A 55,785-nucleotide genomic window follows, 5' to 3' on the forward strand; every position below is an offset into this window, starting at 1 on the left:
CGGCCGTTCCGCCCTGCTCGGCCGTTCCGCCCTCCTCCTCCGCCCCGCCCTCCTCCGCCGCCCCGCGCGGGCCACATCCATCACCCGACCGACAACTCCACCCACCTGGACAAAAAAAGTGTTCGGTGAGACGGTGGGGGCATGTTGGATGTGACCGTCATCGAGGACGCAGAGGCCGCAGCCGTCTCGCTGGACCCGATACGGGCCCGGCTGCTGGCCGAACTGGCCGCCGGACCCGCGTCGGCCGCCATGCTGGCCGGAAAGGTCGGGCTGCCGCGGCAGAAGGTGAACTACCACCTGAAGACGCTGGAGCGGCACGGCCTGGTCGAGCTGGCGGGCGAGCGCCGCAAGGGCAACGTCACCGAGCGGCTGATGCGGGCGACCGCGGCGTCGTACGTCATCTCGCCGCTCGCGCTCGCCGCCGTGCAGCCCGATCCGGACCGCTTCCGCGACCAGCTCTCGGCCCGCTGGCTGCTCGCGCTCGGCGCCCGGCTGGTCCGGGACGTCGGCTCGCTGATCACCGGCGCGACCAAGGCCCGCAAGCGGCTCGCCACGTTCGCGCTCGACGGCGAGGTGACCTTCGCGACCGCCGCCGACCGTGCCGCGTTCATCGAGGAGCTGACACAGGGGGTCGGCGCGCTCATCCGCAAGTACCACGACGGGAACGCGGAGGGCGGACGGGATCACCGGATCGTCGTCGCCGTCCACCCCACGGTCAAACCGGAGTCCGTCACCGATCCCGCCGCGCCGCCCGGCGCCGCTCCCGTCACGGCCGCTTCCTCCGCGACCTCCTCCGCCATCGCCGCCACGGCCCCTGCCCCGATCCCGCCCGCCCAGGGCTGACCCCAGGAGAATCACCGCCATGTCCAAGGAATTCGAGATCGCCCGCGAGTTCGAGGTCGACGCCACCCCGGAGCAGATGTGGGACGCCATCACCACCGGCATCGGTGGCTGGCTGTGGCCGATGGAGTTCGAGCCGCGCCAGGGAGGCAGCGGACCCTTCGGTTCCACACTCACCAACTGGGACCCGCCGCACCGCCTGACCAGCCGGGTCGAGGACGTAGAGGGCATCTCCCAGCAGACCCTCAACCAGATCGACGAGACGATCGAGCCGCGCGACGACGGCCGCCGTTCCTGGATGCGCTATGTGCACAGCGGCATCTTCGTCGAGGACTGGGACAACCAGTACGACGGGGCGAGCCGGCACACGGACTTCTATCTGCACACCCTGCGGGAGTACGTGACGCACTTCGCGGGCCGGCCGGTCGCCTTCGCCACCTTCGACGGACCCGAGGCGTCGATGGCCTCCGACGCCTTCACCGCCGTGGGGCGGGCGCTCGGACTCGCCGACGACACCGAGGCCGGGGCGCGGGTGACGGCCCGCGGACCCGAGGGTCAACTCCTCGACGCCGTACTCGACTTCCGCAACCCCTACTTCATCGGCCTGCGCACCGAGGACCAGTTGCTGCGCTTCTTCGGACGCAACCACTGGGGTGCCCCCGTCGGCATCAGCGTCCACGACTTCGCTGCCGACGCCGACGCCAAGCGCGACGAGACGGCCTGGCGGGGCTGGCTGAACGGCGTGTTCGCCGCCTGAGCGTCCACAGGAAAGAGCCCGGCCCCCCGGACGACGGGGCCGGGCTCTTCCGCACACGGGGTTACGGCCTGAACCTCAGCACCTGCGGGTCGTGGTCGCTGATCTGGTCGGAGAACTCCGAGTTGATGTGCACGCTGTCGTAGTCGACGTCGCAGTCGCGGCGGATCGACGGGCTGACCAGGATCTGGTCGAGGACCTGCTGGTTGCCCTGGTAGTCGTACGTGTAACGCTCGCTCTTCGGCAACGACTTGATCGCCGACCAGAGCTCGCCGTGACCCTCCAGGATCTTCGCGGTGTCCGAGAACTCGAAGTCGTTCAGGTCGCCGAGCGCGATCACGTCGGCGTCCTTCTGGGCCTTCAGGATCTGGTTGACGAAGGTGTTCTCCGCGGTCGCCTGGAGGTGGCGCTGGGTCTCCGAACTGCGCACCGGAGGCTGGTACTGCGCGGTCAGACCCTGGTCGCCGCCCTTGGAGGCGAAGTGGTTGGCGATCACGAAGACCGTCCGGCCGCGGAAGACGAACTCGCCGGCGAGCGGCTTGCGGCTGGTCGTCCAGGCCGTGTTGCCCGGGTCGATCCGGCCCGGGGAGGCGGTCAGCCGCGCCTTGCCGTGCACCTGGGTGACGCCGACGGCGGTCGTCGAGTCGCCGCCCGCGCGGTCCGTGAAGGAGACCCGCTGCGGGTTGAACAGGAACACCTGACGGATGTTGCCGCCCGGCTCGCCGCCGTCCTGGTCGTTGACCGGATCGATGGAACGCCAGTCGTACTTCGGGCCGCCCGCCGCGACGATGGCGTCGATCAGCTTGTTCACCGTCTGGTCGGCGGCGACCGTGCCGTCGTCCGTCGCGCCGTTGTTGTCCTGGATCTCCTCCAGGGACACGATGTCGGGCGACTGCAGGTTGTTCACGATCGCGGCCGCGTGGGCGGCGAAGGTGCCGTCACCCGGGTCGAGGTTCTCCACGTTGTACGTCGCCACCGCCAGCTCGCCGCGCGACTGCCGGCGGGTCGTCTCGCGCTGCAGGCCGCCCTTGTCCAGGGTGCCCAGTCGGTTCGCGACGAGCGTGTAGCCGCCGAACTGGTTGAAGTCGAGCGGGCCCTCGGTGGGGCCGGCGAGCTCGTCACCGACGTTCGCGGCGGGGAAGCCGGCGGTCGGGCCCAGGGACTGGATCTGGAGGCGCCCGGTGTTCTGCGAGGTGTACGCGCCGTAGACGGTGCCACCGCGCCGGCTGGCGTGTTCGTGCGGCTTCACCGTGACCCACAGCTCGCTGTACGGGTCGGTCGCGGTGACCACACGGGTGTCGGAGACCTGGACGTTCATGCCCTCCAGGGACTCGTAGTAGTCCAGGGCGTACTTCTTCGGCTCCAGGGTGAGCGCGTTGACCGAGCCGCTCGCCGCCATGTCACCGGCGGGGCTGTAGGCGTCCGGCACGGAACGGCGGTTGATCACCGTGGCGGCGGGGACCGGGTTGCCGGACGACAGCACCGTGACCACGGCCTTGGTGATCTCCGTCACCGACTGGTTGCCGGTGGCGGCTCCGCCCGGCACGAACTCCGAGACGGTGCCCGAGACCGTGACCGAGTCGCCGGCCGCCACCTTCGGGGTGGAGCTGGTGAAGACGAAGACGCCCTCACTGGTGGCGGGGTCGGCGTCCGGGGTGGGGTCCTGGATCCAGAAGCCCTTGGACGAGCCGTAGGTCCGCACCCCCGTCACCACGCCCGCCACGTCCGTGACCTGTCGGCCCGCGTACGGGGACACCCGGGTGGTGCCCTGGATGTCGTGGATGCGGACGGTGTCCGCGTGGGCCGGTGCGGTGAGCACGACGGCGGAGACGGTGGAACAGACCGCGGCTACGGTCAGCGCGCCGATGCGCGCGGTTCTCTTGCTCGGCAAGGGAATCCCTCCGGGGACTTACATGAGCGCCGGGACGAGGGCGAAGCGGTGGGGGGAACACGACCCGCGTGCGGATCGGTGACGCGCGTAGAAAAATCGGCGAGCCCAACCCCCGTTGAACTTCTACGCGCGTCAATCTCGTGTGTGAGCGGGGGAGTTGTCAAGGTTTCGGTGGTGTCCAGCTCTTGGCAGGGACATGAACCGGGCGGCATGGGTGGAAATCCGTCTAGGCTGAGTCGGGCACGTGGATTTCCGGGGTGACGTCCGGGTGTGCGTGTCCGGGGCCGGGCTCCTGGCCCCGGCGGACTCCCCGCCCTGCCCCGCCTGTCCTCGCCGTCACGTCCACCCCTGTCCGTCATGCTTGTACCGGCCCTGTTCGTCGGGTCCTGTCCGGTCCCGTTCGTCGGGTCCAGATCGTTCGGAGGAGAACCCAGCCGATGTCAGACAGCCCCCCCTTGCCGCCGGTGCGGCTGACGTCCGAAGCGGAGCTGGCGCGGGACGCGCTCGCCACGCCGCTGCTCTCCCGCGCCGCGCGGCTGGCCCGCTGGGTCGGGCCGGACACGCGGGTCGGCGCGGGCGGTGAACTCGTCGAGGAGCAGCTCGCCGGGGCGGCCGACGCGCTCGGGCTGACCGGTGACGACGCCGCGGCCTTCGCCAGTGAGGCCTGGCGGATCGCCGTCGACACCGGACTCGTGGAGATCGTGGACGAGGACGAGGGCACCGTCGCCGCGGGCGCGGACCTCGCCCTGCTCACCTCCGGCGGGCCCCAGGACGTCCTGGGGGTGTGGCTCGTCGCCCTGGAGGCGGTGCTCGCCGACGCGAGCGTGCCCGACCTCGACGAGCTGGCCGGGGCGGTGGAGGACGGCGGGGAGCTCGACCTCTCCTCGCTGGACTGGGACCCCGAGGCCGAGGCCGAGTTCCTGGACGGCGTGCTCGCCAACCTGTACCTGCTGACCGTGAGCGAGGGCGGGGAGGGGCCGGTGCCGCTGCCCGCCCTCGCCGCGTCGATGATCGTGCCCGATGACATGGGAGACCCCAGCAACGACGTGCTGGAGCAGGTCTCGGACGCGATGATGCGGCTCGACGACCAGTTCCGGCTGCTGGAACCGGTCGGACTCGTCGACTTCCAGCCGGTCGACGAGGCGCTGATGACGGACACCGACGAGGAGCCGGCCGGCCCTCTCGACGAGACGGATGTCTCACGGTACGGGATGGTACAGCTGACCCCGCTCGGTCTGTACGGGCTGCGGGCCCGGCTGCTGGAGGCGGGGTTCTCCGTTCCAGCGGTGGGCGACCTGATGGACAAGGGCGCGGACGCGCTGCTGGACGGCACCGGCGTCTTCCCGCCGGCCGCGGCGCAGGCCGAGACCGAGCAGTGGCTCGCGCGACGTGAACCCCTCCCGGCCGCCCGGGAGTTGCTCGCCGCGGCACGCGGTGGTGACGCCGGCGCGCCGCTGCGGCGGCTGCGCTGTCAGCAGGCGCTCTCGCTCGTCGGCATGGAGGCCGAGCCCGCGCTGCGTGACGTCCTCGACGACGCCGAGCTGGGCGGCCTCGCCCGGGTCTGGCTCTCCGAGCACGGCGCCGTCGACGTGCCCCCGCCGTCCGAGGCGATGATCTTCTGGCTCACCATCGACACGGTCGCCGCGCAACTCGCGGCCGAGGGGAACTCCGCGGAGCTGCAGGGACTCGTGGAGGGCCTGGCGCAGCAGCACGGCGGCTTCTTCGCCGCGGCCTGGCGGGTCGACCACCCCGCCACCCCCGACGTCCTGGAGGCGATGGGGCGGCTGCACCCCGACAAGAAGGTCGCCAAGGAAGCCCGCAAGGCCGCGTTCAAGGCACGTTCGCAGCAAGGGGGCTGAGGGCGCCGGCCGGGATCCGCGCGCCGCGTCGGGGAGGGCGGCGCGCGAGGGGGGCGGCTGGGGGCGCTTTGGGCTCCTGTGGCCCAGTCCTTACGGATTCATGGAAGGGAGTCCGGTGAAGTCGCCGGGCGTTCAACTCCCGTTCAGGCCGGGGCGGGACGGTGTGCCCGCAACGCCGTCCGCGGCCCTCCGTAGCCTTCCATGGTCATCCTCACCGTCACAGGAGACACCCATGTCGCTCACCCGCAGGGACTTCGCCAGACGATCCGCGATCACCGGTGCCGGAGTGGCCCTGGCCGGCAGTGTGGGCGCCCTCGCCACCGCCCCGAACGCCCTCGCCTCCACCGACACCGAGAGCGTGGGGGAGGAGTCCCCGGACCGGCACGGCGGTGTGGGCTACGGACCGCTGGTCCCCGACCCCAAGGGCGTACTCGCGCTGCCGGCCGGGTTCTCCTACCGCGTCATCACCTACAGCGGCCGGACCAAGCTGGAATCCGGTGAGTTCACGCCGTCCAACCACGACGGCACGTCCACCTTCGACGGGCCGCGCGGCGCCACCCTCCTCGTCAACAACCACGAGCTCAAGGGCACCCGCGACAACTGGAAGCACCCCGTGCCGCTCACCGAGGGCCTGGTCTACGACCCGGCCGCGTCCGGCGGCTGCACCGTCGTCGAGGTTCGCCACGACAAGGTCGCGGAGTGGGTCGGCATCGCCGGCACCTCCACCAACTGCGCGGGCGGCAACACCCCTTGGGACACCTGGCTCACCTGCGAGGAGACCGAGGACAAGGCCGGCCAGAGCGGCATGACCAAGGACCACGGCTACGTCTTCGAGGTCGACCCCGCCGACCGCCGCCGCAACCGTAACCCCGAGCCGATCAAGGCGCTCGGCCGGTACGCCCACGAGGCCGTCGTCGTCGACGCCAAGCGCGGCCGCCTCTACCTCACCGAGGACGCGGCGACGCCCAACGGCCTGCTGTACCGGTGGACCCCGCCGCAGGGCTTCGAGCACGGCCACGGACAACTGCGCACCCTCGCCGACGACGCGGGCGCCCTGCAGGCCTTCAAGTGCTTCGACTCCGGCGGCCGTTTCGTCGACGACCTCTCCCGCGCCACGAAGATCGGCACCGTGTACGGCGTCGACTGGGTGGACGTCCCCGACCGTGACGCCAGGACGGTCTCCGTGCGCAAGCAGTTCGCGGCCGGTGAGGTCACCCGCGCCCGCAAGCTCGAAGGCATGTGGTGGGGCGACGGCGGCGTCTACATCGTCTCCTCGTACGCCCGCGAGGAGAGCCCCGTCCAGCACGACGGCCAGGTCTGGTTCTACGACCCCAAGCGCCGCACCCTGACCCTGAAGGTCCTGATCGGAGTGAACCCCGACCCGTCCGTGGACGGTGCCTTCGACGGCCCCGACAACATCACGGTCTCCCCGTACGGGGGTCTGGTCATCGCGGAGGACGGCGAAGGCGTCCAGCACCTGTTCGGCGCCACCGACAGCGGCCGTACGTACCCGATCGCCCGCAACGAGCTCAACATCGGCACCGAAGACGAGCCGGCCTACAGCGAGTTCACCGGCGTCACCTTCTCGCCCGACGGCCGGACGCTGTTCGCGAACATCCAGGAGCCCGGAATCATGCTCGCGATCACGGGTCCCTGGAAGCGTCAGAAGCGCGGCTGAACTCCGCGGAAGCGCGGCTGAACGCCGCGCTGTCGCCCGGCCATTAATTCGCTCGCCCGTCCCGCGGCACGCCTCCTAGAGTGATGCACGTCCAGGTGCGAAGGCAGGACCTACTTCCACTACTCATGGGGCGGCCGCGGGTTCGAATCCCGCCACCGGTACGACAGGCCGGTGTAGCTCAGGGGCCAGAGCACCTTGTCGGTTCCGTCGATCCTGAACTCTGGACACCACAACTTCATGCACCTCCCGGTGCGCGGGCCGCGGCTACTTCTCTGCAAAAGAATCCCATGCCGCCGCCGATTCTGATCTCGGGAGGCGCAGCTCATGGTGGGTGCCCGGTGCGCAGGCGACGGCTACTTCATGGGATCGGACGGTTGCGGGTTCGAGTCCCGCCGCCGGCTTCGGCCGGCGTAGCTCAATCGGTAGAGCATCTGACTGGTCCGTCGCCGCCCTCTGAACTCGGGCACCCTCCCTTTGCCGCGCCTCCCTCCGAAACACGACGTCACCGTCGTACCGAGAATTCGGGGGAATTCATCATGGCGCGATTCAACACAAAGGCCGCGAAGACACAGCCCACTTCGCGGGTCACCTCGACCGGCCGCGTCCTGCGGACACATCAGGGCGGCCGCGGACGCGAGCGCGACGCGCGCTCGGAGCTCTTTCTGCTCGCCGTCTCCCACTTCGTCTCGCAGCAGACCTTCTACGAGAGCGGCGCCGACCGCGACGACCGGTTCGCCACGCTGGTGCGCGAGCTCGCCGTCCACGACCCCTCGTGGACGGCCGCCCTGCTCGGCTGGCTGCGCGGCGACGGCAACCTGCGCTCCGCCTCGGTCATGGGCGCCGCCGAGTACGTGAAGGCCCGCCTCGACGCGGGCGCCACCGACGGCCCCGCCAACCGTCAGGTCGTCGCCTCCGTGCTGCGCCGCCCCGACGAGCCCGGCGAGCTGCTCGCCTACTGGACCTCCCGGTACGGCCGCAACGTGCCCAAGCCCGTCAAGCGCGGCATCGCCGACGCCGTACGACGTCTGTACAACGGCAAGTCGCTGCTGAAGTACGACACCGCGTCCAAGGGCTACCGCTTCGGCGACATCCTCAACCTGGTGCACGCGGCGCCCGACCCCGACAAGCCGTGGCAGGGCGAGCTGTTCCGGTACGCCCTGGACCGGCGCCACAACCCCGACACGGCGCTGCCGCCGGCCTCGAACCGCGTGCTCGTCGCGCACCGTGAGCTGATGGCGGTGCCCGTCGCCGAGCGGCGCGCGGTCGTGACGGCTCCGGACGGTGCCGAGCGGCTCGCGGCGGCGGGCCTCACCTGGGAGGCGCTGGCGGGCTGGCTGCAGGGTCCGATGGACAAGGCGGCCTGGGAGGCCGTGATCCCGTCCATGGGCACGATGGCGCTCGTACGGAACCTGCGCAACTTCGACGAGGCGGGTGTCGGCGACGACGTGGCGGCCCGGGTCGCGGCGCGGATCAGCGACCCGGCGGAGGTGGCACGTTCGCGCCAGTTCCCCTTCCGCTACCTGGCCGCCTACCAGCACGCGCCCTCGCTGCGCTGGTCGTACCCGCTGGAGCGGGCGCTCGGGCACTCGCTGGCCAACGTGCCGGCGCTGCCCGGACGCACGCTCGTGCTCGTCGACCGGTCCGGCTCGATGTTCTTCTCCCGGCTGTCGGACCGCTCGGAGCTCAACCGGGCCGACGCGGCGGCGGTCTTCGGCACGGCGCTCGCGCTGCGTGCCGCGGACGCGGACCTCGTCCAGTTCGGCACCAGCAGCGACCGGGTGCGGTACCGCGGCGGAGAGTCGGTGCTGAAGGTGCTGGAGCGCTTCGGCGACCTCGGTGGCACGAACACCAGCGAGGCGGTCCGGGCGCACTACCGGGGGCACGACCGGGTGCTCATCGTCACGGACGAGCAGGCCGCGTACAGCCACCACGGCGATCCGACCGAGCAGGTCCCGGCGCACGTACCGGTCTACACCTGGAACCTCGCCGGTTACCGGGCCGGTCACGGTCCGTCCGGCAAGGACAACCGGCACACGTTCGGGGGCCTGTCGGACACGGCGTTCCGGATGGTCTCCCTGCTCGAGTCCGGCAGGGAAGGGCTCTGGCCGTGGATGAGTGAATGAGTGCGGGGCCGCCGGGGAAGTCATCGGGCGACGCGGTGACTTCCCGGGTGCGGGTGCGGGTGCGGGTGCGGGCGGCGCGGGCGGCGCGGGCGCGGGCTGGGCCGGCCGGGGTGCGTGAGCGGGCGCGGTGGAGTGGAGAGGCGCTCGGCTTCATGTCCCTTTCCTCGCGCGAGCCGGGCTGCGACATCCTGGTCTCGATCGGCGGGGTGCAGTCCGACCACACCCGTCAGGTCGGGCCGGAGCCGGGCTGAAGTGCGTTCTCGTGCGGGAGAGCCGGGTCCAGTGGCCGGACTCCGTGGATGACAGGGTCGGGAACATCCTGATCAGCCGCCCGGTCGGCGCGGGCGTACGGCTGGTGCGGGCGGGGTTCGGGACCGTGCTTCGAGTGTGCCGGGTGGACATGGGATGCTCCCTGTCTGTGTCCCCGGTGCGTGGCGTGCGGGCAGCGCGGACTGCCCGCGAGGGTGCCCCCGGTTGGCAAGGAGTAACTGAATGGCGCAGGTCAAGCCGATGCGGGCGGATGCGCGGCGGAACTACGAGCGGCTGATCGAGGAGGCCGCCGTGGTGTTTGCCGAGCACGGGGAGGGGGCGTCCCTCGACGACATCGCCAAGCGGGCCGGGGTGGGCTCCGGGACCCTGTACCGGCACTTCCCCACCCGGCAGGCGCTCCTGGAGGCCGTCTACGTCGACAGCATCGAGGCGATCGCTGTCCGCGCGGACGAGATCGCCGCGGAACTCCCGCCCGGCGAGGCCCTGGTCGAGTGGCTCAACGAACTGAGCGGGATGATGATCCACGTCCGCTGTCTCAAGACGCTGCTCGGATCGGCCGTCTCGGACGGGAGCGGCGCGGTGACGACCGCGTGCGGGACGTCCGTGAAGGGTGCGGCCGAACGGCTGGTCGAGGCGGCTCAGCGGGAGGGCACGCTGCGGGCGGACGTGGAGCCGATCGAGGTGCTGCGGCTGGCGCACGGGGTTGCCACGGCGTCGGAGCTGGCGGACGGCCAGGGGAAGCACATCCGGCGGTATCTGTCGCTGCTGACGGAGGGGCTGCGGGCCTAGGGCCGGGTGGGGCACAGCGCCGGGGTGGGGCGGAGGGCCGGGGTGGGGGGGGCGGAGCGCCGGGTGGGGCGGAGCGCTGGGGGGTGGGTCGGGGCCGTGCCGGTGCATCGAGCCCGTCGCCGCTGGATCAGACGTTGCCCTGGAGGGGCTGTTTCCAGATCCGGGCGTAAGCGACGGGCTTGCGATGCACCGGCACGGCTCCTTCCGTGCGGGGCGGCCGCGGGGCGGTGGGTCCGTTGGTGCCCGTGGCCCCCGCGGACGGAAGGTCAGAGCGCCTGGGCCGCCGGCTTCACCATGCCGCGGACCGTGCGGGACTTCACGAAGTCGCCCATGGCCGTCATCTCCCATTCGCCGGAGAACTGCTTGATCAGCTTGGCCATCATCACGCCGGTCTGGGCCTCGGCGTTGGTGAGGTCGAAGCGGACCAGTTCCTCGCCGCTGGCCGCGTCGATCAGCCGGCAGTAGGCCTTGGCGACCTCGGTGAACTTCTGGCCCGAGAAGGAGTTGACCGTGAAGACCAGGCCGGTGACCTCCTGCGGCAGCCGGCCGAGGTCGACGACGATCACCTCGTCGTCACCGCCGCCCTCGCCCGTGAGGTTGTCGCCGGAGTGCTTGATCGCGCCGTTCACGATGGAGAGCTTGCCGAAGTAGCAGCTGTCGATGTGGTTGCGCTGCGGGCCGTAGGCGATGACCGAGGCGTCCAGGTCGATGTCCTTGCCGCGGTACGCCGGCTCCCAGCCGAGGCCCATCTTGACCTGGGAGAGCAGCGGGCGGCCGCCCTTGACCAGGGAGACGGTCTGGTTCTTCTGGAGGCTCACCCGGCCCTTGTCGAGGTTGATCTTTCCGGAGGGCGGGGCGGAGGGCGGGGTGGGGGGTGTGGGAGGAGCGGGGGGTGCGGGGGGAGCTGCCTGCGTGGACGGTGTCACGGGGGTGACGGGGGTGACGGGCACGGGGGTGACGGGGGTCTGCATCGGGGGAGCGGCGGGGGCCGGCTCCTCCACCGTGACGCCGAAGTCCGTGGCGATGCCCGCCAGGCCGTTCGCGTATCCCTGGCCGACCGCGCGGGCCTTCCAGGCGCCGTTGCGGAGGTAGACCTCGACGATCACCAGGGCCGTTTCGGTGCCGAGCTGGGGCGGGGTGAAACTGGCCAGTACGGCGTTGTCGTCGGCGTTGCGGATGGTGGCCGTGGGCTCGATGCCCTGGAAGGTCTGGCCGGCGGCGTCCGGGCTCGCGGTGACGACGATCTTCTCGATACCCGGGGGGACCGCGGTCGTGTCGACCGTGATCGCGTCCGGGGAGGTGCCGCCGCCCGAGCGGTACGTCACGCCGGGGCCGGTGGGCTGGTTGTAGAAGATGAAGTCGTCGTCGGAGCGCACCTTGCCGTCGGCGGTGAGCAGCAGGCCCGACACGTCGAGCCGCACCGGAGCGGCGACGTCCACCGTCACGCGGGTGACGGGGAGAGGGATGTTCGAGCCAGGGGTCATAGCTGTCATGACTGGGGTAACGACCGGGGGCGCTTTACCGTTCCCTTACCCAAGGGTGAGATGCCGGAGGTGGGTGGGGGCCGGTAGGGGGGGGCTTTTTCGCCCCTGCCGCCCCTGCCCGACCCGTCCCGTACCTGGGGGCTCCGCCCCCAGACCCCCGTATCGGCCTGAACGGCCTTGTCCCCAAACGCCGGACGGGCTGATGGTGGGGGATGGTGGGGGCCTGGGCTGCGGATTTTCAGCCCGTCCGGCGTTTGAGGACGAGCCCCTCGGGTGAACGGGGGTCCAGGGGGGGCGCAGCGCCCCTGGCGGGGTTTGGGGGCGGAGCCCCAGGTACGGGTCGGGTCGGGTCGGCGGGGGCGAGGAACCCCTACGGGACCACGACGATCTTGCGGCCCACGCCCGCCGCGAACTGTTCCAGCGCCTGGGGATAGTCCGCCAGTGGGATGCGGTCACTGATGAAGACGTCCGGATCGAGGACACCCCCGGCAAAGAGTTCCGCCGCACGTTCGAAGCTGTGCAGGACGGCCATGGAACCGGTGATGGTGATCTCCTGGTTGTAGATGCGGTAGGGGTCGATCGAGACCCGCGTCGCGTAGTCGGCGACACCGAACTGGAGGAAGGTGCCGGCCTTGGCGACCCGGTCCAGGCCGTCCTGGATCGCCGCCGCGTTCCCCGTGGCGTCGATCACCACGTCCCACCCCCGCGGCCGGTCCAGCTCGTCCGCGTTCGCCGCCGAGGCGGACGCCCCCAGCAGCCGGGCGGTGGCGAGCCGCTGGGCGTTCACGTCCACGACGTCCACGCACGCCGCCCCCGTCCGCTTCGCCAGCTCCAGCATCATCAGGCCCATCGTCCCGGAGCCGTAGATCAGGACATGGGCCCCCAGCCGGGAGTTCAGCACGTCGTAGCCGCGTACCGCGCAGGAGAGCGGTTCGACGAGTGCCGCGTCCTGGGTGCGGACGTGATCGGGGAGCTTGACGCAGTTGGCCACCGGGGCGGTCGCGTACTGCGCCGCGCCGCCCGCCGTCGTGACACCGATCGCGGCCCAGCGCTCGCAGAGGTTGTTGTGGCCCGTACGGCAGTACCGGCACTCGTGGCAGTAGAGCGACGGGTCCACCGCCACCCGGTCGCCGACCGAGACCTCCGTGACCTGGGTGCCCACGCCGACCACCGTGCCGGCGAACTCGTGGCCCGGCACGATCGGCAGCTTCGGCGCGAACTCGCCCTGGAGGATGTGCAGGTCCGTGCCGCACAGCCCGCACGCCGCGACCTCGACGACGACGTCGCGCGGGCCGGGCGTAGGGTCCGGGACCTCGGTGACGACGGCGCGGCCCACGGACTCGATGACGGCGGCCTTCATTTCACGGCTCCCAGTGACAGGCCCTGGACCAGTTTGTCCTGGGCGGCGAACCCCGCGGCGAGCACCGGCAGGGAGATGACCAGCGACGCGGCGCACACCTTGGCCAGGAAGAGGCCCTGGCTGGTGATGAAGCCGGTCAGGAAGACGGGGGCGGTCTCCGCGACCACGCCCGTCAGGACCCGGGCGAACAGCAGTTCGTTCCAGCTGAAGATGAAGCAGATGAGGGCCGTGGCGGCGATGCCCGGAAGGGCGATGGGGGCCACGACCCGCGCCAGGATCGTGGGCAGCCGCGCGCCGTCGATCTGCGCCGCCTCGATCACCGCGACCGGCACCTCGGCGAGGAACGACTGCATCATCCACACCGCGATCGGCAGGTTCATCGAGGTGTAGAGGATGACGAGGAGCCAGATGTTGTCGAGCATCCCGGCGTTCTTGGCGAACAGGTAGATGGGCAGCAGGCCCGCCACCACCGGCAGCATCTTCGTCGACAGGAAGAAGAACAGGACGTCCGTCCACTTCCTCACCGGCCGGACCGAGAGCGCGTACGCCGCGGGGAGGGCGAGGAGGAGGACGCAGAGGGTGGAGACCACGGACGCCACCAGCGAGTTGGCCAGCGCCGGCCAGGGGCTCGCGCCACCGCCCGAGCCGAAGAAGTCGCGGTAACCGTCGAGGGTGAGGGCGGCGCCGAAGGACGGCGGGTTGGTCGCCGCGTCCGCCTCCGAGTGGAACGACGTCAGCGCCATCCAGGCGATGGGCAGGAAGAACAGCACACCCAGTACCCAGGCCAGCAGGCCCAGGCCCGTTCCCCGGGCGCGCCGGGGACGTACGCGGATCGTGGTGGTGCTCATGCGCGGGACACCTCCTCGCGGAACAGGGACGAGACCACGCGCAGCGCGAAGGTCGCGATGATGATCGAACCGATGACGACCAGGACCCCGGCGGCCGAGGCCAGACCGTTCTCATGGGCCTGGTAGAAGCTCTGGTAGACGGTGTAGGGCAGGTTGGCGGTGCCGAGGCCGCCGGAGGTGATCGTGAAGACGGCGTCGAAGTTCTGCACGATGTAGATCGAGCCCAGCAGGGCGCCGAGTTCGAGGTAGCGGCGCAGGTGCGGGAGCGTGAGGTGGCGGAAGACCTGCCAGTCGCTCGCGCCGTCCACCCGGGCGGCCTCGATCTGCTGCTGGTCGCGGCTCTGCAGGCCGGCCAGCAGGATCAGCATCATGAAGGGCGTCCACTGCCAGACGAGGGAGGCCTCGACCGCCAGCAGGGGGGTGTTGGAGATCCAGTCCGGCTGGGGGCCGCCCACATAGTGCAGCAGCCCGTTGAGAAGGCCGTACTCGGGGTTGTAGAGCACATGCTTCCAGAGCAGGGCGGCGGCGACCGGGACCACCAGGAACGGCGCGATCAGGAGCGTGCGGACCACCCCCCGCCCCCGGAACCTGCGGTCCAGGAGCAGCGCGAGGGCGAGGCCGAGGACCAGGCTGACCAGGACCACGGCCGCCGTCAGGAGGATCGTCGTCCAGACCGAGTGGCGCAGGTCCGCATCGGTGAGCACGTCCGAGTAGTTGGACAGGCCGGTGAAGTGGCGGGCCTTCGGGTAGAGGGAGTTCCAGTCGAAGAAGGAGATCACCAGTGTGGCCACGAACGGGAGCTGGGTCACGGCGATCATGAAGATCAGGGCGGGGAGCAGCGGGGCGCGGGTGGCCCAGGCGCGCAGGCGGCCGGAGGGTGGCCGGGCGGCGCGGACGGGAGTGGTGGCCAGGGGGGCTGTCGTCGTGGCGGTCATCGTCCCTCGTACTCCTTGGAGATCTTCTCGGCGAGTTTCTGGGACTTCTTCAGGGCCGAGTCGACGGACTGGCGCCCGGCGATGGCCGCGCTGATCTCCTGAGAGACCTTGGTGCCGAGATCGGTGAACTCGGGGATGCCGACGAACTGGATGCCGGGCGCGGGGCGCGGCTGCACCCCGGGGTCGCGGGGGCGGGCGCCTTCGATGGCCGCGCGGGTCATCTCCTGGAAGGCCGAGGCCTCTTTGGTGTACGCGGCGTTGGTGTAGGTCGAGGCGCGTTTGCCGGCCGGCACGTTGGACCAGCCGATGGTGTCGCCGACCAGCTGCTCGTACTGCTTGCTCGAGGCCCAGGAGATGAACTTCCAGGCCTTGTCGGAGTTGTGGGAGGCCTTCTGCAGGCCCCAGGCCCAGGTGTAGAGCCAGCCGGACGACGCGGTCTTCTCCACGGGCGCCGGTACGTAGCCCATCTTGCCCTTGACAGGGGAGTCGGACGCCTCCAGGGAACCGGCCGCGGAGGTGGCGTCGTACCACATGGCGACCTTGCCCTGGGTGATGTTGTTCAGACACTCGGCGAAGCCGGACTGGGCGGCGCCGGACTCGCCGTGCTCGCGGACGAGGTCCACGTAGAACTTCGTCGCCTTCACGAACTCGGGGGAGTCGAGGTGCGCCTTCCAGTCCTTGTCGAACCAGGTGCCGCCGAAGGTGTTCACGACGGTCGTCAGCGGGGCCATCAGCTCGCCCCAGCCGGGCAGGCCGCGCAGGCAGATGCCCTTCATGCCGGACCGGGCGCCGTCGGCCTCGGCGGCCAGCTGTCCCACCTGGTCCCAGGTGGGATGCGGGGGCATGGTCAGGCCCTTCGCGGCGAACACGTCCTTGCGGTACATCAGGAAGGACGACTCGCCGTAGAAGGGCTGCCCGTAGAGCTTGCCGTCGTCGGCCGTCAGGGACTGCCGCATGGGCGCGAGGATGTCCTGCTCGTCGTAGCCGCTGTCCTGGCGGACGTAGGAGTCCATCTCGTGCAGCCAGCCGTTCCTGGCGTAGATCGGTATCTCGTAGTTGGACAGGGTGGCCACGTCGTACTGGCCCGCCTGGTTGGCGAAGTCCTGGCTGATCTTGTCGCGGACATCGTTCTCCGGCAGCACGGTGAAGTTCACCTTGATGCCGGTCTCCTTGGTGAAGTGGGCCTTGGTGAGTTTCTGCAGCTCCACCATCTGTGGGTTGTTGACCATCAGGACGTTGACGGAGTCGCCTCCGGAGCCCGCCCCGCCCGCTCCGGTCCAACACCCGGAGAGCAGCGGGGTGAGCAGCGTCCCTGCGGCGACCGCGGCGAACAGCGCGCGCGGCCTCCGTCGGCTCGGGGTTCGCATGGATCACTCCTGGACTTATAGGGAGATATGGGGCACTACCGGGTGTGGGGGCCCTGGGAGGGTGACTGAGGATTTTCAGACGCGTATGACCTGGGGTCCGTGCAGTGAGTAGCGGTGGGCCTCGGCCGTCGGCAGCAGGGTGCTCGTGACGATCGTCTCCAGGGCGGTGATCTCCGCGAAGCGGCAGAAGCTGACCGCCCCGAACTTGGTGTGCACCCCGGCGAAGACCGTGCGCCTGGAGGCCCTGATCGCCTGGGCCTTGACCTCGCTGACCGCCGGGTCGGGAGTGGTGAGGCCGTGTTCCCGGGAGATGCCGTTGGCGCCGATGTAGGCCAGGTCGATGACGAAGCCGGCGAGCATCTTCGTCGTCCAGTGGTCCACGGTGGCGAGGGTGCCGGGGCGAACCCGGCCGCCGAGCAGCAGGACGCTGGTGTTGTCCGCCTCGGCGAGCGCGCCCGCCGTGGCGAGGGAGGCGGTGACCACGGTCAGCGGCCGGTCGTGGGGCAGGGCCTCGGCGATGAGCTGTGGGGTGAAGCCCTCGTCGACGAAGACCGTCTCGGCGTCCCCGAGCAGTTCGGCCGCGGCGGCCGCGATCCGCCGTTTCTCGGGTACGTGGCTGGTGGCGCGGAAGGCGAGTGTCGTCTCGAATCCGGCGCTCTCGACGGGATAGGCGCCGCCGTGGGTGCGGCGTACCAGACCGTGGTCCTCCAGGGCGCGCAGGTCGCGTCGTACGGTCTCCTTGGCGACGCCCAGTTCGGCGGCGAGCGCGGTGACGTCGACCGAACCCGTACGGCGGGCGGCTCGGACGATCTCCCGCTGACGTTCTTCCGCGCTCATGGCCGGCACCCGCTTCCCGCGTCCTGTCCTCGCTGCCCGTTCGGGCCCGGTCGGGCCTTGGAGGAAGTTCTACAGCGGGCGCGCGGCACTGACCAGGCCTGTTGCGCGCCCGATGATGCCCGGCTGTGCCCGTTCGGCGGCACGGGGGAGCGCGTCGGACCTGGGGCGGAGCCGGTGCGGGGGTGGGATCGGGCAGGGTTCGTGCCCGAACGCGGCAGCGGGCGGGCCCGTTCGGTGCCCGCCCGCCGTGTCGTGCCCGTGCGGGGCCGTCAGTACGGCCAGATCGGCGGGTGCGTGGTGAAGTGGCCGCCCAGGTGGGCGTGGTCCGGATTGTCCGGGTCGAGCTCGCCCTGCTCGGCGATGAGCTTCTCGGCGTACGGCTCGGAGTCGTCCTGCGGCTCGTAGCCCAGCGCCCGTGCCGTCGACAGGTCCCACCACAGGCGGGTGTTGGCGGACGAGCCGTAGACGACCGTGTGGCCCACGTTCTCGGCGGTGAGCGCCGCGTGGAAGAGGCGGGCGCCGTCCCCGGGGCTCATCCAGACGGAGAGCATGCGCACGCTTGTGGGCTCCGCGAAGCAGGAGCCGATGCGGACCGAGACCGTCTCCAGGCCGTGCTTGTCCCAGTAGAACTGGGCCAGATCCTCGCCGAAGGACTTCGACAGGCCGTAGAAGGTGTCCGGCCGGCGGGGGGTGTCGACGGGGATCAGGGAGTCCTGGCCGAACGGGGCGTCGCCCGGCGGGCGCGGGGTGAAGCCGACCGCGTGGTTGGAGGAGGCGAAGACGACACGCCGTACGCCTTCCTCGCGCGCCGCCTCGTACAGGTTGTGGGTCCCCTCGATGTTCGCCTTGAGGATCTTGTCGAAGGAGGCTTCCAGGGAGATGCCGGCGAGGTGGATGATCGCGTCGACACCGCGCACCGCCTCGCGCAGCGCGGCCCGGTCGGCCAGGTCCGCGGTGATCGCGTCCGGCTCGCCCTCGACCGGGAGCAGATCGAGCAGGCGCAGCCGGTGGCCGTGCTCCGGCAGCAGTCCGCGCATCAGGGTGCCGAGTCCGCCGGCGGCGCCGGTGAGCAGAACGGTGCGGGGAGCGGGCATGCGGTTCTCTCCTCAGGGCCGCACGGGCGACCGTATGCTTGTACGACATTCACATCCATGGACACGCTAGGGATCGCCCGCCCGTCGAGTCAAGTGTCGCGCGGAGGCGGTCAATCCGCTGCCGTGTTGCGGGTTTGCGCGCTTGACCGGCCCCGAGGTCGCGCTTTAGCGTGGTCGCGTTCAGAAATATGGACATGGATCAGAAACATGCACCCGCTGTTGTGTGCGTGAGCACCTGCCTCAGGGAGAGTCCGTGACGTCAGCCCCCCTTGCCGCTCGGCTCAGCATCCCCAGCGGGCCGCTGTTCTTCCCCGTCACGGCGTACGGCCCCGACGGCGCCCTCGCTCTCGACGTCTACCGCGAGCACGTACGGCGCGGCGTCGAAGCCGGGGCCGCCGCGGTCTTCGCCTGCTGCGGCACCGGCGAGTTCCACGCGCTCGCGCCCGAGGAGTTCCAGGAGTGCGTGCGGGCCGCCGTGGAGGAGACGGCGGGACGGGTGCCGGTCGTCGCGGGCGCGGGGTACGGGACCGCGCTCGCCGTACGGTTCGCGCGCCTCGCCGAGGAGGCCGGCGCCGACGGGCTGCTCGCGATGCCGCCGTACCTCGTGGTCGCGGGACAGGAGGGGCTGCTGCGCCACTACCGGGAACTGGCCGCCGCCACCTCGCTGGACATCGTGGTGTACCAGCGCGACAACGCCGTGTTCACACCCGAGACCGTGGTCGAACTGGCCCGCACCGAGGGGATCATCGGCTTCAAGGACGGGCTGGGCGACCTGGACCTGATGCAGCGGATCGTCAGCGCGGTGCGCACCGAGGCCCCCGGGGACTTCCTCTACTTCAACGGGCTGCCCACCGCCGAACTGACGGGGCTCGCGTACCGCGGCATCGGCATCACGCTGTACTCGTCCGCGGTGTTCTGCTTCGCGCCCGAGATCGCGCTGGCCTTCCACGCCGCGCTGAACGCCGGGGCGGACGACATGGTGAACCGCCTGCTGGACGGGTTCTACCGGCCGTTCGTCGATCTGCGGGCGCAGGGGCGTGGCTACGCCGTGTCGCTGGTCAAGGCGGGGGTGCGGCTGCGCGGCCTGGACGTGGGGGAGGTACGGCCGCCGCTGCACGAGCCGGCCGAGGACCACGTGAAGCGGCTCGCCGAGCTGGTCGAGCGCGGGTACGCGCTGCTGGAGCTGGCCGAGGGGGAGAGCCTGTGAAGGCGTCGGCCTTCGTCTATCCGTGGGACGTCGTCGGGGACCCGGAGGCGGCCGGGCGGATCGCCGCGCTCGGGGTGCGGCAGGCGACGCTCGCCTCCGCGTACCACTCGACCCGTGCGCTGACCCCTCGTCACCCCCGGCACCGCATCGTGACGGCGGCGCACGCGGCCGTCCTGTACCCGGTGGACGGCGCGCGCTGGGCCGGACGCGCGCTGCGGCCCCACGAGGCCGGGGACTGGGCGCCCGGGGACGCGTACGGGACGGCCGCCGCCGCGCTCGCCGAGGCCGGGCTCGACGTCCACACCTGGGTGGTCCTCGCGCACAACTCCCGCCTGGGGGCCGAGCATCCGGACACGTCCGTCGTCAACGCGTACGGCGACCGGTACGGGTGGGCGCCGTGCGTCGCGCAGGCCGGCACCCGGGAGTACCTCGTCGACCTCGCGGTGGAGGCGGCGGTGCGGCCCGGGGCGCGGGGCACCGAGCTGGAGTCGCTCGGGTGGTACGGGATGGCGCATCTGCACGCGCACGACAAGATCGGCGGGGTGGGACTCGGCGACGCCGGGCAGTACCTGATGTCCCTGTGCTTCTGCCCGGCGTGCCGGGACGGGTACGCGGGGCACGGGCTCGACGCCGGGGAGGCGGCGGCCACCGTCCGGGAGGCCCTGGAACCCGTGTGGCGCGGGGCCGTGCCGTCGGACGGGGGCTGGCCGGCGATCGAGAAGCTGCTCGGGAGCGAGGTGGCGGGCGCCACGCGCGCGTGGCGCGACGGGGTGGCCCGCTCGCTCCAGGAGACCACGGTCGCGGCGGTACGGGCGGCCGCGCCCGACGGGTTCCAGGTGCTGCTGCACGCCGATCCCTTCTCGTTCCACTGCGGGGCGAACGCCGGGGTCGATCCCGCGCACATCCTCTCCGTGGCGGACGGCGTGGTGGTGCCGTGCACCGGCGGCACGGAACTGCTGGCACCGTTCGCGCGGCAGGGACGGGACACGGCGGTACTGGCCGCCAACTTCACGGTCGTGTCGGGCATGGGAGGCAGTCCGGGCACCCTCGCGGACGACGCGGCGCGGGCGGCTTCGCTCGGAGCGGGGGAGCTGCGGCTGTATCACGCGGGATTGGCCTCGGACGGGGACCTGGACGCGGTGAGGGCGGTACTGACGGCCGGGTCCTGAGGTGGTCCTCCGAGCGCGGCCGGATGGGGGCCGGTCGCGCGGTTCCTCGCCCCCCTCGGGTAGGTGGCCCGGCCCGGCGTATTCGGCGCGGGTCGGGATCTTCGGCCCGTCCGGCGTTCGAGGAAGAGGCCGTTCAGGCCGATGCGGGGGTTCGGGGGCGCGGCCCCCGAGGCGACGGCAGGCTCAGTGCCGGGTCAGCAGGGACCGGAGCGTCAGCAGTCGGGCGAGCGCCAGCACCGGGAGCAGGAGGCGATGGTCGAACAGCTCGACCGCCCCCGCACCGACCGCCAGCCCGAGCGCGTTCGGCGCGAACATCAGGGTGTTCGCGGTGGCGGCGGCACGCCCGAGCAGCCGCCCCGGCGTCTCGCGCTGCACGGCGGTGTACGCGGCGATCAGCACACACGGGAGCCCGGCCCCGATCGCGGCACTGCACACCAGGGCCACCCCGTCGGACGCCACCGCACGCGACCCGGCCGCGACCGCCGTCAGAGCGATCCCGTACGCGGCGAAACGGCGCTCACCCCACCGCCGCAACAGCGGGCCCGAGGCCAGGCCGGTCAGAACCGAACCGGCGCCCTGGGCGGCGTAGAGGAGACCGGCGTACGCGGGGGAGTGGCCCAGTCCCTCGACGACGGCGTAGAGCATGGCGCCGTTGAGGCCCGCGAAGAGCATCGTCGTACCGCCGGCCAGGACCAGCGGCCGGAGCTCCGGGTGCCCCAGGAGGTACCGCGCGCCCGTGGCCGTCCGGGACCGCCGGCCCTCGGCGTCCGGGGCGGGCGGCGCTTCCCGGACCCGCAGCAGCGCGCACACCCCGGCCGCCAGCGCGAACGTCACCGCGTCGAGAAGCGCGACCCGCGCGCCGCCGTACGCCGCGTACAGGGCAGCCCCGGCCGGCGGCGCCAGCAGCTTCATGCCCTCGTTGGCCGTCATGCGCAGCCCGTTGAAGTCCCCGAGGAGGCTCCGGTCGACCGCCGCCGCCATCAGCGCGGACTCGGCGGCGTCGTGGACCACGCCCGCCGCGCCGTAGACCAGGAGCACCGCGAACAGGATCCACAGCTGGCCCGGGGCGTCCACGACGAGGAGGGCGGGCAGCAGCACCGCCAGCGCCAGATTCGTGCCGATCAGCAGGGGCCGGCGACGGATGCGGTCCGCGAGCGTGCCCAGGAGAGGGCCGACGAGTGTGGGGGCCCAGAGCGCGAACACGCACAGGGCCGCCAGACCGTTCGAGCCCGTCAGGTCCTTGACCCAGATGCCCGACACCAGCCACATCGCCGACGAGCCGAAGCCGGAGACCACCACCGCGGTCAGATAGAGGCCCGCGTCGCGGTCCCGCAGCACACGCGTCACTGTCCATGTCATGGCAGGTGATCGTGGTCCTAAGGGGGGCCGGCGGAGATCGGGCAAGTGCCCTGAACCGGCGTGTTCCTCCACCCCTCGCTTCTTCGCACCGCACGCCTTCAACGGCGGCCCGCACCCCGCACCCCGCGCACTCGCCCCCGGGCGCCGCGCCGATGAGTTCTCGGTGCGACGCCCGTCTACCCCACGAGCGGACTCTGTGCGAATTCGGAACCGAGGAGCAGCCGATGACCGACCCGACTCTCGACCTGGGGCCGCAGGCCCTGATCGTCGCGCGACTCGTGGCGGGGGTGACGGAGCGGCAGCTCGACGACGTCACCCCCTGCCCGGCCTACGCGGTGCACCACATGCTCGGGCACATCGGCGGACTGGCCGTCGCCTTCTGCGACGCCGGACGCAAGAACCTGGGCGCCAGGACCGACACCAGCCCGGACACGGCCGTGCCGGACATCGCCCCCGACTGGCGCGAGAGCCTGCCGAAGGCACTCGACGAACTCGTGGAGGTCTGGCGCGACCCGGCCGCCTGGGAGGGGGAGACCCGAGCGGGCGGGGTGACCCTGCCGGGCGCCGTCGCCGGTGCGGTGGTCGCCGACGAACTGGTCGTGCACGGTTGGGACCTGGCCCGCGCCACCGGCCAGGAGTACGAGCCCGACCCGGCCGCGCTGCACGCGTCGTACGGCTTCCTCGCCGCGGCCGCCCAGGACCCCGGCCGGGGCGGAGGCGTGTTCGGCCCCGTGGTGCCGGTGCCGGACGACGCGCCGTTGCTGGACCTTCTGATCGCCCTCAGCGGCCGCGACCCCGGCTGGAAGTCCTAGGCCGTGTTGCGAAGTCCCGCCTGCCTCGCGACTCCGGGCGGACGGCGGGACTTTCGCAACACGCCCTGTCCCACCCGGAGTTCCCGGGCCCCGTCCGAAGCCCCGCCCAGGGCTTCGGACGGGGCCTTCCGCGATTCGCCCCCTTTCTTTTCTTTCTTCGGTCCGAAGCGTTGACGAAACACGAGCGCGCTCCTACGTTCATCGCGTCGTACTTCGTACGTCATATATGAGACGCGATACGTGAGATCCGATACGTGAGATCCGAGAGGCGCGCATGACCTCTGTGCCCATACCGATACCGTCCCGCACGCAGTTCGTGCTGGAGGGCATCAAACACCGCATCCTCACCGGGCAGCTGACGCCCGGTCAGGCCCTGGTCGAGAGCGAGCTCGCCGCGCAGTTCGGGGTGTCAAAGACGCCCGTGCGCGAGGCGCTCAAGACCCTGGCCGGTACCGGACTCGTCGTGATGAACCAGTACAAGGGCGTCACGGTGCGCATGGTGGACGCGGACATGGCGCGTGAGGTGTACGACGTCCGGCTGCTGCTGGAGCCGGAAGCGCTGCGCCGGTCCGTCCTGCGCGGAGCCACGCTCGCCGCCGCACGGGACGCGCTGACCCGCGCCGACGAAGCCACCGACACCGCCGAACGCTCCCTGGCCAACCGGGAGTTCCACCGCGCCCTGTACGTGTCCTGCGGCAACCCCCTGCTGGGCCGCATGCTCGACGAGGTCCGCGACCAGGCCGCCCTGGTCTCCGCGGTCGCCTGGGCGGCCGACCCGTCCTGGGAGCGCGAGGCCGGCGAACACCGGGAGATCCTGCGCCTGGCCCTCGACGACGACGCGGACGGCGCGGCCCGCGCGCTGCACGCCCACATCGAGTCGTTCGTGCGACGGGCCTTCCCCCCGGCCCGGCAGGAGGACGGACGGGAATGACAGCGACGTACGAGGCCCAACGGGCGGCGCTCGCCGAGGTCGTGGCGATCCCCGTGACCCCCTTCGCGCAGGACGGGACGGTCGACCGCGACACCCACCGGTCCCTGCTGCGCCGGCTGCTCGACGGCGGGGTCCGCACCCTCACACCCAACGGCAACACCGGCGAGTTCTACGCCCTGACCCCCGAAGAGCGGCAGCTCGTCACGGAGTTGACCATCGACGAGGCGGGTGACCGGGCTGCCGTCCTGGTCGGGGTCGGGCACGACGTACCGACCGCCGTCGCCTCCGCCCGGCACGCCCGCACGCTCGGGGCGGCGATGGTGATGGTCCATCAGCCCGTCCACCCGTACGTCTCGGAGGGCGGCTGGCTCGACTACCACCGGGCCGTCGCCGAGTCCGTGCCGGAGCTGGGCGTCGTGCCCTACATCCGCAACCCCCGGCTCCCGGGCGCCAGGCTCGCCGAACTCGCCGACGCCTGCCCGAACGTGATCGGCGTCAAGTACGCCGTCCCGGACGCCGCCCGCTTCGCCGCCTTCGCCCGTGACGCGGGACTCGAACGGTTCGTGTGGGTGGCGGGGCTCGCCGAGCCCTACGCGCCCTCCTACTTCTCGGCGGGTGCCACCGGGTTCACCTCCGGCCTGGTGAACGTCGCCCCGTCGCTCTCGCTCAACATGATCGAGGCGCTCCGCTCCGGCGACTACCCGGCCGCCATGAAGGTCTGGGAGCAGATCCGCCGCTTCGAGGAACTGCGCGCCGCCGACGCCTCCGCCAACAACGTGACCGTGGTCAAGGAGGCGCTCGCCTCGCTCGGTCTGTGCCAGCGCGAGGTCCGCCCGCCGAGCAGGGAGCTGTCCGAGTCCGAGCGGTCGGAAGTCGCCGCCATCGCCGCGGGATGGCCGCTGTGAGCACGGGGCGGGAGAGGAGGCGCCCGGAGGACCTCAGGAGCCACCAGTGGTACGGCACCGACGGACTGCGCTCCTTCAGCCACCGGGCCAGGACCCGCCAGCTCGGCTATCTGCCCGAGGAGCACCTCGGCAAGCCGGTCATCGCGATCCTGAACACCTGGTCCGACATCAACCCGTGCCACGTCCACCTCCGGGACCGGGCGCAGGCCGTGAAGCGGGGCGTGTGGCAGGCCGGGGGCTTCCCACTGGAGTTCCCGGTGTCCACCCTCAGCGAGACCTTCCAGAAGCCGACCCCGATGCTCTACCGCAACCTGCTCGCCCTGGAGACGGAGGAGCTGCTGCGCTCCTACCCGGTGGACGGCGCGGTGCTGATGGGCGGCTGCGACAAGTCCACCCCCGCCCTGCTGATGGGTGCGGCCTCCGTGGACCTGCCGGCCGTCTTCGTGCCCGCCGGGCCGATGCTGCCCGGTCACTGGCGCGACGAGGTCCTCGGCTCCGGCACCGACATGTGGAAGTACTGGGACGACAGGCGCGCCGGACTCATCGGAGACTGCGAGATGACCGAACTGGAGAGCGGCCTCGCGCGGTCCCCCGGCCACTGCATGACCATGGGGACGGCGTCCACGCTCACCGCCGCCGCCGAGGCGCTCGGGGTGACGGTCCCGGGCGCGTCCAGCATCCCGGCCGTGGACTCCGGTCACGACCGGATGGCGGCCGCCGCGGGCCTGCGGATCGTCGACCTCGTGCACCGGGACCGGAAGCTGTCCGACATCCTCACCGAGGAGGCCTTCACGGACGCCGTGACGACGGTCCTCGGGCTCGGCGGCTCCACCAACGCCGTCATCCACCTGATCGCCATGGCCGGACGCGCGGGCGTCACCCTCACGCTCGACGACTTCGACCGGATCGCGCGGACCGTGCCGGTGCTCGCCAACGTAAGGCCCGGCGGCCGGACGTACCTGATGGAGGACTTCCACTTCGCCGGCGGTCTGCCCGGGTTCCTGTCACGGATCACGGACCTGCTGCACCTGGACCGGCCGACGGTGTCGTACGACACCCTGCGCGAGCAACTGGCCACCGCCCGGGTGCACGACGACGACGTCATCCGCCCCCGGGACAACCCCGTCGCCGCCGAGGGAGGTGTCGCCGTCCTGCGCGGCAACCTCTGCCCCGACGGCGCGGTCATCAAGCACATCGCCGCCGAGCCGCGGCTGCTCAAGCACACCGGGCCGGCGGTCGTCTTCGACGACTACCGGACGATGCAGCGGACCATCGACGACCCGTCCCTCGGCATCACGGCGGACAGTGTGCTGGTGTTGCGCGGCTCCGGGCCCAAGGGCGGTCCCGGCATGCCCGAGTACGGCATGCTGCCCATCCCCGACCACCTGTTGAAGCAGGGCGTACGGGACATGGTCCGGATCTCCGACGCCCGGATGAGCGGTACGAGTTACGGCGCCTGCGTCCTGCACGTGGCGCCCGAGTCGCACGTCGGCGGCCCGCTCGCCCTGGTCCGGACCGGCGACACGATCATCCTGGACGTCGAGGCGCGATCGCTCCGGCTCGACGTGGACGACGAGGAGCTGGCTCGGCGCAAGGCGCTGTGGACGGCACCGCCCGAGCGGTACGAGCGCGGCTACGGGGCGCTCTACAACGAGCAGATCACCCAGGCCGACACCGGCTGCGACTTCGCGTTCCTGGCCCGGCCGGGCAAAGTGCCGGATCCCTACGCCGGGTGAGGGCGGTCCGCGAGGACCGCGCCCCCGGCCGACCACCCGGACGGCACCTCCGAAGCGCGCAGACCCATGCGCGCGTAGCAAGCGCTTCCTGTCCCGTCGGAACCGACGCCGGAACCGACGCCGGAACCGACACCGGACCCCGCCGGAACCGACACCGGCAGCAAGCGTTCCACGGCACCCGCAAGAACGGAGAACAGTCATGGCCCAAGCCGCAGCCGTGGCGAAACAGCCCGCGCCGCTCCGGCGGCGCCGCGGCTCGGCGACGCCCCGCAGGCTCCCGTATCTGCTGATCGCCCCCGCGGGACTGCTGATGCTGGGCTTCATCGCCTACCCGGTCATCAGCGTCTTCTACTACAGCCTGCAGAACTACAACCCCACCAAGCCGTGGCGCAACGGGTTCGCGGGCTTCGACAACTTCGTGCACGCCTTCACCGCCGACCCCCAGTTCTGGGACACGCTGACCTTCAGCGCCCAGTGGGTCGTCGTCGAGGTCGGTCTGCAACTGCTGTTCGGCCTTGCGCTGGCACTGATCGTCAACCAGACCTTCGTGGGCCGCGCGGTCGGCCGGGCGCTGGTCTTCTCGCCGTGGGCCGTCTCCGGGGTGCTGACCTCCGCGATCTGGGTACTGCTCTACAACTCCCAGACCGGCATCACCCGTTACCTCGCGGACGCGGGCATCGGCCAGTACGGCACCAGCTGGCTGTCGGACACCGCCACCGTCTTCCCGGCGGCCGTCGTCGCCGACCTGTGGCGCGGTGTGCCCTTCTTCGCGATCCTCATCCTGGCCGACCTCCAGTCAGTCTCCAAGGACCTGTACGAGGCCGCCGAGGTGGACGGCGCGAGCCGCTTCCGGCAGTTCCTGCACATCACCCTGCCGCACTTGAAGGACGCCATCATCCTGTCCACCCTGCTGCGCGCCGTCTGGGAGTTCAACAACGTCGACCTGCTCTACACCCTGACCGGCGGTGGGCCCGCGGGCGAGACGACCACCCTTCCCCTCTACATCGCCAACACCAGTGTCGACGCTCACAACTTCGGCTACGCGTCCGCCCTCACCACGGTCGCGTTCGTGATTCTGCTCTTCTGCTCGATCGTCTATCTGCGGCTGAGCAAGTTCGGAGGCGGGGACAAGTGATCACCGAGGACGTCACCGTCGGCGCCCCCGCGGCACCGGCCCCCGCCGCCGAGGAACCCCGGCAGCGTCCGGGCGCGAGGCGCCGTGCCTGGGACGAGGTCCCGCGGTGGCACATCTACCTCCCGCTCGGCGTCTACCTGCTCTTCACCCTGATCCCCTTCTACTGGATCCTGCTCTTCGCGCTCCGCCCGGCAGGCTCCACCTCACTGGTGCCGTGGCCCATGACCTTCGAGCACTTCGACAAGGTGTGGACCGAGCGCAGTTTCGGGACCTACTTCCAGAACAGCGTGCTCATCGCCGTCGCCACGCTCGTCATGACGACCGTGGTCGCCCTGGCCGGCGGATACGCCCTGGCCCGCTTCGACTTCAGGATCAAACGCGGGTTCATGCTGGCTCTGCTGTGTTCCCAGTTCGTCCCGGGGGCACTGCTGCTGGTACCGCTGTTCCAGATCTTCGCCAAGCTCCAGATGATCAACTCGCTGGGCAGCGTCGTCATCGCCGAGACGGTGTTCCAGCTGCCGCTGTCGATGATCCTCATCAGCGGGTTCATCAGGAACGTGCCGTACTCACTGGAAGAGGCCGCCTGGGTCGACGGCTGCGGCCGCCTCACCTCCTTCCGGATCGTCGTGCTCCCGCTGCTGCGCCCGGGGTTGATCGCGGTCGGCTCCTTCGCCTTCGTGCACGCCTGGAACCACTTCCTGTTCGCCCTGATGTTCCTCAGCGACCAGAGCAAGCAGACGATCCCGGTCGGCCTCAACACCCTGATGAGCGCCGACAGCGTCGACCTGGGGGCGCTCGCCGCGGGCGGCATCATCGCCGCCGTCCCCGTTGTCATCGTGTTCGCCTTCATCCAGAAGTGGCTGATCACCGGCTTCAGCGCGGGGGCGGTGAAGGGATGAGCGGAAGGAACACGCCGGGCGGGGAACTCCCGCTGCCGGTCGTCCTCGCGGGGGCGCGCGGCCACGGCCGCTGGCACCTGGGCAACATCCGCAGGCTCCAGGACAAGGGCCTCGTACGGCTGGCCGGCATCTGCGAGCCGAACCCGCTCACGCCGGCCGAACTCAAGGCGGCGTTCGGGGACTTCGCGGACTCCGGGGGCCGGTCTCCCGAGCAGGCCGCCGACTTCGGGGCCCTGCTCGACTCCACCGCCGCCGCGATCGCGGTGATCTGCACGCCCATCCCGACCCACACCGACCTGGCGCTCGTCGCCGCCGCCAGGGGCGTGCACCTCCTGCTGGAGAAGCCCCCCGCGCCCTCGTACGCCGAGTTCCGCCGGATGGCCGACGGCGTCGCGGCGGCCGGGGTCGCCTGCCAGATCGGCTTCCAGTCGCTCGGCTCGCACGCGCTGCCGGCGATCCGGGAGATGATCGCGGCGGGTGTGCTCGGCACGGTCACCGGGATCGGCGCGGCGGGTGCCTGGGCGCGCGACGAGGCCTACTACCGCAGGGCGGCATGGGCGGGCAAGCGCCGCCTGAACGGCGTGGACGTGATCGACGGGGCCCTCACCAACCCCCTCGCGCACGCCGTCGTCACCGCCCTCGCCCTGCACGGGGCCACCCGTGCCGAGGACGTCGCCGCGATCGAGACCGAGCTGCTGCGCGCCAACGACATCGAGTCCGACGACACCTCCTGCGTACGTGTCACCACCCCCTGGGGCAGGGTCGCCGTCGCCGCCACGCTCTGCGCCGAGCGGCCCGGCGAGCCGTACGTCCTGGTGCACGGCAGCGGCGGCCGGATCACCTTCTGGTACAAGCTCGACCGCGTACTGGTACAGCGGACGGGACACGGCCCGGAGGAGATCGAGTACGGGCGTACGGACCTGTTGGAGAACCTGGTCGCCCATCTGACCGACGGCGACGAGCTGCTGGTCGCACCGGATTCGACGGGCGCCTTCATGAAGGTCGTCGAGGCGATCCGCCGGGCCCCCGACCCGGTCGCGCTGCCCGCGGGGGCCTGGGAGACGGTCGCCGCGGAGAACCGCCGGATCGTGCGCGGCATCGACGGACTCGTCGCGACGGCGGCCGACACCCTCGCCCTGTACTCCGAACTGGGCGCCTCCTGGGCGCCCCCGAACGAGGTGAGCTCCGGATGAACACCGCGCCCCACCACGAGTCGCCGGTCCTGCGCGTCGCGGGCCGTCCGGTCGGCCGGTACCACACCCGCCCCGAGCTGTCCCCCCGGCTCTCCCCTCGTCCGTACCTCCACCCGGTGACCACCCTGGCCGGCACGGCGGTCACCGAGTCCAGCCCCGCCGACCACCTCCACCACCTCGGCGTCGGTGTCGCCGTTCCCGACGTCGAGGGGCACAACTTCTGGGGCGGGCGCACCTATGTACGCGACCAGGGGCCCACCGAGCTCGCCAACCACGGCACCCAGCGGCACGCCGGCTTCCGGCTGAGCGACCCTGACGGCTTCGTGGAGGAACTGCGCTGGTTGGCCGCGGGCGGCGAACTGCTGCGTGAGCACCGGACCGTCGCCGCGACCCGGCTCACCGACTCCGCCTGGGCGCTGGACTTCACCTTCTCGCTGACGAACACGACCGCGAAGCCCCTCTCCATCGGCAGCCCGGCCACCAACGGGCGGCCCGGCGCGGCCTACGGCGGTTTCTTCTGGCGGGCCCGCAAGGAGTCCAGGGCGCCGCGCGTGTTCACCGCCGAAACCGAGGGCGTGGAGGCGGTGCACGGCACCCGCGCCGACTGGCTGGCGCTCGCGGGCGCCAGCTGGACCCTGGTCTTCGCCGGGGCCACCGAACGGACCCGCCGCGACCCGTGGTTCGTGCGCACCGCCGAGTACCCGGGCGTCGGTTCCTGCCTCGCGCACACCGAGCGGCTGCCCGTCGGGGCGGGGGACACCGTCGTACGGCGGGTCGTGACCGTCGTCGCGGACGGCGCCCTCGGCCGGGGCGAGGCCGCCGCGCTCGTCCGCACGGCGGTGAGCCCCTGATGGGCCTTCCCTCCTCCGACCTCGGCGACGGCACCTACCGCAACCCCGTTCTCGACGCCGACTGGTCCGACCCCGATCTGCTCCGTGTCGGGGACGACTTCTACCTCACCGCCTCCAGCTTCGGCCGGGTGCCGGGCCTGCCGCTGCTGCACTCCCGCGACCTGGTCAACTGGACGCTCGTCGGCCACGCGCTGCAACGCCTCGAACCGGTGCGGGAGTTCAGCGTGCCCCGGCACGACTGCGGGGTGTGGGCGCCGTCGCTGCGGCATCACGACGACCGGTTCTGGATCTTCTGGGGTGACCCCGACCACGGCGTCTTCCAGGTCAACGCCCCCGAGATCCGCGGCCCCTGGACCCGGCCGCACCTCGTCAAGGAGGGGAAGGGGCTGATCGACGCCTGCCCGCTGTGGGACGAGGAGACCGGAGAGGCCTACCTCGTGCACGCCTGGGCCAGATCCCGTTCGGGCGTGAAGAACCGGCTCACAGGGCACCGGATGCGCCCCGACGGCACCGGACTGCTCGACGAGGGCGAGGTGATCATCGACGCGGACCGGATCCCCGGCTGGTTCACCCTCGAAGGGCCCAAGGCCTACCGGCACGACGGCTGGTTCTGGATCTTCGCGCCCGCCGGGGGAGTGGAGACCGGCTGGCAGGGCGCCTTCCGCTCGCGCGGCTTCTTCGGCCCGTACGAGGAGCGGGTGGTGCTGGAGCAGGGGAAGACCGCGGTCAACGGCCCGCACCAGGGCGGCTGGGTGCGCACGCCGGCCGGCGAGGACTGGTTCGCGCACTTCCAGCACCGCGGCCCGTACGGGCGGGTCGTGCACCTTCAGCCGATGCGCTGGGACGGACCGGACGGTTGGCCCGTGCTCGGTGACGAGGGCGCCCCCGTCACCGTGCACCCGAAGCCCGATCTGCCGCGACAGCCGCCCTCGGCACCCGCCACCGACGACGACTTCCCGGGCGGCCGGTTCGGGCGGCAGTGGCAGTGGACCGCCAACCCGCAGGCGGGGTGGGCGACCCAGCACTCCTCCGACGGGCTGCGGCTGACCTGCGTACGGACGGCGGACGCGGACGATCTGCGCAGGCTGCCGCACGTCCTGACCCAGCGGCTGCCCGGGATCGCCGCCACCGCCGAGGTCGAGCTGCGGCTCGACAGCGAGGAACCCGGCGCGCGGGCGGGACTCGCCGTGCTCGGGGACGCGTTCAGCTGGATCGGGCTCCAGCGTCACCCCGACGGGTCGGTGCGGCTCGTGCACCGGTTCGCCGAGTCCGTCGTGGCCGGGGTGCCTGCCAGGACTTCGGGGCCGTGGGCGAGGGAGCGCGACGCCGCCGCCTCCCGGGAGGCACCCGAGGGCCGGGCCCGGCTGTGGATCGAGACCGGCGCGGGGGCGCGCTGCCGTTTCTCGTACGACGTGGGCGCCGGCCGGGTGTCCTCCGGCCAGGTCTTCGCCGCCACCCCCTGGCGCTGGGTCGGCGCCCTGCTCGGGCTCTTCGCGCTCGCCCCCCTCGGCGCGGGACACGCCGGAGCGGCCTCGTTCACGCGGTTCCGCATCACCGCGACCCCCTGAGGGTCATCCACCGCCATCCGTCTGCCCGTTGGGAGCCGCAGTGCCGCATCTTCCGAGCAAGCGCTTTCCGTTACCGCGTACCGGACATCCGGAGCCGGTGCCGCCCGCACCGGCGGACCATGACCGATCAGACCCCGCAACCCTGCTGGAACCAGAAGAAGAGAGCCGACCAATGAAGATCAGCATCCACAGAACCAGGCGCTCCGCGCTGGCCGTCGTCCTGGGTTCCGTGCTCGCGCTCACCGCCACCGCCTGCGGCGACAACGGCAGCGGGGCGGCGGGGGACAAGGGCGACGAGGGCTCGGGCAAGGGCGAGATCACCTTCTGGGACAACAACGGCGGTGTCCGCACCGACATCTGGAAGCAGATCATCGCGGACTTCGAGAAGAAGTACCCGGACATCAAGGTCAACTACGTGGGCATTCCCGCGGCGAGCGCCCAGTCGAAGTACGACACCGCCATCCAGGGCGGCGGTCTGCCCGACGTCGGCGGTGTGGGTACCGCGATGCTCGCCGAGGTCGCCGTCCAGGGCGCGCTGGAGCCACTGGACAGCCGCCTGGACAAGAGCCCGCTGAAGGGCAGGCTGAGCCAGAACCTGCTCGACGTCAGCCGGGCCGCGGGCGGCGCGGGCAAGCTCTACCAGGTGCCGACCTCCGCGAACAACGGCACGCTGTGGTACCGCACGGACCTCTTCAAGTCGGCCGGCCTGGAAGCGCCGACCACCTGGGCGAAGTTCTACGAAGCCGCCGACAAGCTCACCGACAAGGGCGGGAACCGGTTCGGTTTCACCATCCGAGGCGGCGAGGGGGCCATCGCGCCGGCCCTGGACGCGGTGTACGGCCAGACGGGCCTCACCTCGTTCTGGAAGGGCGACGAAACCACCGTCAACGACCCGAGGAACGTGGCGGCCCTGGAGAAGTACATCGCCCTGTACAAGAAGGACACCCCGTCCGCCGACGTCAACAACGACTTCGCCAAGATGGTCGCCCAGTGGGACAGCGGCAGCATCGGCATGCTGAGCCACAATCTCGGCTCCTACCAGGACCACCTGAAGGCGCTGGGCGCGGGGAAGTTCAGGGGCATCCCGAACCCCACCCAGGACGACGGCACGCGGGTGCAGGTGTCCAACCCGGTCGACGGGCTGAGCCTGTTCAAGTCCGGCAAGAACAAGTCGGCGGCCTGGAAGTTCATCGAGTTCGCGGTCTCGGCCGCGGAGAACTCCAAGTTCAACGAGTCCGCGGGCCAGGTCCCGGCGAACACCGACGCCGCGAAGGACGCCTGGATCCAGCGGGCCGAGCCGACCAAGCTGGCCGCGGAGGCACTCAACGGCGCCGACACCAAGATCGTGCAGCTGCCGTACTACCTGCCCGACTGGAACACCATCTCCAAGGCCGACAACGAGCCCAACTTCCAGAAGCTGCTGCTCGGGAAGATGAGCGCGAAGGACTTCCTGGACACGCTGGCCGACCAGCTCGACAAGGCGCAGGCGGACTGGAAGGCGAATCACTAGTCCGGCCGGTCCGGCGCGCCGATCGCTCCCCCGGTTCGCGCGCAGGTCCGTTCGGCCGGTCCGCCACGCCGGGCGGCCGGTGCGAGGCCGGTCCGGGGGCGCGGGACTGCCCCGCACGGGTTGTCCCGAGGCCCCGGGCCGGTCACGGCGGGTCCGCGCGGACTCCCCGTACGACCCTTCAGCTCCTCCCACCGGAAAGTGAGAGCCGCACCATGATCAATAAGTGTCATGTACGTGTCATTATTGCGCTGGCCGGATGCACCGCCCTCGTCCTGGCCGCCACCGGCACCCCCGCCCAGGCGCGGCCCCGCGACCCGGGCCGCCAGACCCTCCCCGCCGGCGACGGCTGGGGTTCCGCCACCACCGGTACGACCGGAGGCGCCGCCGCCGACGCCGCGCACGTCTACACCGTCGGCACCTGGGCCGAGTTCAAGGCCGCGCTGAACGACGGCTCCACCGCTCCGAGGATCATCAGGGTGAAGGGCGTGATCGACGCCGCCGCCGAGGGCTGCGAGTCCTTCGCCGTGCCGGGCTACGACTTCGACGCCTATCTGAGGAAGTACGCGCCGGAGAACTGGGGGTACGGCACCAACCTGGACGCCGAAGCCGACGACAGCCCCGAAGGCCTGCGCCGCGCCTCCGCCGCCCGCCAGGACGCCGCCGTCAAGGCGGACATCCCCGCCGACACCACTCTCGTGGGCATCGGCAGGAACGCGGGCTTCAGGGGAGCCGCCCTCCAGATCAAGGCCGTGGACAACGTCATCGTCCGCAACCTCACCTTCGAGAGCCCGCTGGACTGTTTCCCGCAGTGGGACCCGACCGACACGGCCGTCGGCAGCTGGAACTCCGAGTACGACAGCGCGGTCGTCCATGGGTCCACCCACGTCTGGCTGGACCACAACACCTTCACCGACGGGGACCACCCCGACAGCTCGCTTCCCGCGTACTTCGGCCGGATCTACGAGCAGCACGACGGTGAGCTGGACATCGTCAGGGGCGCGGACTACGTGACCGCGTCCTGGAACGTGTTCACCGACCACGACAAGACGATCCTGGTCGGCAACAGCGACAGCGCCTCCACGGCCGCGGTCGACCGGGGCCACCTCAAGGTGACCTTCCACCACAACCTGTTCTCGAACCTGGTCGAGCGCGCGCCGCGGGTCCGCTTCGGCCAGGTGGACTCGTACAACAACCACTTCGTCGCGGGCGACGGCTTCTCCTACAGCTACGGCATCGGCATGGAGTCCCGGCTCGTCGCCGAGCACAACGCGTTCACCCTCCCCGGCGGGATCAGCGCGGCGACCGTCCTGAAGAAGTGGAAGGAGGCGCCGCTCACCGCCAGGGACAACTACGTCAACGGGGTGGCGACGGATCTGATCGCCGTGCACAACGCGGAGTTCCCGGCCGAGACGCTGCGGTCCGGCGCCGGATGGACACCGGCCCTGCGGACCCATGTCGATCCGCCGAGGGCGGTACCGGGAATCGTGGACCATCGCGCGGGCGCCGGCAAGGTCTGCTGAGCGTGGCCGAAGTCCCGTTCGGCAGAAGGACGTTCGCCGCCGCGGGCATCGGAGCCGTACTGGCTCCGGCGCTCGCGGCCCCCGCCCGCGCGGCGATCCGGTCACCGTTCGGACGCTACGGCTCGCCCTCCGCCCGCCTCGGCGCGCGCACTCCGCACGTGCACCCCGGGGGCCGCGGCGACCACACCACCGTCCAGGCCGCCGTGGACGCGGCGGGCGGGAGTGGACACGCGCTGGTCCTCGCCCCGGGCACCTACCGCGAGACCGTCGCCGTCGGCGCCGACCGTACGGAGGTGACCTGGATCGGCGCCTCCGGGGACCCGCGGGAGGTCGTCGTGGTGTACGACAACGCGGCCGGCACACCGAAGCCCGGCGGCGGCACCTACGGCACGACCGGGTCGGCCACCACGACCGTGCAGGCCGACGGCTTCACCGCGCGCCTGAACCGTACGGACCTGGCCGGGGCCCCGTACGGCTTCGTCTTCGCCCGCTCCACCGCGTGCGCCGACCCGCGCGGCCACCTGGTCACCCATGGCCGGGTCAGCGGCGAGGCCCCGGACCTGGAGCGGTGATCGGCGTCCCGCCCGATCGGCCCCGACTGAGCTCCGTGGAGCCCGAGTCGGCGACCCGGGAGGTGTTCCTCGGGGACTGGTGCCCGCAACGGTCCGTCCCTCCCCACGTCAATGAGCGCCACCAGGACCGGGCCGTGACACCAGCGGACGAAATGCCGCCAAGGCGTCCGCGCAGTCGGACGCGGCCGGATCCCCCGTGGGCAGGGTGAGGGACAGTGCTTCGGCCGCGCCCAGAACCGCCGACGCGAGTTCGCCCGGCGTCGTGCGGGCGATGACGCCGTCCTCGGAGGCGACGGAGACTCCGTCCCTGGTGCGCCGGAAGACGAGAGCGAACGAGGTGTCGACACCGGTGAAAGTGACCGTTCTGCCATGGCCACGGAGTAGCGTGCCGAGGCTGTCCAGCAGCTGCGTCACGGAGAGGTGGATCATCATGCCCTGGTCGGGAGTACGGCCCGCCGAGTCGGCCGTACCGAGATCCCCGGTGACGGACATGTCACCCAGGTCGAACCCACTGGGGTCACCCTGGCCGGGCCGGACGGTGAAGTGCACAGTGATCACGGGACGTAGCTCTTTCCTACCGGGAAGAAGGTGATGATGCGGTTCCCGTGGATGAGGGAGGAGGCGCTCGTGTGCACCGGCCCCCGTACGTCGTCGACGGCGTCGGCGAAGGTACGCCAGGCGGTCGCCGCGGCCCGCAGCGAACCGGAGTCGGCGTCCGGCCACCACAGTCCCAGCTTCAGCAGGATCTTCTTGGCCTCGTCCTCAACGCTCACCGGCACCGTCGCTCTGCCGGTCCTTGTCCGTGACCTTCACCTCGGTGAACATCCCGGCGATCAACTGGTCGTTGTCCACGTGTCCGTCGGCCAGGTCGTCCATGGCTTCGTGGATGCTCACCAGGCCGAGTACGAGCGTGCCCGCGGCGCTCTCGATCCTCTTCTGCAGGGGTGAGTAGGAGTCACCGCACTCGGAGCCCTGCTTGTCGTCGCCCCAGGGCTTGCCCAGGCCGTCCAGGGTGGTGACGAGAGTGGTGAGCGCTTTGCCGAGGTTCTTCGCCCCTTCCTGGAAGTCGGGCGCCGCCCGCTTCAGATCGGCGGTGCGGATGTGCAGGACCATGCCGTCGCCGTTGCCCTCACCCATGCGGATCTCCCCGTCCGACGCAGCGTTCGCATGTGCGTTCCGACCCTAGGAGAACCGCTTCAAGGGAAGGTCAAGGACATGTCACTGGCGGGCAATGCGTCGACGGAAGCGCTCCCTGTGGGTGAGATATCGATCGGATAAAGACTCTCGCGTGTCGTGGGTGATGCGCGTAGACAGTCGGTGACCTGGTGCGGAACGGCCGGTTAATCAACTCACCCAGATCCGGAGAACCCATGCGGAAGTCCCTCAGAGCGGCGGCCGTCGGTGCCGCCTGTGCCATCGCCGGTGCCGCCCTCTACGGCACCGGTGTCGCCAACGCCGGGCAGTCGACGGCGAACTCGACCCACGAGCCCTACAACATCGGGGTGTTGGTCAAGGACATCGACACCTACTACGGCACCACACTCGACGGCAACGGCGTCTACCAGGCATCCGGCACCAGTCAGTACGCCAAGGACCTCGCGCGCCTGGAGTCGGACGCCGAGCGCCACATCGACAAGGCGGCGCACAAGGCGAGGCACCGGGGCGAGAAGCCGGCGGTCGTCTTCGACATCGACGACACGCTGCTGCTCTCCCTGGACTACGAGAAGAAGACCAACTACACGTACAACTCCGCCACGTGGGCGTCGTACGTGGCCCAGGCCGACCGTCCGGCCGTCTTCGGCACCCCCGAGCTCGTCGCGTACGCCAAGTCCAAGGGCGTCGAGGTCTTCTACAACTCGGGCCTGAAGGAGTCGCAGCGCGTCGACGCGGTCACGAACCTCAGGAAGGTCGGCGCCGACGTCAACCTCGACGCCGCCCACATGTTCCTCAAGGACGCCGCCAACCCGCCCGCGTACCTGAGCTCCTGCGCCACGGCCGCCGCCTGGAACTGCACCACCGTGCAGTACAAGGCCGGTACCCGTAAGCACATCGAGTCCCTCGGGTACGACATCGTCGCCAACTTCGGCGACCAGTACTCGGACCTCGACGGCGGCTACGCGGACAAGACCTACAAGCTGCCGAACCCGACGTACTTCGTCAGCTGACGCGCTCCCGTCCTCCTTGTGGGACAAGGCGAACGCCCCCGCCGGTCGTCACCGGCGGGGGCGCTCCTCTGACTGGCTCCGAGGGGGGCTCAGGCCAGCAGATCCACGGGGCCGGACGACGCACCGGGTTCGGCGGGGCCGAGCCCGTGGAGCCGTCGACCGGTGTCCTTCCTCCACGCACCGGAGAGGACGGAGAAAACGAGCGGGCGGTTGTCCCGCGGCGCGAATCCGTGCTGCGGAGCCACCCCCGGCCGCCTGGCACGGGGCCGTCGGTCCGTGGCGCGCGCCCGCGGCGGGAGGCCCGGCCGCGTATACGGTCCCCGTCCGCCGTCCACGGGGAATCGGTGTCGCCGTGTGACGCGATGCGTGGCCGTGGAGGCGTTCGGACAGGGCCTCGAACGGCGTGCGGCGGGGCGACCGGATTCCGTAACACAGGGAAAACCTGAACGCGGTTCAACGTGGGAACAATCCAGCCAGCATCCGCACACCCGACACGCAGGTTACGAGGAGTATCGCCATGTCCGAATCGCAGAAGGCGGCAGAGCGGCCAAGTCCCGTGCCACCGGCGGCGAACAGCGTCGACCGGTTTTTCAAGATCTCCGAACGGGGTTCCACGTTCGGGCGGGAGATACGCGGCGGTTTCGCCACGTTCTTCACGATGGCCTACATCCTTGTCCTGAATCCGATCATTCTCGGCAGCGTCAAGGACAAGTTCGGCCACCACCTCGACAGTGGCCAACTCGTCACGGCCACCGCCCTGGTGGCCGCGGTGATGACCGTCATCATGGGGGTGGGCGGCAACCTGCCGCTCGCGATCGCGGCGGGCCTCGGTCTGAACGCCGTCGTCGCCTTCCAGATAGCCCCGCTGATGAGCTGGCCCGACGCCATGGGCCTGGTGGTCATCGAAGGCGTGATCATCTGCGTACTGGTCCTCACCGGACTGCGCGAAGCGGTCATGAACGCCATCCCGCAACAGCTCAAGCACGCCATCGGCGTCGGTATCGGGCTGTTCATCGCCTTCATCGGCTTCGTGGACGCCGGTTTCGTCAGCCGTATCCCGGACGTCGCGAACACCACCGTACCCGTGCAGTTGGGCGCGACGGGCTCGCTGACCGGCTGGCCCGTCCTGGTCTTCTGCCTCGGTGTGCTGCTCACCATCGGACTGATGGCGCGCAAGGTGAAGGGCGCCATCCTGATCAGCATCGTGACGATGACGGTGCTCGCCGTGATCATCGACTCGGCCGCCGACATCAAGAGCTGGGGCCTGACCACGCCGAAGATCCCCTCCGACGTGGTGGACGCCCCGGACTTCGGCCTGGTCGGTCACTTCAGCCTGTTCGGCGGCTTCGGCGAGACCGGCACTCTGACGGTCGTCCTGCTGATCTTCACCCTCATCCTGTCGGACTTCTTCGACGCCATGGGCACGATCGTCGGCGTCAGCGCCGAGGCCGGGCTGCTCGACGAGGAGGGCAAGGTGCCCGGCATCGGCCGGGTGCTGTTCATCGACGGTGCCGCGGCGGTCGCGGGCGGCGCGGCCTCCGCCTCGTCCAGCACCGCGTACATCGAGTCCGCGGCAGGGGTCGGCGAGGGCTCGCGGACCGGCTTCTCGAACCTGATCACCGGCGGCATGTTCGCTCTCGCCCTGTTCCTGACCCCGCTGCTCACCATCGTCCCGCTCCAGGCGGCGGCCCCCGCCCTCGTCGCGGTCGGCTTCCTGATGATGACGCAGGTCAAGCACATCGAATGGGACGACTACGAGATCGCGATCCCCGCGTTCCTCACCATCGCCGCGATGCCTTTCTCCTACTCGATCACCAACGGCATCGGTGCGGGTTTCGTCGCCTACGTCGTGATCAAGGCGGTGCTCGGCAAGCTCCGTGAGGTCCACTGGCTGCTGTGGGCCGTGTCGGCGCTCTTCCTCGTGTACTTCGCGATCGATCCGGTGAGGCAGTTGTTCGGCGTCAAGTGACGGCAGGCGAGAAGGGCCGCCCCGGGTATGCGGGGCGGCCCCGCGCCGTGCGAGGCGCCTCAGCCCTTCAGGGCCGCCCGCATCATCGCCCTGGCCACCGGGGCCGCCAGGCCGTTGCCGCTGACCTCGGAGCGCGCCGCGTCCGACTGCTCGACCATGACCGCGACGGCGACCTCCTTGCCGTTCGAGTCGGACGTCGCGTAGGACGTGAACCAGGCGTAGGGCGTCTTGCTGTTGTTCTCGCCGTGCTGGGCCGTTCCCGTCTTGCCGCCCACCGTCGCGCCGGGGATCAGGGCGTTCGTGCCCGTGCCGTCCTTGACGACCGTGCGCATCGCGGACCGGAGCTGTCCGGCGGTCGACGGACTGACGATCTCCTTGGTCTCCGTATGGTCGTCGTAGTTCGTCACCACCTTGCCGCCGGCGTCACTGGTCCGCGCCACCATGTGCGGCGAGACCAGCTTGCCCCCGTTGGCAAGAGCCGCCGACACCATGGCCATCTGGAGCGGGGTCGCGGTGACGTCGTACTGGCCGATGCCCGTCAGCGCCGTGGACGACTTGTCCATGCCCGAGGGATAGACACTCGGGTACGCCCGTACCGGCACGTCCTGCGAGGTGTCGTTGAAGCCGAACTTCTCGGCCATCGCCCTCAGCTTGTCCTGGCCGAGGTCGACGGCCATCTTCGCGAAGACGTTGTTGCAGGAGTACTGCAGCGCGACACGGATCGGGGCGTTCGCACAGGGCGCGGAGGCGTTCTCGTTCTTCAGGACGGTCGTCGTGTTCGGCAGCGTGTACGGGTTCGGGCTGGCCGTCCGCGTGTCCACGTCCGGGTACAGCCCGTCCTCCAGCGCGGCCGCGGCGACGACCAGCTTGAACGTCGACCCCGGGGGCAGCGGCTGGCGCAGCGCCCGGTTGGTCATCGGCTTGTCCGCGTCCTTCGTCAGCCTCTTCCAGGCGGCGGAGTCGCCGCCGCTCAGCAGCGAGGGGTCGTACGACGGGGTGGAGACGGCGGCGAGGATCCTGCCGGTCCTGGGGTCGATGGCGACGGCCCCGCCCTTCTTGTCGCCGAGCGCCTCGTACGCCGCCTTCTGCACGGCCGGGTCGATCGTCGTGACCACGTCACCCGGATCGGAGCGCTTGCCGGTGACCGTGTCGAGAGGGTTCTTGAGCTGGTTGTCCGTGCCGTCCAGCAGGTTCTGGTAGATGCCCTCCAGCTGGGTCGCCCCGAACACCTGCGAGCTGTAGCCCGTGACGGCCGCGTACAGGCTGCCGTCGGTGTACGTGCGCTTGTACTTGAGGTCGCTGCCCTTCGTCTGCGCGGAGCCGGTGATCGCGTCGCCGGCCACGATGATGTTCCCGAGCGGGTTCGCGTACTGCTCGATCGCGTTGCGCCGGTTGTTCTTGTCGTCCGCGAGTGCCCTGCCGTCGTAGAACTGCACCCACGTCGCCCTGATCAACAGGGAGAGCACGAGCAGCAGAGTGAAGACGGCGGCACGCCTGATCGTCTTGTTCATCCCGCACAGAAGGACGAGCGGACGCGGGTGGATCGTTCCCTTCCGCCCGCACTTCTCATGCGCCGTTCATGAGATCCGGGTCAGCGCGCCAGGGTGAGAACGACCTCGTCCGTCTCCTCGCCGCGCGCGTGCGCGTACCCCCGGGCCTGTGCGGTGACCTGGAACCCGCACTTCTCCAGGACCCGCCGCGACCCGGGGTTGTCGGCCGCCGCCCGCGCGTACAGCGGGCGCTCGGGCACCTCCGCCAGCAGGCCCCGCAGCGCGGCCGTCGCGATGCCCCGGCCCCAGTAGGCCCGGTCGATCCAGTACGTGACCTCGCGCTCGCCGGGCTCCCCGTACACCGCGGCGCTGCCCACGACGTCGCCGTCCGCGAGGACCGTGCGCGTCAGTGTGCCGGGCGAGGCGCGGACACGCCTCCAGTGGGCGTCGAACGCGTCCCGGTCGGCAGGGTCCCTCGGGGTGAACGCGGCCATCCGCAGGGACTCGGGGTCGTTCAGCTGCCGGTAGAAGACCGGCAGGTCGCTGTCGTGGACCGGGCGGAGCGCGATCTCCATGGTTCAGAGCCTCCGGGTGGCGAGCGTCAGCCGGTCGCGGGCGTCGAACAGAGCGTCCTTCACCATCTGCTCGTGCGCGGGGGTGAGCCGGGCGACCGGCACCGAGCAGCTGATCGCGTCACGGGCCGGGGTGCGGTACGGGATCGCGACGCCGAAGCAGCGCAGCCCCAGCGTGTTCTCCTCGCGGTCCACGGCGAAGCCCTGCTCCCGCACCTGGCGCAGCTCCTCGATGAGCTTCTCCCGGTCGGTGATCGTGTGCTCGGTGAGGGCGGGGAGCGTCTCCGGGAGCATCTTGCGGACCTGCTCGTCGGTGTGGGTGGCGAGCAGCGCCTTGCCCAGTGAGGTCGAGTGCGCCGGGAGGCGGCGGCCCACCCGGGTGAAGGGGCGCAGATAGTGCTGGGACTGGCGGGTGGCCAGATAGACGACGTTCGTGCCGTCCAGGCGTGCCAGGTGGATGGTCTCGGTGGTGTCGTCCGACAGCCGGTCCAGGGTGGGCCGGGCCGCGGCCACCACCTCGTCACCGTCGATGTACGAGGTGCCGACCAGCAGGGCGCGTACTCCGATGCCGTACCGCGTGCCCGTCGCGTCCGTCTCCACCCAGCCGAGCTCCACGAGGGTGCGCAGCAGCATGTAGAGGCTGGACTTCGGATAGCCGACGGCCTCCTGGACCGCGGCCAGGGAGTGCATTCCGGGCCGGCCCGCGAAGTACTCGAGCAATTCCACGGTCCGTACCGCGGACTTGACCTGCGCTCCGCCGCCTGTCTCGCCTGCCGACATCGCCCTTGACCCCCTCGTTGGACGGGAAATAGTCTCCGCATCATATTCACCATCAGAGACAGCGTTCAGTATATCGAACGCCGCTGGTCGGTGACACAAGAACCGCGGCATCACATCTGGAGGGACCCCCGGTGGCAGCAGCACCAGTCTGGAGTGTCGACCCCCGTACCGGGAAGCAGCGCGAGCAGGTTGCGGTGGAGGCCACAGCCCAGGAGGTCGACGAGACCGTCCGCGCCGCGCACGCCGCCCGGGGAGCCCTCGTGGACCGCACCGCGCGCGCGGCCTTCCTGCGTACCGCCGCGGACCTGCTCGAAGGGGCCAAGGACCACCTCGTCGAGGCCGCCGACGCGGAGACCGCGCTCGGCCCGGTCCGGCTCACCGGCGAACTCACCCGCACCTGCTACCAGTTGCGGGCCTTCGCGGACATCGTCGACGAGGGCGCGTTCCTCGACGTCGTGATCAACCACCCCGACGACACGGCGACCCCGCCGATCCCGGACCTGCGCCGCTACAAGGTGCCGCTGGGCGTCGTCGCCGTCTACTCGGCCTCGAACTTCCCCTTCGCCTTCTCGGTCGCCGGCGGCGACACCGCGAGCGCGCTGGCGGCCGGCTGCCCGGTGGTGGTCAAGGCGCACCCCGACCACCCGGCGCTCTCCGAGCTGGTCGCGGCCGTCCTGCGCCGGGCGGCCGGCCGGCACGGCATCCCGCCGGGCGTCGTCGGCCTGGTGCACGGCTTCGAGGCGGGCGTCGAACTCGTCAGGCACCCGCTGGTCACGGCGGCCGGTTTCACCGGGTCCGTCCGTGGCGGCCGGGCGCTCTTCGACGCGGCGGCCGCGCGCCCCGTGCCGATCCCGTTCCACGGCGAACTCGGCTCCCTGAACCCCGTCGTCGTCACCGAGGCCGCGGCGGCCGAGCGCGCCGAGGCGATCGGCGCCGGGCTCGCGGGCTCGATGACGCTGGGCGTCGGCCAGTTCTGTGTGAAGCCGGGCCTGGTGCTGGCCCCGGCGAGCGCGGCCGGCGACCGTCTGGTCAAGTCGCTCACGGACGCCGTCAGCGACACCGACGCCGGTGTCCTCCTCGACCACCGCATGCGCGACAACTTCGTCGCCGGGGTCGCCGAGCGCGCCGGACTCCCCGGCGTGGAGGCCCCGGTGACGCCCGGCGCGGGCGGTGAACACACGGTGAGCCCCGGCTTCCTGACCGTGCCCGCGCAGAGGCTCGCGACCGCCGGTGAGCACGACCTGCTCCTGGAGGAGTGCTTCGGCCCGCTCACGGTGATCGTCCGCTACGAGGACGAGTCCGAGGCCGGCGCGGTCCTCGCCCGTCTGGCCGGCAACCTCACCGCCACCGTGCAGCTCTCCGCCGAGGAGGCAGCCGGCGAGGGGCGCGGCGCCGAGATCCTCGCCGAGCTGACGCCGCTCGCGGGGCGGGTCGTGGTCAACGGCTGGCCGACGGGCGTCGCCGTCGCCCCGGCCCAGCACCACGGTGGCCCGTATCCCGCGACGACGTCCACGTCGACCTCCGTCGGCGGTACGGCGATCGAGCGGTGGCTGCGGCCGGTGGCCTATCAGGGTGCTCCCGAGGCGCTGTTGCCGGCCGAACTGCGGGACGACAACCCGTTGGACCTGCCGCGCCGGTTCAACGGGCGGCTGGAGCGCTGAGAGCTCGGCGGGAGGCGTCCTCGGGCCCGCGGCCGTCGGCGGGCCGCGGGCCCGGCCCCGGCCGGTCGCGCGGCCGCCCGCGCCCTGCGTGAGCGGGCCGCGGCGGACCTGGGAGACTTGGAAGATGGACCTGGAACTTCCCGAACTTCCCTTCTCCCTGCGCACGTACGGCCCGGACGGACACTGGTCCTACGAGGACGGGGTGCTCGCGGGCTGGGCCGGCGGTCGCCAGGACCGTTTCGTGCCGCCCACCGGCGAGGCCCTGGACCCCGCCTCGGACGCGCCCCGGCTGCTCGGCGCCCCCGAGGGGGACTTCCAGCTGATCGCCCGGGTCACGGTCGGCTTCGGTGCCTCCTTCGACGCGGGCGTGCTCTACGTCCACGTGGGGGAGCGGGCCTGGGCGAAGCTGTGCCTGGAGTACTCCCCGGACGTGCCCACCGTCTGCACGGTGGTCACCCGAGGTCATTCCGACGACGCCAACTCCTTCACCGTGGAGGGGAGTTCCGTCTGGCTGCGGATCAGCAGGACCGGCCGCGCCTTCGCCTTCCACGCCTCCCGCAACGGAACGAACTGGACCTTCATCCGGCTCTTCACGCTGGGCGACGAGAAGGAGACGTCCGACGCGCTGGTCGGCTTCATGACGCAGTCCCCGATGGGGGAGGGCTGCGTGGTCACGTACGACGGCATCGAGTTCCGCCCGCACTGGCCCCAGGACCTGAGGGACGGCAGCTGACCGCAGCCGGTTCGGCCGGACCGGAACCGGAACTCCCGACGCCACGTCCTTCGGTACGTGATCAGAACGCACCGCACCGTCGGTTCCCTCGTGATCAGGACCGCGCTGGCGGGCGAGGCCGCCGCCATCGCCGACCTGCATGTCCGCGCCCGCGCCACCTACTACCCGGACGGCCTGCCCGAGGACGGACTCGACTGGCCGGCGCTCTGGCGCGGCGCCATCGAGCGCCCGGACACCCATGTGCTGTGCGCGGTGCGCGACGGGCGACTCGTGGGCATCGCCTCCTTCCGCGGCGACGAGGGCGCGCCCGCCGACTCCGTGAAGCTCTTCCAGTTCCACGTCGCCCCCGACCGCTGGCGCGACGGCATCGGCACCTCCCTGCACGCGGCCTGCGTCGAGGAGTGGCAGGCCGACGGGAAGCGGACGGCCACGCTCGACGTGCACGTCGACAACGAACGCGCGCAGGCCTTCTACGCCCGCCAGGGCTGGGTGCCGGACCCGGAGAACCCGCCGGCCGAGGGTGATCACCACCTCTTCCTGCGGTACACCGTCCCCGGGGAATGAACGGGGAATGAACCCGGCCGCCTGAACGTTTCCGCCCGAGGACCCGTGGAGGGTGCCGCCGTATCCCCGTACCCGTACGACCTGGAGAGAGCCGAGACATGCGCGTCGAGATCTGGAGCGACATCGCCTGCCCCTGGTGCTACGTGGGAAAGGCGCGCTTCGAGAAGGCGCTCGACGCCTTCCCGCACCGCGACGAGATCGAAGTGGTGCACCGTTCCTTCGAGCTCGACCCGGGCCGCGCCAAGGGTGACATCCAGCCCGTCCTCGCGATGCTCACCAAGAAGTACGGCATGAGCGAGGCGCAGGCGCAGGCCGGCGAGGAGAACCTGGGCACGCAGGCCGCCGCCGAGGGCCTCGCCTACCGCACCAGGGACCGCGACCACGGCAACACCTTCGACATGCACCGCCTCCTGCACTTCGCCAAGGAGCAGGGCCGCCAGGACGAGCTGATCGGGCTGCTTTACCGGGCGAACTTCGCCGAGGAGCGGACCGTCTTCGGCGACGACGAGCGGCTCGTGGAGCTGGCCGTCGCGGCCGGACTCGACGCGGACGCGGCCCGCACGGTCCTCGCCGACCCGAAGGCGTACGCCGACGACGTGCGCGCCGACGAGCGCGAGGCGGCCGAGCTGGGCGCGAACGGCGTGCCGTTCTTCGTCCTGGACCGCAAGTACGGAGTCTCCGGCGCCCAGCCCGCCGAGGTGTTCACCCAGGCGCTGACCCAGGCATGGGGAGAGCGCCCGCCGCTGCGGCTGATCCAGCAGGACTCCGGCGACGCGGAGGTCTGCGGCCCGGACGGATGCGCCGTGCCCCAGCACTGAAAGTCCCTGGTCGGGGCGCTTGTATAAGCGTTCCTCAGGGGAACCGGGTAGAAGTCCGCAATGGACGGGGGGTGCCCGGGGCCGCAGAGTGGGTCCCATGGAGACCTTCGAGAGCCTCGTACGCGCCGAGTTCGCCCCGAAGAACACCTATCTGAACTCCGCGAGCACCGGACTGCTGCCGGCCCGCGCGGTGGACGCGATGCGCACCGCGGTCGCGTCCGTCGCCGCCGGACGGCCCGCGGACATGTTCGCGGACGTCGAGGCCGCCCGCGCCTCGTTCGCCCGGCTGGTCCAGGTCCCGGCGACCCGGGTGGCGGCCGGGGCGTCGGTCGCCGTCTACAGCGGACTGATCGCGGCCGCGCTGCCGCCCGGCGCGGAAGTGCTCACCGCCGAGGCCGACTTCAGCTCGGTGGTGAACCCCTTCCACGTCCGCGGCGACCTCAAGGTGCGCGCCGTACCGCTGGAGCGGCTCGCCGAATCCGTACGCCCCGGCACCGCACTCGTCGCGGTCAGCGCCGCGCAGTCCGCGGACGGCCGGGTCGCCGACCTGCCCGCGATCTGCGAGGCCGCGCGGACACATGGCGCGCGGACGTACGTCGACGCGTCGCAGGCCGCGGGCTGGCTGCCGCTGACGGCGGACGCCTACGACTACGTCTCCTCCGTCGCCTTCAAGTGGCTCGTCTGCCCCCGGGGCGTGGCCTTCCTGGTCGTCCCGGAGGACTTCGGCGGGCTCACCCCGCTGTTCGCGGGCTGGGTCGCCGGGCAGGCGCCCTGGGACAGCTGCTACGGCCCGGTCGGGGAACTCGCCCACTCGGCGCGGCGGTTCGACGAGAGCCCCAGCCTCTTCTCGTACGCGGGCGCCCGGCACTCGCTGGAACTCGTCGAGGAGCTGGGCGTGGAACGCGTACACACCCACGACCTCGGCCTCGCCGACCGATTCCGCGCCGGGCTGCGGGAACTGGGCCACGAGCCGGTGCCCGCGCCGGACTCGCCGATCGTCTCCGTCCTTGGACTGGGCCGGCTGCAGCCGGAGTTGAGCGAGGCCGGAGTCGAGGTGTCCGACCGGGCGGGCAACCTTCGGGCCGCCTTCCACCTGTACAACACACCCGCCGACGTCGACCGGCTGCTGGACGCTCTGCGTCCCTGAGACCCGGCGGCCTTCGGCACACGGGAGCGACGCCCCGGGCCGCCACGGCCGGTGGCCCGGGGCGTCGCTCCCGGTGGTCCGGGGCCGGTCCGTGGTCAGCGCACGGGGGTGAAGTCGCGGGCCCCGATGAACTCGGGCCTGCGCACCGGCGCCGCGAAGGGCTCCACCGCCGCGTTCTCCACGCTGTTGAACACGATGAAGACGTTGCTGCGCGGGAACGGGGTGATGTTGTCGCCCGAGCCGTGCATGCAGTTGCAGTCGAACCAGGTCGCCGAACCGGCCCGGCCCGTACAGAGCTTGATGCCGTGCCGGGTGGCGAAGCCGGTGAGCGCCTCGTCGGAGGGCGTACCCGCGTCCTGCATCTGCAGCGACTGCTTGTAGTTGTCCTCCGGGGTGGAACCCGCACAGCCTAGGAACGTCCGGTGCGACCCCGGCATGATCATGAGGCCGCCGTTGGTGTCGTAGTTCTCGGTCAGCGCGATCGACACGGACACCGTCCGCATGTTCGGCAGCCCGTCCTCGGCGTGCCACGTCTCGAAGTCCGAGTGCCAGTAGAACCCGCTGGCCCCGAAACCCGGCTTGACGTTGATCCGCGACTGGTGGACGTAGACGTCCGAGCCGAGGATCTGCCGGGCCCGCCCGACCACGCGTTCGTCGCGGACGAGACGGGCGAAGATCTCGCTGATCCGGTGCACCTCGAAGACGGACCGGATCTCGAGCGACTTCGGCTCGACGATCGAGCGCTCGTCGGCCCGGATCGCGGGATCGGTGACGATCCGCTCCAACTCCTGCCGGTACACCGCGACCTCGTCCTCGCTGAGGAGCTCCTCCACGGGGAGGAAGCCGTCGCGCTCGTACGTGTGCAGTTCGGAGCCGGTGATCGGGCCGGGTTCGCCCGGCGCGCTCCAGACGACCGGGTCCTGGCGGGGTACGGACACCTCGGTGGCGCCGCGGCTGGGGTAGAGATCGGTGAGGGTGGTCATCGGCGTGTCACACCTCCTCGGTGAGCAGCGGGTAGACGCCGTTCTCGTCGTGGTCCTCGCGCCCGGTGACGGGCGGGTTGAAGACACAGATGCAGCGGAAGTCCTCCTTGATCCGCATCGTGTGCCTCTCGTGCCCGTCGAGCAGGTACGTGGTGCCGGGTGTGATCGTGTACGTGAACCCGGTCTCGTCGTCGGTGAGTTCGGCCTCGCCCTCGACGCACACGACGGCCTCGATGTGGTTCGCGTACCACATCGACGTCTCCGTGCCCGCGTACAGGATCGTCTCGTGCACGGAGAAGCCGACCTTCTCCTCGGCGAGGACGACGCGCTTGCTCTCCCAGGTGCCCGAGGCCGACTTCACGTGCCGGTCGGTACCTTCGATGTCCTTGAACGAACGGACTATCACGATGTTGCGATGCCTCTCTCTCGTGGCTCGGGTGCGGGGTTCGGGGTGGGTCTCAGAGGGTCTCGCGCACGGCGCGGGCGAGGGTGCGCAGGCCTTCGTCGAGTTCGTCGGGGGTGATGGTGAGCGCCGGGAGGAGCTTCACGACCTCGCCCTCCGGTCCGGATGTCTCGATGAGCAGCCCGAGTTCGAAGGCGCGCCGCGCGACGCGTCCCGCACGCTCCTTCTCGTGGAACTCCAGCCCCCAGACGAGCCCGCGCCCCCGGTACTCCCGGACGTCGGCGAGGTTCTCCTCGGTGATGGAGATCAGGCCCTGCTCGATCTGCTCGCCGCGGGTGCGGGTCTGCTTCTCCATGACGGAGCCGTCCGACCAGTACGTCTCCAGGGTCGCGGCGGCGGTGACGAACGCGGGGTTGTTGCCGCGGAAGGTGCCGTTGTGCTCGCCGGGCTCCCAGACGTCCAGTTCGGGCTTGAACAGGCACAGCGACATGGGCAGTCCGTAGCCGCTGATGGACTTGGAGACGGTCACGATGTCGGGCACGATCCCGGCCTCCTCGAAGGAGAAGAACGCTCCCGTCCGCCCGCAGCCCATCTGGATGTCGTCGACGATCAGCAGCATGTCCCGCCGCCGGCACAGGTCGGCGAGGGCGCGCAGCCACTCGGGCCGGGCGACGTTGATGCCGCCCTCACCCTGGACGGTCTCGACGATGACCGCGGCGGGCCGGTTGAGACCGGACCCCTGGTCCTCCAGCAGGCGTTCGAACCAGAGGAAGTCCGGCACCTGGCCGTCGAAGTAGTTGTCGAACGGCATCGGGGTGCCGTGCACGAGCGGGACTCCGGCGCCGGCTCGCTTGAAGGCGTTGCCGGTGACGGCCAGCGACCCGAGCGACATCCCGTGGAAGGCGTTGGTGAAGGACACGATCGCCTCGCGCCCCTTCACCTTCCGCGCCAGCTTCAGCGCGGACTCCACGGCGTTGGTGCCGGTGGGGCCCGGGAACATCACCTTGTACGGCAGATCACGCGGCCGCAGCACGATGTTCTGGAAGGTCTCCAGGAACGCCCGTTTGGCGGTCGTCGACATGTCGAGACCGTGGGTGACGCCGTCGCGTTCCAGGTAGTCGATCAGGGCGCGTTTGAGGACCGGGTTGTTGTGCCCGTAGTTGAGGGATCCGGCGCCGGCGAAGAAGTCGAGGTACGCGTGTCCGTCCTCGTCGTACATCCGGCTGCCCTGCGCCCGGTCGAAGACGGTGGGCCAGCTGCGGCAGTAGCTGCGCACCTCCGACTCCAGGGTCTCGAAGACGCTCAGGTCGGGCTGGGTGATGGTCACGGCGGAATCGCTCCTCGGTGCGTGGGGGGTCAGAGGGAGAGGGGGCCGATGCGGTACAGGACTTCGGGGTCGTGGGGCCCGTCCGGGCCGTTCGGGAAGTTCCCCGACCCGAACAGCACCTCGCGCTCGACCCGCGCGCCGTGTCGGGCGGCGAACGAGGTGAAGAGGCGTTCGGAGGCGATGTTGCCGGGGGTGATGGTGGTCTCGACCCCGCCGACCGTCCGCTCCCGGGCGACCCGCGCGGTCAGTCCGTCGAGCAGGGCCGCGGCGAGTCCGCGTCCGCGGTGCGAGGCGTCGACGGCGACCTGCCAGACGAGCAGGGTGTCCGGGCGCTCGGGCCGGACGTACCCGGTGACGAATCCGACGGGCAGCCCGTCCGGGTCCGCCGTGTCGCGTGCGACCACCGAGGTGCCGGCGAAGTCACGGCACCACAGCAGATAGCTGTACGAGGAGTTCAGGTCGAGGGTTCCGGAGTCCTTGGCGATGCGCCAGAGGGCGGCCCCGTCGGCCACCTCCGGACGGTCGATCCGAAGGCCCTCTGGCATTTCCAGGAATTCCGCTGGCAGGTCTGTCTGTGCGGCGGTCATGCGGATTGAATTTACCGATGGAAATTCGAAAATGCATCGTCGAAGGAGGTTACATGCGAAGGGATCCTGTGTTATCCCGCTCCTGTGAGCATCCGCTTGACGGCTACCGAAAGGTTCATATCTGTCCGTATATGAGGGGAGGAAACGGACGGCCTGTGGAGTGTGTCACAGCGACGTAATGGCCATGAGATCTGCCCGGATCGTGTCGATCGGCGTTCGCGAAAACTTTGCGTTTAGCGGCAGGGAGAGCGGGCAGAAGGGTAATGGGAAACTGCGCTGAATTAATATCCGAATTAGCGGAGTGAATGCGTGTTGTGCCGAGTCTGTGGATGTGTCGCCGGATCTCGCGCACGAATGGGGCGGCGCGCCGGCGGATGCCGGTGCGCGCCGCCCGAGGGGTGCTCCCCTTCTCACAGGCCGCGGGCGTCGATGTCGCCGTAGGCGGTGGTCGCCCGGATGTGCAGGGCGGCTCCGGCGCCGTCGTTGTTCTTCAGCGCGTTGTGGATCCGGCCGTGGTCGGTGCCGGCGTCCAGGGACGCGGAGACCCCGTGGGCGGCGCCGACCGAGATGTCGCCGTGCCCGGTGCGCAGCATGACCGTGCCGCGTACGGCCTCCGTGACGTGGAGGTCGCCCTTCTGCGTGCTGATCTCCGCGGGGCCGTCCAGGCGGCCGACGGTGATGTCGCCGGCGAGGACGGTGAGGCGGGTGCTCGCGGCCTCGTCGAGCCGGACCGTGGCCTGCCCGCCCTCGAAGGCGACGTCGCCGAGCCGTCCGACGCCCCGGAGCTCGGCGTCGGCCGCCTTCGCGTCGACGCGGGATCCGGCGGGCAGCCGGACCGTCACCTCGACGGATCCGGAGGCACCGAGGAGCCGGTTCCTCGCCGCCGCGGTCCCTATCCGCAGGACGCCGTCGCCGTAGGTGACCTCGGTCTGCTCGGCCGCCTTCACGTCCCGGCCCCTGGCCGCGTCCGCGGGCAGGATCTCGACCGTGGTGTCGGCCCGGTCGGCGGCGATGAACCGGACGCGTCCCGCGGGGATGTCGAGGACGGCCGAGACGGGGGCGGGGGTGTCGAACTTCTGCATCGCGCTCTCCTTCATCCGTGGCGCGGGCTTCCGGCGCCCGCTGTTTCTGATGATGGAAACGCTACGTTGCCTTCACTGACTCGGCAATACTCTTGTTGCGTAAACTGGCGAACAGTGCAGGTGGAGGTCGATATTTTGTTGCAATGACCTTGATTCTAATGCAACAGCCGGCTTTCTGATCGTTGCAATGAATCAGAGATGAACGCTATGCTGGTGGCACCACGGACGACGAAGGAGACCGCGATGCCGGGAGGCAGACTCACCCAGCAGGAACGCCAGCAGGTCGCGCTGGGGCTGGCCGACGGCCTCGCCTACGCGGAGATCGCCAGACGTCTCGACCGTCCGACCTCGACCATCACCCGGGAGGTCATGCGCAACGGCGGCCCCGCCGCCTACCGCGCCGACCTCGCCCACCGCGCCACCGAACGCCGCGCCCACCGCCGCAGGCAGACCGCGCCCCAGGGGGCGGAGGCGCCCCCGCAGCCCCATGGCCGGGACGCCGAGGCGGTGCGTGAGTACGAGGAGACGTTCACCGCCGTCATCATGGCGTCGGGCATGTCCAGGATGATGTCCCGGGTGCTGGCCTGCCTCTGCATCAGCGACGCGGGCAGCCTCACCGCGTCCGAGCTCGTCCAGCGCCTCCAGGTCAGCCCGGCGTCCGTCTCCAAGGCGATCGCGTTCCTCGAGAGCCAGGGCCTCGTCCGCCGGGAGCGCGACGAACGCCGTCGCGAGCGCTACATCGTCGACGACGACATCTGGTACCAGTCGATGATGGCCAGCGCCCGGTCCACCGCCCAGCTCGTCGAGACCACCCGGGAAGGCGTCCGCGTCCTGGGTCCGGGCACTCCGGCCGCCACCCGCCTCGAGAACATCGCGCGCTTCCTCGACTTCGTCTCCGAGAGCATCGCCCGCGCCGCCGAGCAGGCCCGCGACATCCTCCACGCGAAACCCGGACCGGCCTCCGGACAGCCGGCCCGTCCCGCGTCCGGGGGCGAGGCCGCCGAGGCGGCACGGACGTCCGGCGGCGAGCCCTCGGGGAGTGACGGAGGCGTCCCCTCGGAGAGTGACGGCGGCGAGACCCCGGAGAGCGACGGAGAAGGGTAGGCGCACCTGAGTCGGGGGCCGGGGGCCGCGAGTCGGGAGCCGGGGGCCGCGAGTCGGGAGTCGGGAGCCGGGGGCCGCGAGTCGGGAGCCGGGAGCCGGGAGCCGGGGGCCGCGAGTCGGGAGTCGGGAGCCGGGAGTCGGGAGCCGGGGGCCGGGAGTCGGGAGTCGGGAGTCGGGCGGAGGTGCCGCGGCCTCGCCCCCGGCCTACCCCCACACCTCCGTCACCGCGCGCCGGGCCCCCTCCAGGTCCACCGGGTGTCCGGCCTCGGCCAGGGCGGCGCCGAGGGCGGCGAGGCAGGAGTGCACGACGCCCCGCGTCGCGTCGGGGCCGTAGTGGTTGACGCGGATCATCTCCTTCGCCAGCGCACCCCCGCCCGCGACCAGCGGCAGCACCGGATCCGCCGCAAGCGCCCTGCCGACGAGCACCGATGCGTCGGCCCCGGCCGGCACCCGCAGGGTCGTCGCGACCGGCGCCGCGTCCTGCGCCCGGTACACATACGGCTCCAGCCCGCCGCCGAGAGCCACCGCCCCCGCCCGGGTCGCCGCCGCGGCCGAGGCGTGCCGGGCCATCACCGCGTCGAGCCCCTCGCCGTCGATCCGCTCGACACACGCCTCCAGCGCCAGCATCTCCAACTGCCCGGGCGCGTGCAGCAACGCCTTGCGCCCGCCGTCGACCCACCGCTCCTTCCAGTCCAGCAAGGACAGGTAGGACCGCCGGGGCGCCCCGGGGTTGGCCGCCATCCGCGCCCACGCCCGCTCGCTCACGGACACGGCGGACACACCGGCCGGCCCGCCCATCGCCTTCTGCGCCCCGATCACGCACAGGTCGACTCCCCACGCGTCCGGCAGCACCGGCTCCGCGCCGATCGACGCGACGGCGTCCAGGTAGAACAGCGCGCCGTGCTCGCGCACCACCTCGCCGATCTCCGCGACGGGGTTCGTGTTGCCGGTCGCGGCCTCCGCGTGCACCAGCGAGACGAAGTCGATCGACGGATGCTCGGCGAGGGCGTCGCGCACCTGCGCGGCCGTCACCGCGGTGTGGAACGGCACCGCGAGATCGATGACTGTGGCCCCGCAGTCCCGCAGCCAGTCCCCGAAGGTCTGACCGTACGGCCCGGTGATCACGTTGAGCGCGGTGGTGCCGGGGCCCGCGGTACCGCGGATCGCGCCCTCCAGCGGCAGCAGCGCCTCGCCCTGGGTGATCACGACGTCCTGTTCGGTGGAGAGCAGTCGCGCCACACGGTCCTCGATCGACGCGAAGTGCGCGGCGCTCAGCGGGGCGAGGTCCAGAAAGGGGTGGGTCACGGCGTTGCTCTCTTCGCTCACGGGTTTGAATGCGCAGCTGAGAGCGTATCCGGCACCCCCGGACGGCCGGAGCACGGGCGCCGGCGCCGGTGGCACAGGTGTGCGCCGGGCGCGGCGGGGCAGGCTGGGGGCGGTGCCCCGGCGACTTCGCGGCGGCCGTCGCACGAGCGGCCGGAGCCGAGGAAGGCACGGTCGGTCATGCCTCGGGACTCCTCGGCAGGCGTGACTTCTGAGGCCGAACGGTGCAAGGACCATCGGATTGGTTTGAGTGAGTCAAACTTTTCCTTATAATCGGAATCCTCAGTTCCCCCCACAGGAGGTCTCCGTGAACTCGGTCCCCGGACGCCGGACGCGCATGCTGGCCGCCACCACCGCGACGGCCGGGCTGCTGCTCGTGGCCGGGTGCTCCTCGGGCGGCGGAGGGGGCAAGACCACCGCCCACGGGGTTCCCCTGGTGAAGGCGGGGCAGCTCACGACGTGCACCCACCTCCCGTACCCGCCCTTCCAGTCGGAGATCGACGGCAAGGTGCAGGGCTTCGACGTCTCGCTGATCGACCTGGTCGCCAAGAACCTCGGCGTGAAGCAGGCCATCGTGGACACGCCCTTCGAGAACTTCAAGACGGGCGCGTTCCTCAACTCCGACCAGTGCGACCTCGCCGCGGCCGGCATGACGATCACCCCGGAGCGCAAGAAGAACGTCGACTTCTCGGACCCGTACTTCGAAGCCACCCAGGCCGTCCTGGTCGACAAGAAGAGCGGCATCGACTCCCTCGCGGGTGTGAAGGCCAAGGGGAAGAAGCTCGGCGCCCAGGCGCAGACCACCGGTGAGGACTACGCGCGCAAGCGGGGCTTCGACCCGGTCTCCTTCGAGTCCTCCGACGCGGTGCTCAACGGCCTGCGCACCGGCCAGGTCCAGGCCGTCATCATCGACTACCCGGTCGTCCAGGGCTGGCTGAAGGACAAGGCCAACGCCGGCGCCTTCAAGGTGGTGGACAACCTCAACACCGGTGAGCAGTACGGCTTCACGGCGAAGAAGGGCAACACCAAGCTCGTCGACGCCATCAACACGGCGATCAAGGACGCCAAGGCGGACGGCACGTACAAGAAGCTGTACGAGAAGTGGATCGGCCCGTACGACGAGAGCGCCGCCACGGCCTCCCCGTCCGCCTCATGAGGGACGGCGACGCACAGGTACAGCCCCGCAGGTCCGGTCTGAGCCGGCGGCGGAAGCGCACGCTCTCGCGCGGCGCCCAGTACGTCGTCTTCGTCGCGGCCGTGATCGCCTTCGCCGCGACGGCCGACTGGGGACGTCTGAAGAACCAGTTCGCGCAGTGGGACCTGGTCCGGCAGATGTTCCCGGACGTCATCACGCTGGCGCTGAAGAACACCGTGCTCTACACGATGTCCGGATTCGTCGTCGGTCTCGTGCTCGGCATGGTCATCGCCCTGATGCGGCTGTCCTCGGTGGGCCCCTACCGCTGGGTCGCCGGCATCTACATCGAGATCTTCCGGGGCCTGCCCGCCCTGCTGATCTTCGTCTTCGTGGGTGTCGCGGTGCCGCTGGCCTTCCCCGGCACACAGATCCCCGGCGGGACGTAC

General features: G+C 71.0%; 50 protein-coding genes and 2 pseudogenes (1 of these 52 cut by a window edge). 31 read left to right on the plus strand and 21 right to left on the minus strand.

The genetic code is table 11. From position 1 onward, the window contains the following. Window positions 1-141 precede the first annotated feature (141 nt). Window positions 142-843, plus strand: a complete 702-nt coding sequence (locus ACFVTC_RS06210) for an ArsR/SmtB family transcription factor (protein ID WP_390124432.1) — start codon at window positions 142-144, stop codon at window positions 841-843. Between the two features lie 19 nt (window positions 844-862). Beyond that, the gene (locus tag ACFVTC_RS06215) at window positions 863-1,597 is read left to right on the plus strand and encodes an SRPBCC domain-containing protein (protein ID WP_390124434.1); all 735 of its coding nucleotides are present in this window, start codon (window positions 863-865) and stop codon (window positions 1,595-1,597) included. A gap of 61 nt (window positions 1,598-1,658) precedes the next feature. Here ACFVTC_RS06215 and ACFVTC_RS06220 read toward each other — a convergent pair whose 3' ends face one another. Beyond that, window positions 1,659-3,485 (minus strand): endonuclease/exonuclease/phosphatase family protein, encoded by a 1,827-nt coding sequence (locus ACFVTC_RS06220; protein WP_390124436.1) that lies wholly within the window; start codon window positions 3,483-3,485, stop codon window positions 1,659-1,661. 437 nt (window positions 3,486-3,922) lie between these two features. Here ACFVTC_RS06220 and ACFVTC_RS06225 point away from each other — a divergent pair, with 437 nt between their 5' ends. The 5 genes and pseudogenes from ACFVTC_RS06225 (at window position 3,923) to ACFVTC_RS06245 (ending at window position 10,204) form a co-directional block, all read left to right on the plus strand. Beyond that, window positions 3,923-5,344 (plus strand): hypothetical protein, encoded by a 1,422-nt coding sequence (locus ACFVTC_RS06225; protein WP_390124438.1) that lies wholly within the window; start codon window positions 3,923-3,925, stop codon window positions 5,342-5,344. Between the two features lie 232 nt (window positions 5,345-5,576). Further along, complete coding sequence (locus tag ACFVTC_RS06230) at window positions 5,577-7,022, plus strand: alkaline phosphatase PhoX (protein ID WP_390124440.1); 1,446 nt, start codon at window positions 5,577-5,579, stop codon at window positions 7,020-7,022. Window positions 7,023-7,558: 536 nt separating this feature from the next. Continuing rightward, entirely contained in the window at window positions 7,559-9,145 is a 1,587-nt protein-coding gene (locus ACFVTC_RS06235; protein WP_390124442.1) for a TROVE domain-containing protein, read from the plus strand. A 173-nt stretch (window positions 9,146-9,318) separates the two neighbouring features. Continuing rightward, window positions 9,319-9,518: pseudogene (locus ACFVTC_RS06240) on the plus strand (aminocyclopropane-1-carboxylate deaminase/D-cysteine desulfhydrase family protein); the annotation flags it as partial. Between the two features lie 119 nt (window positions 9,519-9,637). Continuing rightward, window positions 9,638-10,204, plus strand: a complete 567-nt coding sequence (locus ACFVTC_RS06245) for a TetR/AcrR family transcriptional regulator (RefSeq protein ID WP_390124444.1) — start codon at window positions 9,638-9,640, stop codon at window positions 10,202-10,204. Between the two features lie 266 nt (window positions 10,205-10,470). On the opposite strand, the gene ACFVTC_RS06250 is transcribed toward ACFVTC_RS06245, so the two are convergent. The 7 genes from ACFVTC_RS06250 to ACFVTC_RS06280 all read right to left on the minus strand — a co-directional run bounded on the left by ACFVTC_RS06250 (window position 10,471) and on the right by ACFVTC_RS06280 (window position 18,129). After that, the gene (locus ACFVTC_RS06250; protein WP_390124722.1) at window positions 10,471-11,688 is read right to left on the minus strand and encodes a TerD family protein; all 1,218 of its coding nucleotides are present in this window, start codon (window positions 11,686-11,688) and stop codon (window positions 10,471-10,473) included. Window positions 11,689-12,058: 370 nt separating this feature from the next. Next, window positions 12,059-13,048, minus strand: coding sequence for a zinc-dependent alcohol dehydrogenase family protein (locus ACFVTC_RS06255; RefSeq protein WP_390124447.1), 990 nt, complete (start codon window positions 13,046-13,048; stop codon window positions 12,059-12,061). Then, the gene (locus ACFVTC_RS06260) at window positions 13,045-13,896 is read right to left on the minus strand and encodes a carbohydrate ABC transporter permease (RefSeq protein ID WP_390124449.1); all 852 of its coding nucleotides are present in this window, start codon (window positions 13,894-13,896) and stop codon (window positions 13,045-13,047) included. Before ACFVTC_RS06260 ends, ACFVTC_RS06255 begins: the two co-directional genes overlap by 4 nt. Next, on the minus strand, window positions 13,893-14,831 hold the full coding sequence (locus tag ACFVTC_RS06265; protein ID WP_390124451.1) for a carbohydrate ABC transporter permease: 939 nt from the start codon (window positions 14,829-14,831) through the stop codon (window positions 13,893-13,895). Before ACFVTC_RS06265 ends, ACFVTC_RS06260 begins: the two co-directional genes overlap by 4 nt. Then, window positions 14,828-16,198: an ABC transporter substrate-binding protein gene (locus ACFVTC_RS06270; protein ID WP_390124453.1), complete on the minus strand. Its 1,371-nt coding sequence runs from the start codon at window positions 16,196-16,198 to the stop codon at window positions 14,828-14,830. Before ACFVTC_RS06270 ends, ACFVTC_RS06265 begins: the two co-directional genes overlap by 4 nt. A 75-nt stretch (window positions 16,199-16,273) precedes the next feature. Continuing rightward, window positions 16,274-17,035 carry a DeoR/GlpR family DNA-binding transcription regulator gene (locus tag ACFVTC_RS06275; protein WP_390124456.1) on the minus strand — a complete coding sequence of 254 codons (762 nt, stop codon included), beginning with the start codon at window positions 17,033-17,035 and terminating at the stop codon, window positions 16,274-16,276. Window positions 17,036-17,304: 269 nt separating this feature from the next. Beyond that, entirely contained in the window at window positions 17,305-18,129 is an 825-nt protein-coding gene (locus tag ACFVTC_RS06280; protein WP_390124458.1) for an NAD-dependent epimerase/dehydratase family protein, read from the minus strand. A gap of 253 nt (window positions 18,130-18,382) precedes the next feature. Here ACFVTC_RS06280 and ACFVTC_RS06285 point away from each other — a divergent pair, with 253 nt between their 5' ends. Together ACFVTC_RS06285 and ACFVTC_RS06290 are read left to right on the plus strand one after the other, a co-directional pair. Continuing rightward, window positions 18,383-19,336, plus strand: a complete 954-nt coding sequence (locus ACFVTC_RS06285; RefSeq protein ID WP_390124460.1) for a 5-dehydro-4-deoxyglucarate dehydratase — start codon at window positions 18,383-18,385, stop codon at window positions 19,334-19,336. Then, window positions 19,333-20,505, plus strand: a complete 1,173-nt coding sequence (locus ACFVTC_RS06290; protein WP_390124463.1) for a hypothetical protein — start codon at window positions 19,333-19,335, stop codon at window positions 20,503-20,505. The genes ACFVTC_RS06285 and ACFVTC_RS06290 overlap by 4 nt, the downstream gene beginning before the upstream one ends. A gap of 183 nt (window positions 20,506-20,688) precedes the next feature. Here the strand turns inward: ACFVTC_RS06290 and ACFVTC_RS06295 are convergent, their stop codons facing one another. Next, entirely contained in the window at window positions 20,689-21,864 is a 1,176-nt protein-coding gene (locus ACFVTC_RS06295) for an MFS transporter (protein ID WP_390124465.1), read from the minus strand. A 224-nt stretch (window positions 21,865-22,088) separates the two neighbouring features. Between ACFVTC_RS06295 and ACFVTC_RS06300 the strand changes: the two genes are divergently transcribed. The 12 genes and pseudogenes from ACFVTC_RS06300 to ACFVTC_RS06355 all read left to right on the plus strand — a co-directional run. Further along, on the plus strand, window positions 22,089-22,676 hold the full coding sequence (locus tag ACFVTC_RS06300; protein WP_390124467.1) for a TIGR03086 family metal-binding protein: 588 nt from the start codon (window positions 22,089-22,091) through the stop codon (window positions 22,674-22,676). A gap of 274 nt (window positions 22,677-22,950) precedes the next feature. Further along, window positions 22,951-23,607 (plus strand): GntR family transcriptional regulator, encoded by a 657-nt coding sequence (locus ACFVTC_RS06305; RefSeq protein ID WP_390124469.1) that lies wholly within the window; start codon window positions 22,951-22,953, stop codon window positions 23,605-23,607. Next, window positions 23,604-24,512 (plus strand): dihydrodipicolinate synthase family protein, encoded by a 909-nt coding sequence (locus ACFVTC_RS06310; RefSeq protein ID WP_390124471.1) that lies wholly within the window; start codon window positions 23,604-23,606, stop codon window positions 24,510-24,512. Before ACFVTC_RS06305 ends, ACFVTC_RS06310 begins: the two co-directional genes overlap by 4 nt. Next, window positions 24,500-26,248, plus strand: coding sequence for an L-arabinonate dehydratase (gene araD, locus ACFVTC_RS06315; RefSeq protein WP_390124474.1), 1,749 nt, complete (start codon window positions 24,500-24,502; stop codon window positions 26,246-26,248). The genes ACFVTC_RS06310 and araD overlap by 13 nt, the downstream gene beginning before the upstream one ends. Window positions 26,249-26,447: 199 nt before the next feature. Beyond that, window positions 26,448-27,383: a carbohydrate ABC transporter permease gene (locus tag ACFVTC_RS06320; RefSeq protein WP_390124476.1), complete on the plus strand. Its 936-nt coding sequence runs from the start codon at window positions 26,448-26,450 to the stop codon at window positions 27,381-27,383. After that, the gene (locus tag ACFVTC_RS06325; RefSeq protein WP_390124478.1) at window positions 27,380-28,282 is read left to right on the plus strand and encodes a carbohydrate ABC transporter permease; all 903 of its coding nucleotides are present in this window, start codon (window positions 27,380-27,382) and stop codon (window positions 28,280-28,282) included. The genes ACFVTC_RS06320 and ACFVTC_RS06325 overlap by 4 nt, the downstream gene beginning before the upstream one ends. Further along, window positions 28,279-29,475 carry a Gfo/Idh/MocA family protein gene (locus ACFVTC_RS06330; RefSeq protein ID WP_390124480.1) on the plus strand — a complete coding sequence of 399 codons (1,197 nt, stop codon included), beginning with the start codon at window positions 28,279-28,281 and terminating at the stop codon, window positions 29,473-29,475. The genes ACFVTC_RS06325 and ACFVTC_RS06330 overlap by 4 nt, the downstream gene beginning before the upstream one ends. Continuing rightward, the gene (locus ACFVTC_RS06335; RefSeq protein WP_390124483.1) at window positions 29,472-30,326 is read left to right on the plus strand and encodes a PmoA family protein; all 855 of its coding nucleotides are present in this window, start codon (window positions 29,472-29,474) and stop codon (window positions 30,324-30,326) included. The genes ACFVTC_RS06330 and ACFVTC_RS06335 overlap by 4 nt, the downstream gene beginning before the upstream one ends. Then, on the plus strand, window positions 30,326-31,894 hold the full coding sequence (locus ACFVTC_RS06340) for a family 43 glycosylhydrolase (protein WP_390124485.1): 1,569 nt from the start codon (window positions 30,326-30,328) through the stop codon (window positions 31,892-31,894). Before ACFVTC_RS06335 ends, ACFVTC_RS06340 begins: the two co-directional genes overlap by 1 nt. Window positions 31,895-32,066: 172 nt before the next feature. Then, a complete protein-coding gene (locus ACFVTC_RS06345; protein ID WP_390124488.1) occupies window positions 32,067-33,404 on the plus strand; it encodes an ABC transporter substrate-binding protein in 1,338 nt (445 codons plus the stop codon). Window positions 33,405-33,616: 212 nt separating this feature from the next. After that, a complete protein-coding gene (locus ACFVTC_RS06350; RefSeq protein ID WP_390124491.1) occupies window positions 33,617-34,924 on the plus strand; it encodes a polysaccharide lyase family 1 protein in 1,308 nt (435 codons plus the stop codon). 2 nt (window positions 34,925-34,926) lie between these two features. After that, window positions 34,927-35,582: pseudogene (locus ACFVTC_RS06355) on the plus strand (hypothetical protein); the annotation flags it as partial. Window positions 35,583-35,604: 22 nt separating this feature from the next. Here the strand turns inward: ACFVTC_RS06355 and ACFVTC_RS06360 are convergent. The 3 genes from ACFVTC_RS06360 to ACFVTC_RS06370 are packed head-to-tail and all read right to left on the minus strand — an operon-like array spanning window position 35,605 to window position 36,633. Then, complete coding sequence (locus tag ACFVTC_RS06360) at window positions 35,605-36,054, minus strand: hypothetical protein (protein ID WP_390124494.1); 450 nt, start codon at window positions 36,052-36,054, stop codon at window positions 35,605-35,607. Further along, entirely contained in the window at window positions 36,051-36,269 is a 219-nt protein-coding gene (locus ACFVTC_RS06365; RefSeq protein WP_390124496.1) for a hypothetical protein, read from the minus strand. The genes ACFVTC_RS06360 and ACFVTC_RS06365 overlap by 4 nt, the downstream gene beginning before the upstream one ends. Beyond that, window positions 36,259-36,633, minus strand: a complete 375-nt coding sequence (locus ACFVTC_RS06370) for a hypothetical protein (RefSeq protein ID WP_390124498.1) — start codon at window positions 36,631-36,633, stop codon at window positions 36,259-36,261. The genes ACFVTC_RS06365 and ACFVTC_RS06370 overlap by 11 nt, the downstream gene beginning before the upstream one ends. Before the next feature lie 233 nt (window positions 36,634-36,866). Here ACFVTC_RS06370 and ACFVTC_RS06375 point away from each other — a divergent pair, with 233 nt between their 5' ends. Next, a complete protein-coding gene (locus tag ACFVTC_RS06375) occupies window positions 36,867-37,661 on the plus strand; it encodes an HAD family acid phosphatase (protein WP_390124500.1) in 795 nt (264 codons plus the stop codon). Window positions 37,662-38,178: 517 nt separating this feature from the next. Next, complete coding sequence (locus ACFVTC_RS06380) at window positions 38,179-39,630, plus strand: NCS2 family permease (RefSeq protein ID WP_390124503.1); 1,452 nt, start codon at window positions 38,179-38,181, stop codon at window positions 39,628-39,630. 59 nt (window positions 39,631-39,689) lie between these two features. Here ACFVTC_RS06380 and ACFVTC_RS06385 read toward each other — a convergent pair whose 3' ends face one another. The 3 genes from ACFVTC_RS06385 to ACFVTC_RS06395 form a co-directional block, all read right to left on the minus strand. Beyond that, on the minus strand, window positions 39,690-41,141 hold the full coding sequence (locus tag ACFVTC_RS06385; protein WP_390124506.1) for a peptidoglycan D,D-transpeptidase FtsI family protein: 1,452 nt from the start codon (window positions 41,139-41,141) through the stop codon (window positions 39,690-39,692). An 80-nt stretch (window positions 41,142-41,221) separates the two neighbouring features. Next, on the minus strand, window positions 41,222-41,695 hold the full coding sequence (locus tag ACFVTC_RS06390) for a GNAT family N-acetyltransferase (protein WP_390124508.1): 474 nt from the start codon (window positions 41,693-41,695) through the stop codon (window positions 41,222-41,224). Between the two features lie 3 nt (window positions 41,696-41,698). Further along, the gene (locus tag ACFVTC_RS06395; RefSeq protein ID WP_081223720.1) at window positions 41,699-42,472 is read right to left on the minus strand and encodes an IclR family transcriptional regulator; all 774 of its coding nucleotides are present in this window, start codon (window positions 42,470-42,472) and stop codon (window positions 41,699-41,701) included. A gap of 131 nt (window positions 42,473-42,603) precedes the next feature. On the opposite strand from ACFVTC_RS06395, the gene ACFVTC_RS06400 reads away from it, so the two are divergent. The 5 genes from ACFVTC_RS06400 to ACFVTC_RS06420 all read left to right on the plus strand — a co-directional run bounded on the left by ACFVTC_RS06400 (window position 42,604) and on the right by ACFVTC_RS06420 (window position 47,395). Continuing rightward, window positions 42,604-44,133 carry an aldehyde dehydrogenase (NADP(+)) gene (locus tag ACFVTC_RS06400; protein ID WP_390124511.1) on the plus strand — a complete coding sequence of 510 codons (1,530 nt, stop codon included), beginning with the start codon at window positions 42,604-42,606 and terminating at the stop codon, window positions 44,131-44,133. Between the two features lie 124 nt (window positions 44,134-44,257). Continuing rightward, window positions 44,258-44,866 (plus strand): DUF1349 domain-containing protein, encoded by a 609-nt coding sequence (locus ACFVTC_RS06405; RefSeq protein ID WP_168527495.1) that lies wholly within the window; start codon window positions 44,258-44,260, stop codon window positions 44,864-44,866. 60 nt (window positions 44,867-44,926) lie between these two features. Continuing rightward, window positions 44,927-45,430: a GNAT family N-acetyltransferase gene (locus ACFVTC_RS06410; protein ID WP_390124725.1), complete on the plus strand. Its 504-nt coding sequence runs from the start codon at window positions 44,927-44,929 to the stop codon at window positions 45,428-45,430. Between the two features lie 98 nt (window positions 45,431-45,528). Continuing rightward, window positions 45,529-46,248, plus strand: coding sequence for a DsbA family oxidoreductase (locus tag ACFVTC_RS06415; protein ID WP_390124514.1), 720 nt, complete (start codon window positions 45,529-45,531; stop codon window positions 46,246-46,248). A 97-nt stretch (window positions 46,249-46,345) separates the two neighbouring features. Then, window positions 46,346-47,395 carry an aminotransferase class V-fold PLP-dependent enzyme gene (locus tag ACFVTC_RS06420; RefSeq protein WP_390124516.1) on the plus strand — a complete coding sequence of 350 codons (1,050 nt, stop codon included), beginning with the start codon at window positions 46,346-46,348 and terminating at the stop codon, window positions 47,393-47,395. Between the two features lie 95 nt (window positions 47,396-47,490). Here ACFVTC_RS06420 and thpD read toward each other — a convergent pair whose 3' ends face one another. The 5 genes from thpD to ACFVTC_RS06445 all read right to left on the minus strand — a co-directional run bounded on the left by thpD (window position 47,491) and on the right by ACFVTC_RS06445 (window position 51,777). Then, the gene (gene thpD, locus ACFVTC_RS06425) at window positions 47,491-48,378 is read right to left on the minus strand and encodes an ectoine hydroxylase (protein ID WP_390124519.1); all 888 of its coding nucleotides are present in this window, start codon (window positions 48,376-48,378) and stop codon (window positions 47,491-47,493) included. A gap of 7 nt (window positions 48,379-48,385) precedes the next feature. Then, window positions 48,386-48,784: an ectoine synthase gene (locus ACFVTC_RS06430; protein ID WP_390124521.1), complete on the minus strand. Its 399-nt coding sequence runs from the start codon at window positions 48,782-48,784 to the stop codon at window positions 48,386-48,388. Between the two features lie 52 nt (window positions 48,785-48,836). After that, entirely contained in the window at window positions 48,837-50,108 is a 1,272-nt protein-coding gene (ectB, locus tag ACFVTC_RS06435) for a diaminobutyrate--2-oxoglutarate transaminase (protein WP_390124523.1), read from the minus strand. A gap of 29 nt (window positions 50,109-50,137) precedes the next feature. Then, window positions 50,138-50,695 carry a diaminobutyrate acetyltransferase gene (gene ectA, locus ACFVTC_RS06440; RefSeq protein WP_390124526.1) on the minus strand — a complete coding sequence of 186 codons (558 nt, stop codon included), beginning with the start codon at window positions 50,693-50,695 and terminating at the stop codon, window positions 50,138-50,140. A 410-nt stretch (window positions 50,696-51,105) separates the two neighbouring features. Beyond that, window positions 51,106-51,777, minus strand: coding sequence for a DUF4097 family beta strand repeat-containing protein (locus ACFVTC_RS06445; protein ID WP_390124528.1), 672 nt, complete (start codon window positions 51,775-51,777; stop codon window positions 51,106-51,108). Between the two features lie 243 nt (window positions 51,778-52,020). On the opposite strand from ACFVTC_RS06445, the gene ACFVTC_RS06450 reads away from it, so the two are divergent. After that, on the plus strand, window positions 52,021-52,881 hold the full coding sequence (locus tag ACFVTC_RS06450; protein WP_390124728.1) for a helix-turn-helix domain-containing protein: 861 nt from the start codon (window positions 52,021-52,023) through the stop codon (window positions 52,879-52,881). A 204-nt stretch (window positions 52,882-53,085) separates the two neighbouring features. Here the strand turns inward: ACFVTC_RS06450 and ACFVTC_RS06455 are convergent, their stop codons facing one another. Further along, complete coding sequence (locus ACFVTC_RS06455) at window positions 53,086-54,207, minus strand: pyridoxal-phosphate-dependent aminotransferase family protein (RefSeq protein WP_390124530.1); 1,122 nt, start codon at window positions 54,205-54,207, stop codon at window positions 53,086-53,088. Between the two features lie 304 nt (window positions 54,208-54,511). On the opposite strand from ACFVTC_RS06455, the gene ACFVTC_RS06460 reads away from it, so the two are divergent. Both ACFVTC_RS06460 and ACFVTC_RS06465 read left to right on the plus strand, forming a co-directional pair. Further along, a complete protein-coding gene (locus ACFVTC_RS06460) occupies window positions 54,512-55,360 on the plus strand; it encodes a transporter substrate-binding domain-containing protein (RefSeq protein ID WP_390124532.1) in 849 nt (282 codons plus the stop codon). Next, on the plus strand, window positions 55,357-55,785 hold the 5' portion of the coding sequence (locus ACFVTC_RS06465; RefSeq protein ID WP_390124534.1) for an amino acid ABC transporter permease. It continues 405 nt past the right edge of the window; only the first 429 of its 834 coding nucleotides appear in the window; the start codon lies at window positions 55,357-55,359; its stop codon lies beyond the right edge, outside the window. The genes ACFVTC_RS06460 and ACFVTC_RS06465 overlap by 4 nt, the downstream gene beginning before the upstream one ends.

Source organism: Streptomyces sp. NPDC057950, assembly GCF_042887295.1.
Lineage (GTDB): Bacteria > Actinomycetota > Actinomycetes > Streptomycetales > Streptomycetaceae > Streptomyces > Streptomyces kaempferi.

What these genes read in the sequence shown, in the direction of transcription:
- ACFVTC_RS06375 (WP_390124500.1), top strand. Translation starts at nt 36,867, where the DNA reads ATGCGGAAGTCCCTCAGAGCGGCGGCCGTCGGTGCCGCCTGTGCCATC.
- ACFVTC_RS06250 (WP_390124722.1), bottom strand. Translation starts at nt 11,688, where the DNA reads ATGACCCCTGGCTCGAACATCCCTCTCCCCGTCACCCGCGTGACGGTG.
- ACFVTC_RS06225 (WP_390124438.1), top strand. Translation starts at nt 3,923, where the DNA reads ATGTCAGACAGCCCCCCCTTGCCGCCGGTGCGGCTGACGTCCGAAGCG.
- ACFVTC_RS06415 (WP_390124514.1), top strand. Translation starts at nt 45,529, where the DNA reads ATGCGCGTCGAGATCTGGAGCGACATCGCCTGCCCCTGGTGCTACGTG.
- ACFVTC_RS06420 (WP_390124516.1), top strand. Translation starts at nt 46,346, where the DNA reads ATGGAGACCTTCGAGAGCCTCGTACGCGCCGAGTTCGCCCCGAAGAAC.
- ACFVTC_RS06300 (WP_390124467.1), top strand. Translation starts at nt 22,089, where the DNA reads ATGACCGACCCGACTCTCGACCTGGGGCCGCAGGCCCTGATCGTCGCG.
- ACFVTC_RS06215 (WP_390124434.1), top strand. Translation starts at nt 863, where the DNA reads ATGTCCAAGGAATTCGAGATCGCCCGCGAGTTCGAGGTCGACGCCACC.
- ACFVTC_RS06340 (WP_390124485.1), top strand. Translation starts at nt 30,326, where the DNA reads ATGGGCCTTCCCTCCTCCGACCTCGGCGACGGCACCTACCGCAACCCC.
- ACFVTC_RS06255 (WP_390124447.1), bottom strand. Translation starts at nt 13,048, where the DNA reads ATGAAGGCCGCCGTCATCGAGTCCGTGGGCCGCGCCGTCGTCACCGAG.
- ACFVTC_RS06450 (WP_390124728.1), top strand. Translation starts at nt 52,021, where the DNA reads ATGCCGGGAGGCAGACTCACCCAGCAGGAACGCCAGCAGGTCGCGCTG.
- ACFVTC_RS06245 (WP_390124444.1), top strand. Translation starts at nt 9,638, where the DNA reads ATGGCGCAGGTCAAGCCGATGCGGGCGGATGCGCGGCGGAACTACGAG.
- ACFVTC_RS06275 (WP_390124456.1), bottom strand. Translation starts at nt 17,035, where the DNA reads ATGAGCGCGGAAGAACGTCAGCGGGAGATCGTCCGAGCCGCCCGCCGT.
- ACFVTC_RS06230 (WP_390124440.1), top strand. Translation starts at nt 5,577, where the DNA reads ATGTCGCTCACCCGCAGGGACTTCGCCAGACGATCCGCGATCACCGGT.
- ACFVTC_RS06370 (WP_390124498.1), bottom strand. Translation starts at nt 36,633, where the DNA reads ATGGGTGAGGGCAACGGCGACGGCATGGTCCTGCACATCCGCACCGCC.
- ACFVTC_RS06385 (WP_390124506.1), bottom strand. Translation starts at nt 41,141, where the DNA reads ATGAACAAGACGATCAGGCGTGCCGCCGTCTTCACTCTGCTGCTCGTG.
- ACFVTC_RS06265 (WP_390124451.1), bottom strand. Translation starts at nt 14,831, where the DNA reads ATGACCGCCACGACGACAGCCCCCCTGGCCACCACTCCCGTCCGCGCC.
- ACFVTC_RS06345 (WP_390124488.1), top strand. Translation starts at nt 32,067, where the DNA reads ATGAAGATCAGCATCCACAGAACCAGGCGCTCCGCGCTGGCCGTCGTC.
- ACFVTC_RS06235 (WP_390124442.1), top strand. Translation starts at nt 7,559, where the DNA reads ATGGCGCGATTCAACACAAAGGCCGCGAAGACACAGCCCACTTCGCGG.
- ACFVTC_RS06270 (WP_390124453.1), bottom strand. Translation starts at nt 16,198, where the DNA reads ATGCGAACCCCGAGCCGACGGAGGCCGCGCGCGCTGTTCGCCGCGGTC.
- ACFVTC_RS06335 (WP_390124483.1), top strand. Translation starts at nt 29,472, where the DNA reads ATGAACACCGCGCCCCACCACGAGTCGCCGGTCCTGCGCGTCGCGGGC.
- ACFVTC_RS06260 (WP_390124449.1), bottom strand. Translation starts at nt 13,896, where the DNA reads ATGAGCACCACCACGATCCGCGTACGTCCCCGGCGCGCCCGGGGAACG.
- ACFVTC_RS06310 (WP_390124471.1), top strand. Translation starts at nt 23,604, where the DNA reads ATGACAGCGACGTACGAGGCCCAACGGGCGGCGCTCGCCGAGGTCGTG.
- ACFVTC_RS06305 (WP_390124469.1), top strand. Translation starts at nt 22,951, where the DNA reads ATGACCTCTGTGCCCATACCGATACCGTCCCGCACGCAGTTCGTGCTG.
- thpD (WP_390124519.1), bottom strand. Translation starts at nt 48,378, where the DNA reads ATGACCACCCTCACCGATCTCTACCCCAGCCGCGGCGCCACCGAGGTG.
- ACFVTC_RS06280 (WP_390124458.1), bottom strand. Translation starts at nt 18,129, where the DNA reads ATGCCCGCTCCCCGCACCGTTCTGCTCACCGGCGCCGCCGGCGGACTC.
- ACFVTC_RS06395 (WP_081223720.1), bottom strand. Translation starts at nt 42,472, where the DNA reads ATGTCGGCAGGCGAGACAGGCGGCGGAGCGCAGGTCAAGTCCGCGGTA.
- ACFVTC_RS06330 (WP_390124480.1), top strand. Translation starts at nt 28,279, where the DNA reads ATGAGCGGAAGGAACACGCCGGGCGGGGAACTCCCGCTGCCGGTCGTC.
- ACFVTC_RS06295 (WP_390124465.1), bottom strand. Translation starts at nt 21,864, where the DNA reads ATGACATGGACAGTGACGCGTGTGCTGCGGGACCGCGACGCGGGCCTC.
- ACFVTC_RS06350 (WP_390124491.1), top strand. Translation starts at nt 33,617, where the DNA reads ATGATCAATAAGTGTCATGTACGTGTCATTATTGCGCTGGCCGGATGC.
- ACFVTC_RS06445 (WP_390124528.1), bottom strand. Translation starts at nt 51,777, where the DNA reads ATGCAGAAGTTCGACACCCCCGCCCCCGTCTCGGCCGTCCTCGACATC.
- ACFVTC_RS06320 (WP_390124476.1), top strand. Translation starts at nt 26,448, where the DNA reads ATGGCCCAAGCCGCAGCCGTGGCGAAACAGCCCGCGCCGCTCCGGCGG.
- araD (WP_390124474.1), top strand. Translation starts at nt 24,500, where the DNA reads ATGGCCGCTGTGAGCACGGGGCGGGAGAGGAGGCGCCCGGAGGACCTC.
- ACFVTC_RS06405 (WP_168527495.1), top strand. Translation starts at nt 44,258, where the DNA reads ATGGACCTGGAACTTCCCGAACTTCCCTTCTCCCTGCGCACGTACGGC.
- ACFVTC_RS06380 (WP_390124503.1), top strand. Translation starts at nt 38,179, where the DNA reads ATGTCCGAATCGCAGAAGGCGGCAGAGCGGCCAAGTCCCGTGCCACCG.
- ACFVTC_RS06390 (WP_390124508.1), bottom strand. Translation starts at nt 41,695, where the DNA reads ATGGAGATCGCGCTCCGCCCGGTCCACGACAGCGACCTGCCGGTCTTC.
- ectA (WP_390124526.1), bottom strand. Translation starts at nt 50,695, where the DNA reads ATGACCGCCGCACAGACAGACCTGCCAGCGGAATTCCTGGAAATGCCA.
- ACFVTC_RS06210 (WP_390124432.1), top strand. Translation starts at nt 142, where the DNA reads ATGTTGGATGTGACCGTCATCGAGGACGCAGAGGCCGCAGCCGTCTCG.